Annotated in this window: 48 protein-coding genes and 1 other annotated feature (1 of these 49 running past the window's edge); of the genes, 17 read left to right on the forward strand and 31 right to left on the reverse strand. The window is 43.3% G+C overall.

All coding sequences use genetic code 11. From position 1 onward, the window contains the following. Nucleotides 1-303: 303 nt before the first annotated feature. The 3 genes from clpB to rluD all read right to left on the reverse strand — a co-directional run bounded on the left by clpB (nt 304) and on the right by rluD (nt 4,757). Complete coding sequence (clpB, locus tag VPNCDNU1_RS25025; RefSeq protein ID WP_104402900.1) at nt 304-2,880, reverse strand: ATP-dependent chaperone ClpB; 2,577 nt, start codon at nt 2,878-2,880, stop codon at nt 304-306. Nucleotides 2,881-3,055: 175 nt separating this feature from the next. Continuing rightward, nucleotides 3,056-3,781 (reverse strand): peptidoglycan editing factor PgeF, encoded by a 726-nt coding sequence (gene pgeF / locus VPNCDNU1_RS25030; RefSeq protein ID WP_104402901.1) that lies wholly within the window; start codon nt 3,779-3,781, stop codon nt 3,056-3,058. A gap of 1 nt (nt 3,782) precedes the next feature. Next, on the reverse strand, nt 3,783-4,757 hold the full coding sequence (gene rluD, locus VPNCDNU1_RS25035; protein WP_104402902.1) for a 23S rRNA pseudouridine(1911/1915/1917) synthase RluD: 975 nt from the start codon (nt 4,755-4,757) through the stop codon (nt 3,783-3,785). Nucleotides 4,758-4,893: 136 nt separating this feature from the next. On the opposite strand from rluD, the gene VPNCDNU1_RS25040 reads away from it, so the two are divergent. From VPNCDNU1_RS25040 to yjjX, 5 genes are all read left to right on the forward strand, one after another. Then, a complete protein-coding gene (locus VPNCDNU1_RS25040) occupies nt 4,894-5,619 on the forward strand; it encodes an outer membrane protein assembly factor BamD (RefSeq protein WP_104402903.1) in 726 nt (241 codons plus the stop codon). Nucleotides 5,620-5,997: 378 nt separating this feature from the next. Further along, on the forward strand, nt 5,998-6,330 hold the full coding sequence (hpf, locus tag VPNCDNU1_RS25045; protein WP_101112311.1) for a ribosome hibernation-promoting factor, HPF/YfiA family: 333 nt from the start codon (nt 5,998-6,000) through the stop codon (nt 6,328-6,330). Between the two features lie 114 nt (nt 6,331-6,444). Continuing rightward, nucleotides 6,445-6,569, forward strand: a sequence feature (Phe leader region). A 15-nt stretch (nt 6,570-6,584) separates the two neighbouring features. Then, the gene (gene pheA, locus VPNCDNU1_RS25050) at nt 6,585-7,754 is read left to right on the forward strand and encodes a prephenate dehydratase (protein WP_104402904.1); all 1,170 of its coding nucleotides are present in this window, start codon (nt 6,585-6,587) and stop codon (nt 7,752-7,754) included. Between the two features lie 247 nt (nt 7,755-8,001). Further along, nucleotides 8,002-10,326, forward strand: a complete 2,325-nt coding sequence (locus VPNCDNU1_RS25055; protein ID WP_104402905.1) for a putative bifunctional diguanylate cyclase/phosphodiesterase — start codon at nt 8,002-8,004, stop codon at nt 10,324-10,326. A 266-nt stretch (nt 10,327-10,592) separates the two neighbouring features. After that, entirely contained in the window at nt 10,593-11,120 is a 528-nt protein-coding gene (gene yjjX / locus VPNCDNU1_RS25060) for an inosine/xanthosine triphosphatase (protein ID WP_104402906.1), read from the forward strand. 53 nt (nt 11,121-11,173) lie between these two features. On the opposite strand, the gene trpR is transcribed toward yjjX, so the two are convergent. Both trpR and sltY read right to left on the reverse strand, forming a co-directional pair. After that, nucleotides 11,174-11,476, reverse strand: coding sequence for a trp operon repressor (gene trpR, locus VPNCDNU1_RS25065; protein ID WP_101112315.1), 303 nt, complete (start codon nt 11,474-11,476; stop codon nt 11,174-11,176). Between the two features lie 122 nt (nt 11,477-11,598). After that, nucleotides 11,599-13,530, reverse strand: coding sequence for a murein transglycosylase (gene sltY / locus VPNCDNU1_RS25070; RefSeq protein WP_104402907.1), 1,932 nt, complete (start codon nt 13,528-13,530; stop codon nt 11,599-11,601). Nucleotides 13,531-14,043: 513 nt separating this feature from the next. Between sltY and ettA the strand changes: the two genes are divergently transcribed. From ettA to VPNCDNU1_RS25085, 3 genes are all read left to right on the forward strand, one after another. Continuing rightward, nucleotides 14,044-15,711 (forward strand): energy-dependent translational throttle protein EttA, encoded by a 1,668-nt coding sequence (gene ettA, locus VPNCDNU1_RS25075; RefSeq protein ID WP_101112317.1) that lies wholly within the window; start codon nt 14,044-14,046, stop codon nt 15,709-15,711. A gap of 183 nt (nt 15,712-15,894) precedes the next feature. Beyond that, nucleotides 15,895-16,263 (forward strand): PilZ domain-containing protein, encoded by a 369-nt coding sequence (locus VPNCDNU1_RS25080; RefSeq protein WP_104402908.1) that lies wholly within the window; start codon nt 15,895-15,897, stop codon nt 16,261-16,263. 11 nt (nt 16,264-16,274) lie between these two features. Next, the gene (locus VPNCDNU1_RS25085; protein ID WP_104402909.1) at nt 16,275-17,309 is read left to right on the forward strand and encodes a M23 family metallopeptidase; all 1,035 of its coding nucleotides are present in this window, start codon (nt 16,275-16,277) and stop codon (nt 17,307-17,309) included. A 94-nt stretch (nt 17,310-17,403) separates the two neighbouring features. On the opposite strand, the gene tyrA is transcribed toward VPNCDNU1_RS25085, so the two are convergent. Both tyrA and VPNCDNU1_RS25095 read right to left on the reverse strand, forming a co-directional pair. Then, nucleotides 17,404-18,528 (reverse strand): bifunctional chorismate mutase/prephenate dehydrogenase, encoded by a 1,125-nt coding sequence (gene tyrA, locus VPNCDNU1_RS25090; RefSeq protein WP_104402910.1) that lies wholly within the window; start codon nt 18,526-18,528, stop codon nt 17,404-17,406. An 11-nt stretch (nt 18,529-18,539) separates the two neighbouring features. Further along, on the reverse strand, nt 18,540-19,616 hold the full coding sequence (locus tag VPNCDNU1_RS25095) for a 3-deoxy-7-phosphoheptulonate synthase (RefSeq protein WP_101112321.1): 1,077 nt from the start codon (nt 19,614-19,616) through the stop codon (nt 18,540-18,542). Between the two features lie 215 nt (nt 19,617-19,831). Here VPNCDNU1_RS25095 and VPNCDNU1_RS25100 point away from each other — a divergent pair, with 215 nt between their 5' ends. Then, nucleotides 19,832-21,514, forward strand: a complete 1,683-nt coding sequence (locus VPNCDNU1_RS25100) for a sensor histidine kinase (RefSeq protein ID WP_104402911.1) — start codon at nt 19,832-19,834, stop codon at nt 21,512-21,514. Then, a complete protein-coding gene (btsR, locus tag VPNCDNU1_RS25105; protein ID WP_104402912.1) occupies nt 21,508-22,230 on the forward strand; it encodes a two-component system response regulator BtsR in 723 nt (240 codons plus the stop codon). The genes VPNCDNU1_RS25100 and btsR overlap by 7 nt, the downstream gene beginning before the upstream one ends. A 43-nt stretch (nt 22,231-22,273) precedes the next feature. On the opposite strand, the gene nagZ is transcribed toward btsR, so the two are convergent. Then, nucleotides 22,274-23,260 (reverse strand): beta-N-acetylhexosaminidase, encoded by a 987-nt coding sequence (gene nagZ, locus VPNCDNU1_RS25110; protein ID WP_104402913.1) that lies wholly within the window; start codon nt 23,258-23,260, stop codon nt 22,274-22,276. Nucleotides 23,261-23,629: 369 nt separating this feature from the next. Here nagZ and VPNCDNU1_RS25115 point away from each other — a divergent pair, with 369 nt between their 5' ends. Together VPNCDNU1_RS25115 and murQ are read left to right on the forward strand one after the other, a co-directional pair. Beyond that, nucleotides 23,630-24,742: an anhydro-N-acetylmuramic acid kinase gene (locus tag VPNCDNU1_RS25115; RefSeq protein ID WP_104402914.1), complete on the forward strand. Its 1,113-nt coding sequence runs from the start codon at nt 23,630-23,632 to the stop codon at nt 24,740-24,742. A 62-nt stretch (nt 24,743-24,804) separates the two neighbouring features. Beyond that, nucleotides 24,805-25,770: an N-acetylmuramic acid 6-phosphate etherase gene (gene murQ / locus VPNCDNU1_RS25120; protein WP_104402915.1), complete on the forward strand. Its 966-nt coding sequence runs from the start codon at nt 24,805-24,807 to the stop codon at nt 25,768-25,770. A gap of 88 nt (nt 25,771-25,858) precedes the next feature. On the opposite strand, the gene VPNCDNU1_RS25125 is transcribed toward murQ, so the two are convergent. Together VPNCDNU1_RS25125 and VPNCDNU1_RS25130 are read right to left on the reverse strand one after the other, a co-directional pair. Continuing rightward, a complete protein-coding gene (locus VPNCDNU1_RS25125) occupies nt 25,859-26,209 on the reverse strand; it encodes a DUF2799 domain-containing protein (RefSeq protein ID WP_104402916.1) in 351 nt (116 codons plus the stop codon). 63 nt (nt 26,210-26,272) lie between these two features. Further along, entirely contained in the window at nt 26,273-27,352 is a 1,080-nt protein-coding gene (locus tag VPNCDNU1_RS25130; RefSeq protein ID WP_104402917.1) for a transporter substrate-binding protein, read from the reverse strand. 500 nt (nt 27,353-27,852) lie between these two features. Here VPNCDNU1_RS25130 and VPNCDNU1_RS25135 point away from each other — a divergent pair, with 500 nt between their 5' ends. Next, nucleotides 27,853-29,337 (forward strand): carbon starvation CstA family protein, encoded by a 1,485-nt coding sequence (locus VPNCDNU1_RS25135; protein WP_104402918.1) that lies wholly within the window; start codon nt 27,853-27,855, stop codon nt 29,335-29,337. 71 nt (nt 29,338-29,408) lie between these two features. Here VPNCDNU1_RS25135 and VPNCDNU1_RS25140 read toward each other — a convergent pair whose 3' ends face one another. From VPNCDNU1_RS25140 to murJ, 7 genes are all read right to left on the reverse strand, one after another. Continuing rightward, nucleotides 29,409-31,670: an ATP-binding protein gene (locus VPNCDNU1_RS25140; protein WP_167404891.1), complete on the reverse strand. Its 2,262-nt coding sequence runs from the start codon at nt 31,668-31,670 to the stop codon at nt 29,409-29,411. Between the two features lie 182 nt (nt 31,671-31,852). Next, nucleotides 31,853-32,806, reverse strand: a complete 954-nt coding sequence (ispH, locus tag VPNCDNU1_RS25145) for a 4-hydroxy-3-methylbut-2-enyl diphosphate reductase (RefSeq protein ID WP_101112331.1) — start codon at nt 32,804-32,806, stop codon at nt 31,853-31,855. Nucleotides 32,807-33,044: 238 nt separating this feature from the next. After that, complete coding sequence (gene fkpB / locus VPNCDNU1_RS25150; RefSeq protein ID WP_104402920.1) at nt 33,045-33,476, reverse strand: FKBP-type peptidyl-prolyl cis-trans isomerase; 432 nt, start codon at nt 33,474-33,476, stop codon at nt 33,045-33,047. A 153-nt stretch (nt 33,477-33,629) separates the two neighbouring features. Continuing rightward, nucleotides 33,630-34,145, reverse strand: a complete 516-nt coding sequence (gene lspA / locus VPNCDNU1_RS25155; RefSeq protein ID WP_104402921.1) for a signal peptidase II — start codon at nt 34,143-34,145, stop codon at nt 33,630-33,632. A 14-nt stretch (nt 34,146-34,159) separates the two neighbouring features. Continuing rightward, complete coding sequence (ileS, locus tag VPNCDNU1_RS25160; RefSeq protein ID WP_104402922.1) at nt 34,160-37,000, reverse strand: isoleucine--tRNA ligase; 2,841 nt, start codon at nt 36,998-37,000, stop codon at nt 34,160-34,162. Nucleotides 37,001-37,071: 71 nt separating this feature from the next. Further along, nucleotides 37,072-38,001 (reverse strand): bifunctional riboflavin kinase/FAD synthetase, encoded by a 930-nt coding sequence (ribF, locus tag VPNCDNU1_RS25165; protein WP_104402923.1) that lies wholly within the window; start codon nt 37,999-38,001, stop codon nt 37,072-37,074. Between the two features lie 119 nt (nt 38,002-38,120). After that, a complete protein-coding gene (murJ, locus tag VPNCDNU1_RS25170) occupies nt 38,121-39,680 on the reverse strand; it encodes a murein biosynthesis integral membrane protein MurJ (RefSeq protein WP_104402924.1) in 1,560 nt (519 codons plus the stop codon). A 247-nt stretch (nt 39,681-39,927) separates the two neighbouring features. On the opposite strand from murJ, the gene rpsT reads away from it, so the two are divergent. Beyond that, entirely contained in the window at nt 39,928-40,188 is a 261-nt protein-coding gene (gene rpsT, locus VPNCDNU1_RS25175) for a 30S ribosomal protein S20 (protein WP_101112336.1), read from the forward strand. Between the two features lie 191 nt (nt 40,189-40,379). Here rpsT and VPNCDNU1_RS25180 read toward each other — a convergent pair whose 3' ends face one another. Together VPNCDNU1_RS25180 and nhaR are read right to left on the reverse strand one after the other, a co-directional pair. Beyond that, nucleotides 40,380-40,676, reverse strand: a complete 297-nt coding sequence (locus VPNCDNU1_RS25180; protein ID WP_101112337.1) for an ArsR/SmtB family transcription factor — start codon at nt 40,674-40,676, stop codon at nt 40,380-40,382. A gap of 125 nt (nt 40,677-40,801) precedes the next feature. Beyond that, nucleotides 40,802-41,692 carry a transcriptional activator NhaR gene (gene nhaR, locus VPNCDNU1_RS25185; protein ID WP_104402925.1) on the reverse strand — a complete coding sequence of 297 codons (891 nt, stop codon included), beginning with the start codon at nt 41,690-41,692 and terminating at the stop codon, nt 40,802-40,804. A gap of 402 nt (nt 41,693-42,094) precedes the next feature. On the opposite strand from nhaR, the gene VPNCDNU1_RS25190 reads away from it, so the two are divergent. Next, nucleotides 42,095-43,240 (forward strand): Na/Pi symporter, encoded by a 1,146-nt coding sequence (locus VPNCDNU1_RS25190; RefSeq protein ID WP_167404893.1) that lies wholly within the window; start codon nt 42,095-42,097, stop codon nt 43,238-43,240. Nucleotides 43,241-43,481: 241 nt separating this feature from the next. On the opposite strand, the gene VPNCDNU1_RS25195 is transcribed toward VPNCDNU1_RS25190, so the two are convergent. The 6 genes from VPNCDNU1_RS25195 to VPNCDNU1_RS28935 form a co-directional block, all read right to left on the reverse strand. Next, nucleotides 43,482-44,333 (reverse strand): thymidylate synthase, encoded by an 852-nt coding sequence (locus tag VPNCDNU1_RS25195; RefSeq protein ID WP_104402927.1) that lies wholly within the window; start codon nt 44,331-44,333, stop codon nt 43,482-43,484. Nucleotides 44,334-44,341: 8 nt separating this feature from the next. Beyond that, nucleotides 44,342-45,154 (reverse strand): prolipoprotein diacylglyceryl transferase, encoded by an 813-nt coding sequence (lgt, locus tag VPNCDNU1_RS25200; RefSeq protein ID WP_104402928.1) that lies wholly within the window; start codon nt 45,152-45,154, stop codon nt 44,342-44,344. A 100-nt stretch (nt 45,155-45,254) separates the two neighbouring features. Beyond that, the gene (locus VPNCDNU1_RS25205) at nt 45,255-46,052 is read right to left on the reverse strand and encodes a sulfite exporter TauE/SafE family protein (RefSeq protein ID WP_104402929.1); all 798 of its coding nucleotides are present in this window, start codon (nt 46,050-46,052) and stop codon (nt 45,255-45,257) included. Between the two features lie 8 nt (nt 46,053-46,060). After that, the gene (gene ptsP, locus VPNCDNU1_RS25210) at nt 46,061-48,310 is read right to left on the reverse strand and encodes a phosphoenolpyruvate--protein phosphotransferase (protein WP_104402930.1); all 2,250 of its coding nucleotides are present in this window, start codon (nt 48,308-48,310) and stop codon (nt 46,061-46,063) included. A 4-nt stretch (nt 48,311-48,314) separates the two neighbouring features. Continuing rightward, nucleotides 48,315-48,833, reverse strand: coding sequence for an RNA pyrophosphohydrolase (gene rppH / locus VPNCDNU1_RS25215; RefSeq protein ID WP_101112344.1), 519 nt, complete (start codon nt 48,831-48,833; stop codon nt 48,315-48,317). A gap of 26 nt (nt 48,834-48,859) precedes the next feature. Continuing rightward, the gene (locus VPNCDNU1_RS28935) at nt 48,860-49,003 is read right to left on the reverse strand and encodes a hypothetical protein (protein WP_167404892.1); all 144 of its coding nucleotides are present in this window, start codon (nt 49,001-49,003) and stop codon (nt 48,860-48,862) included. 462 nt (nt 49,004-49,465) lie between these two features. On the opposite strand from VPNCDNU1_RS28935, the gene mutH reads away from it, so the two are divergent. Beyond that, complete coding sequence (mutH, locus tag VPNCDNU1_RS25220; protein WP_104402931.1) at nt 49,466-50,134, forward strand: DNA mismatch repair endonuclease MutH; 669 nt, start codon at nt 49,466-49,468, stop codon at nt 50,132-50,134. 26 nt (nt 50,135-50,160) lie between these two features. On the opposite strand, the gene VPNCDNU1_RS25225 is transcribed toward mutH, so the two are convergent. Further along, complete coding sequence (locus VPNCDNU1_RS25225; RefSeq protein WP_104402932.1) at nt 50,161-50,466, reverse strand: DUF6482 family protein; 306 nt, start codon at nt 50,464-50,466, stop codon at nt 50,161-50,163. Between the two features lie 159 nt (nt 50,467-50,625). Here VPNCDNU1_RS25225 and VPNCDNU1_RS25230 point away from each other — a divergent pair, with 159 nt between their 5' ends. Then, nucleotides 50,626-51,660 (forward strand): NADP(H)-dependent aldo-keto reductase, encoded by a 1,035-nt coding sequence (locus VPNCDNU1_RS25230; RefSeq protein ID WP_104402933.1) that lies wholly within the window; start codon nt 50,626-50,628, stop codon nt 51,658-51,660. A gap of 64 nt (nt 51,661-51,724) precedes the next feature. On the opposite strand, the gene VPNCDNU1_RS25235 is transcribed toward VPNCDNU1_RS25230, so the two are convergent. The 5 genes from VPNCDNU1_RS25235 to recJ form a co-directional block, all read right to left on the reverse strand. Continuing rightward, nucleotides 51,725-51,976 (reverse strand): DUF1127 domain-containing protein, encoded by a 252-nt coding sequence (locus VPNCDNU1_RS25235; protein WP_104402934.1) that lies wholly within the window; start codon nt 51,974-51,976, stop codon nt 51,725-51,727. A 599-nt stretch (nt 51,977-52,575) separates the two neighbouring features. Then, complete coding sequence (gene vpsR / locus VPNCDNU1_RS25240; RefSeq protein WP_104402935.1) at nt 52,576-53,913, reverse strand: cyclic-di-GMP-binding transcriptional regulator VpsR; 1,338 nt, start codon at nt 53,911-53,913, stop codon at nt 52,576-52,578. A 319-nt stretch (nt 53,914-54,232) separates the two neighbouring features. Continuing rightward, a complete protein-coding gene (gene lysS, locus VPNCDNU1_RS25245; protein ID WP_104402936.1) occupies nt 54,233-55,765 on the reverse strand; it encodes a lysine--tRNA ligase in 1,533 nt (510 codons plus the stop codon). Nucleotides 55,766-55,798: 33 nt separating this feature from the next. After that, a protein-coding gene (gene prfB / locus VPNCDNU1_RS25250; protein ID WP_101112350.1) for a peptide chain release factor 2 occupies nt 55,799-56,897 on the reverse strand; the annotation gives its coding sequence in 2 pieces (ribosomal slippage) (nt 55,799-56,821 and nt 56,823-56,897; 1,098 coding nt in all). 159 nt (nt 56,898-57,056) lie between these two features. Continuing rightward, on the reverse strand, nt 57,057-57,671 hold the end of the coding sequence (gene recJ / locus VPNCDNU1_RS25255; protein ID WP_104402937.1) for a single-stranded-DNA-specific exonuclease RecJ. The gene runs 1,125 nt beyond the window's last position; the window shows 615 of its 1,740 coding nt (coding positions 1,126-1,740); its start codon lies off the right edge, out of view; the stop codon is at nt 57,057-57,059.

Raw genomic sequence — 57,671 nt, forward strand, 5'->3', positions numbered from 1 at the left:
CTATATTGTTAAAGAGCGTTGCTTTTTCGAAGGTTCTTCTCAAAGCGGACGGACATTTTAGCTACTTAAGTTGTTGTGTCAAACACTTTTTTCAACTCAGTTATTCCGTCTTGCTGTCACTCTTAATATCTCGATTAATCCGTGACAACGAGGCGGCATTATAGGGACTTAGTTTCAACGCGCAAGTGCAAAATCAAAAAAAAATGATGTTAACCGTTTGATTGCTCAGAATTACACCATGATGGACTATATATAAGCAAAAAGAGGGGAAAACCCCTCTTTTATTAACTCACCGATTTTATCTTAAGCTTGATGAGCAATGATTCTATCTTTGTTTACAAGTAACTGTACCTTCTTATCGGGATTCACTTTCCCTGCAAGAATGGCTTTTGCTAATGGGTTTTCGACGCTTTGCTGAATCGCGCGCTTAAGTGGTCTTGCACCAAAGACTGGATCAAAACCTACCTCAGAAATCAGATCTAGCGCTTTATCTGATACTTCCAACTCATAACCTTTTTCAGCCATACGGTTTCCAAGCCTTAATAACTGTATAGATGCGATAGACTTTATATGTGCTTTTCCTAAAGGATGGAACACGACACTTTCATCCACTCTGTTTAAAAACTCAGGACGGAAGTGTTTGCCTACAACTTCCATCACTTCATTTTTGATTCCTTCATAATCTAAAGTGGCAAAGTTTTCCTGAATACGAGATGAGCCAAGATTCGACGTCATGATCACTACGGTATTACGAAAATCAACCGTTCGACCCTGCCCATCTGTTAACCGCCCATCGTCTAAAACTTGCAGAAGGATGTTGAAAACATCAGGGTGCGCTTTTTCCACTTCATCAAGCAGAATGACCGAATAAGGTTTACGACGCACAGCTTCCGTTAAATAGCCACCTTCTTCATAGCCAACATAACCAGGAGGCGCTCCGACTAAACGAGCCACAGAGTGCTTTTCCATAAACTCTGACATATCTATGCGCACCATGGCATCTTCACTATCGAACATAAAGCTCGCTAATGTTTTACAAAGTTCAGTCTTACCTACTCCTGTCGGTCCTAAAAATAGGAAAGAACCAATCGGTTTATTGGGATCAGAAAGCCCTGCTCGACTTCTTCTTATCGCATTCGATACAACCTCAACCGCTTCTTGCTGACCAATAACACGCTTATGCAGTACTTCTTCCATTCGGAGCAGCTTTTCTTTTTCTGCTTCAAGCATTTTGGAAACGGGTATACCCGTTTGTTTCGAAAGTACCTCTGCTATTTCAGCATCCGTCACTTTGTTTTTAAGCAAAGTCATCTCTTGCATTTCAGCTTGAGTAGCGAGATCTAGCTGCTTTTCTAATTCAGGAATACGCCCATATTGCAGTTCAGACATACGATTTAAATCGCCAGCTCTTCTTGCAAAGTCCATATCCATCCGAGCTTGTTCTAGTTCACTTTTGATATGTTGAGTACCCGAAAGTGCCGCTTTCTCTGCTTTCCAAATTTCTTCTAGTTCAGCGTAATCACGCTCTTTTACTTCCAATTCACTGTTAAGTGCTTTTAGGCGTTTCGAACTCGCATCATCATGTTCATTCACTAGAGCTTGTTGCTCGATTTTTAGCTGGATGATCTTGCGTTCAAGTTTATCTAGAGATTCCGGCTTCGAGTCGATTTGCATTCGAATACTTGAAGCTGCTTCGTCGATCAAGTCAATGGCTTTATCTGGCAATTGGCGGTCTGATACGTATCGGTGTGATAAACCCGCTGCAGCAACAATTGCTGGATCTGTAATTTCGACGTGATGGTGTAATTCATATCGCTCTTTAAGACCACGTAATATAGCCACAGTGTCTTCAACAGATGGCTCGTCGACCAAAACTTTTTGAAAGCGACGTTCCAAAGCAGGATCTTTTTCGATGTATTGACGGTATTCATCTAGAGTTGTTGCGCCGACACAGTGAAGCTCTCCCCTCGCCAATGCTGGTTTTAACATGTTCCCAGCATCCATTGAGCCTTCACCTTTACCCGCTCCAACCATCGTATGAAGTTCATCTATAAATAGAATGACATTACCTTCTTCTTTCGATAACTCATTCAAAACAGACTTCAAACGCTCTTCAAATTCTCCTCGATATTTTGCACCCGCGACTAATGACCCCATATCCAGTGATAAAACTCGACGACCTCGAAGCCCCTCTGGTACTTCATTGTTGATAATACGTTGGGCCAAACCTTCAACAATGGCTGTTTTACCTACGCCAGGTTCACCGATAATGACGGGGTTGTTTTTTGTGCGACGCTGTAGAACTTGAATGGTACGACGGATTTCATCATCACGACCAATCACAGGGTCTAACTTGCCCTGCTCTGCTCGCTCGGTTAAATCTATAGTAAATTTTTCGAGCGCTTGGCGTTTGTCTTCTGCATTAGGATCATCCACTTTCTGCCCGCCACGTACTTTTTCGATGGCTTCTGAGATCTTAGCTTCTGTTAATCCCAACTCTTTAAGTAATATGCCAAGTGGACCTTTATCTTCAATGGCAGCCAATAAGAAGATTTCAGATGAGATATAAGCATCTTGGCGCTTCTGAGCAACCTTGTCGCACATGTTGAATAATGTGCCCATGGCAGAAGACAGTTGAACATCGCCACCAATACCACTGACTTTAGGTAAACGATCCATCATCTCGCTCAACTTTGAACGCAGCTGTACAACGTCTACATTCAGCATGGTAAGTAAAGGTCTTATGGTGCTGCCTTCTTGATTTAGAAGCGAGACTAAAAGATGAACTGGCTCTATATACTGATGATCGCGCCCTAGCGCTAAGGATTGTGCGTCAGAAATAGCAACCTGAAATTTGCTGGTGAATCGATCAAGACGCATAACAACCTCCAACCTTTTTAATGTTCTTTAACTAGGTTAGGAGATAGGTACGCCATACTACAATTTCAAGGGGAAGAACTAAGTATATATTCCTACTGAACCCAAAGATTTCACTAAAAAGAACAGATACAGATGAACCAGTTCAAGATATACATAGCTTTGTATAAAAGGAGGACTATTCCAGCCAAATAAAACTGGATTGACGACCAGTGACGCCATCACGTCGGTAAGAGTAAAATAAATGAGGGTCGCTGTATGTACACTGCCCACTATCGTAAACCAGTGATACACCTTCTGAATTGAGGCGCTGAGTTGCGAGCATGCTCATGTTTGCAAACCATTTCCCTGCATTTTGACCTTGTTCGAAAGCGCAGATAGCTCGATCGTTTACAGAGGTAAACGCTTCAACAACATCCTCTCCGACTTCGAATGCAGCCTGACCAATCGCCGGCCCCAACCAAGCTATTACATCTCCAGAAAAGTGTTGTAATGCTTGCTCTATGATCCCACCAGCTAAACCACGCCATCCGGCGTGAACGGCAGCGACTTGCGTACCTTTAGTGTCCGTTAGCAATACAGGTAAACAATCTGCTGTCATTGCAGAACAAACAATATTGGGCTTCGCAGTAAATACTCCATCCGCGTTAATGATTTCCTCTGAAGTGGAAACCATTGACGCGACATGAGTTGAATGAGTTTGATTTAACCAAATTGGTGCTGAAGGCATACTGGATGCCGTCACTAAGCGAGAACGGTTTTCAGCAACAAGATCGCTTGCATCGCCCACGTGTGTCCCAAGATTCAAACCAGAGTAAGAACCTTGAGATACGCCGCCCAAACGCGTGGAGCTAAGCGCTTTCACGTTCTTAGGAGCATCCCAATTCGGAGAAATCCACTTCATATCAGTAATCGTCTAATGGATTTTCTTTTGCATCCAAGCGCAATGCTTCTGCCATTTGAACCATGTCATCAGGCACAGGTGCATGGAACTCCATTTCCTCTTTGGTTGCAGGGTGAGCGAATCGAAGCATCACAGCGTGAAGTGCTTGTCGATCAAACCCGCGGATCATATCCGTCAGTTCGTCTGATGCACCTTTTGGAATTCGAGCCCGACCACCATAAGCAATATCACCTAATAAAGGGTGTTGTAAGTAGGACATATGAACACGAATCTGGTGCGTACGCCCTGTTTCCAAACGCAATCGAATACGAGTGTGTTCACGGAAGTGCTCTGCCACACGGTAGTGTGTCACCGCAGGTTTCCCTAGTTCACTCACTGCCATCAGTGTTCGTTTCGTTGAATGTCGACCAATGCCTTTTTCAATCATACCGCCTGCTGTCATTCGGCCAATCGCAATGGCTTCATATTCACGGGTAATATTTCTTTTTTGCAAAGCACGAACCAAACGAGTTTGAGCAGGCACCGTTTTCGCAACGACCATTAGACCTGTTGTATCTTTATCTAGACGATGCACAATACCAGCACGAGGCACTTCTGCAATGTCAGGGTAATGATGAAGAAGCGCGTTCAAAACCGTTCCATCAGGTGTACCTGCGCCAGGGTGTACAACAAAACCTCTAGGCTTATTGATAACGATGATGTCGTCGTCCTCATAGACAATGTCTAGAGGAATATCTTGAGCTTCCCAACGCTCCTCATCTTCCAATTCTGCTTGAAGGACAATTTCTTCGCCCCCCATAACTTTTACGCGAGGCTTTATTACAACCTCACCATTGACTTGGATTTTTCCTCCTAAAAGCCACTCTTTTAAGCGTGACCGAGAAAAATCGGTGAATAATTCGGCAACAGCCTGATCTAGGCGTTGGCCTAATTGGCTGTCTTTTACTGTACTTGTTAATTCAATCTGCTGAGCCATATCGAACTTTTTTAAAAACCGTGAGACTAATACCCACTAGTATGGATAAAATAATAGAATTGCGTCATTGTATCCGTTAACCGAACGAAAGTAACGGACACCAAGAAATATTTAATGCAAGGAACAAAGTGCGGACATGAAAAAGCATACATTATCGGGCTTATTGGCTTTGGGGCTTCTAGTTGGATGCTCTAGCAGCAAAGAGGTTGTGCCTGATGTGCCACCAGCAGAATTGTACTCTGATGCGAAGATTTCACTTCAGACGGGAAACTGGCGTACCGCTATTGATAAATTGGAGGCATTAGATTCACGCTATCCTTTTGGTCCCTATTCTGAACAAGTACAGCTAGATTTGATCTACGCGTATTATAAGAACAATGACTTGGCACTTGGCTTAGCCACGATTGCTCGATTCACTCGACTCAACCCAACACATGAAAAGTCAGATTGGGTACTCTACATGCGCGGTTTGACGCACATGGCTCAAGATAGAAACTTTATGCACGATTTATTTAATGTTGATCGTTCAGATAGAGATCCAGAGCCAGTGAAATCAGCATTCAATGATTTCAAACGTCTACTTCAACGATACCCAAGCAGCCCTTATGCTGAAGATGCGCAACAACGCATGTTCTCTCTTAAGAATCGATTGGCAGAGTATGATTTAGCAACCGCCGATTTTTATCTGAGGCGTGAAGCTTGGATTGCCGCTATTAATCGATGTCAGGAACTCCAAAAGACCTTCCCAGACACAAAAGCGGCACGCAAGTCTCTTGCCATTCAGTTAGAAGCATACAAGAAGCTTGGTTTGAAAGATGCGATAGAGCGAACTGAGAAATTGATGAGTCTTAACCCTGTTTAAGCTTTCCATCATGAATACATAAAAGCAGCTTCGGCTGCTTTTTTATTTTCAAATAAGCCAATTGGAGAGAAGGGGGATATATTGATGTGATTAACATCACAAATACCTAGCGAACAAACTTTAGACGGTCGTTTTCATTGAATCGTATTCGCCCCCTAAAAATAGAGTATTTCTAGCGTGCTTACCCTTACCAATCTAAACATTTTTTCCCGTTCAACAAGTATTTTTTTAAGAATTCCACCTAGGTTTTGTCTGAGATCACATTCGTATCCAATTAGAAATACTCACCTTAAGACATTGATTCAGATCACATTCTTTTCGGGCTGGATAAGTAATCTGGAGTTAACCCAATGAGGGGCGAAACAGAGGAAAAACAATATGAAAGTAAACATCACTGGTAAAAACATCGACATCACCTCTGCCATCCGCAATCACATTGAAGGTAAATTCAAAAAGCTAGAAAAATGGCAAGTTGAGTTTATTGGTTGCCAAGCAACCATCAGTGAAGAGCCGAACAAACAAATGAAGATTGAAGCGATCATATCTGTGCCAAAAGGACAACTTATTGCTTCAGCTACAAATGAAGACTTATACATTGCAGTTAATGAAGCCGAACAAAAACTAGAACGTCAGCTAAACAAACTGCGTCATAAGCCAGAAGCTCGTAGAGCCAGCCATTCCAATAAACCTGAGTTGGAAGAAACCGAATAACACTTTCTTTATTTAGTCCTACTTAATGGCGCCAAACGGCGCCATTTTTTTACTTGACGATATATAGCTGCATTGCTTATTGTGTATAAACACCCACCAAACAACAGTAAATATGCAAACCATTACCCTGTTCTTTTTTGACTTCTTTTTTATCTCCTGAATTGGGGGCAGAAGTCGTTTACTGAAAGAAAAGTCAAAAACGAACAGAAAGCCTCCCAAAATTGGGGGGCTTTTTTTATAAGGATAATAACAAAATGACAGACAGACTGGACGGTATAAGATCGCGCCTTAACGAGCTGGATGATCAGCTTCTGAAATTGCTATCGGAAAGGCGTGAACTTAGTATCGAAGTAGCCAAAAGCAAAGTTGAAACATCAAAGCCTGTACGCGACGCCAAACGCGAGCAACAACTACTCGTAAAATTGATTAATAATGGTAAAGATAAGTACCAGTTAGATGCCCCATACATCACTAAAATTTTTCATACCATCATTGAAGACTCAGTGTTGCTGCAACAGGCGTACCTACAAAACTTATTAAATCCTGGTGAGAGCAGGAAGCCATTAGCTCGCGTCGCATTTCTTGGCGCAAGAGGCTCATATTCGCACTTAGCAAGCCATCAGTATTTTAGCCGTAAAAATACTGAGCTCATTGAGCTTAATTGCGAACATTTCAAAGAAATCGCTTCTACCGTTGAGTCTGGTCATGCTGACTACGGTGTTCTCCCAATTGAAAACACGAGTTCAGGTTCAATAAACGAAGTCTATGATCTACTTCAACATACTACGCTGTATATCGTAGGTGAACTGACACTCCCAATTGAACATTGCCTTGTCGCCACATCTGATGTTCGACTCGAAGAGATAAAAACGCTTTACTCACATCCACAGCCTCATCAGCAATGCAGTGAGTTTCTCTCTCACTTAAATGGTGTCACCTTGGAATCTTGTGTCAGCACTGCCGATGCAATGCAGAAAGTGAAAGACTTAGACAGAAAGGATGTCGCTGCTATTGGTAATGCTTCTAGTGGGAAGCTGTATGGCTTGCAGTCCATTCAAGGTAATATCGCCAACCAAACCGAAAATCACACGCGTTTTATTGTGGTTGCGCGTAAACCGGTTGAAGTGTCTACTCAGATCCCAGCAAAAACAACGCTGATAATGTCCACATCGCAACAAGCAGGTTCGCTTGTCGAGACTCTCCTAGTATTGCAGCGATATGGCATCAATATGACCAAATTGGAGTCACGCCCTATAATGGGTAACCCTTGGGAAGAAATGTTCTACATTGATCTAGAAGCGCACCTCGACTCTGAAGAAATGAATAATGCTATTTCAGAAGTTATAAAGCTGACCACCCACTTGAAAGTGCTTGGCTGTTACCCGATCGAAAATGTAGAAGCGACACAAGTATCCTTAGGTTAATGAACAGTATCCCGTTCTAGCTCTAGATGGCTCACTCTTAAACAAAGAGTGAGCTTACTCCCATTTTCTAACCTATTCAGCGAAGAAGAACGCTCAATTCTTAAAGTTAAGTCATTTCTCACACTACAACAAACCCATTTTAAGGTAACTTGCACCTATTCGCGTTGCGTGAAAACCCAATCTCCAGATCCTTGTTTTTCCTCAGTTTGGGTAGGTCGTATTCATTGATGGAACGTATGTATATAGAATGAAGCTCAGCAAACGAACCCTACTTCTCATAATCCCAGTCGTTGTACTCAGTGCCGCTATTTCAAGTTACATCATTTACTTAGGGCAACATACTGCCCTAATAAAATTAGAAAAAAGCTCGATACAACTCAATATGGAAAAGCTCGCAAGTCATTATGGGCAAGCAGCTAACTTCCTTAATAGTTACACCTATACCTTAAGCCACAGTGACGTGCTCGAACGTTTTTTCAACGACACCGACAACCCTTATCGAGAATTTGAACTCAGCCGAAGCCTTCACCAAACATTAACGGATCTCACCGTCCATAATCGCGATTTCGCTGCATTAGGGTTACTCGACAATCAATTCAATACCTTATTTTATGTAGAGAATCAGGTTGATCCTTATTCTTGGCTAGATAAGAAAATCACAAAGTTTGTGAAAGATGGCGTCACGGCAGGTCTCTGGTCGCAAACAGAGTACCTGTTTAATAAGGAAGCTGGCGGCGTATTAGTAAAGTATGATGTATACAATAAGGTGACATTTTCATCACCACAACAAAGTACTCTTCCGGAAGATTACTTCATTGTGGTAGCGATGATTGAAACGACGGAATACGACAACTTAAGGCATGTTTTGGAGCGAGAGCACTTAACCGTTCTCACATACGCGTTAGAACCACCGACGCAAACTCGTGAGTTGACTCATAGTGTACAGCTTTCTCCTACCCGCTGGGCTACGTTAGATCCCTCTAGCTTCGTGGTTGAAAACAAACTCAGTTACATACTATTTAAGCTATTAATTTCTTTTGGTTTATCTTCATTGATAACCGTATCCTTGCTTATTTTACTTTTCTATCGCTACGTTATATTCCCTATCACTCGACTAGCGAAGCAACTGCGAGAAGTCGAAGATCACAAACGAACGAACATTCAGCGCCTAGACAGTGACGATGAAATCGGCCACCTTTCGCATAAATTTTACGAAATGTACCAGAGCCTGGCCGACAACTACCAAAAAACAAAGCAATTAGCTGAAATGGATCAATTGACCAAATTGGCCAACCGTCGCTATTTTCAATCTCATGTGGCAAAAGCATTAACTTTAGTTCAACCCACAGCCCAGAAAGAACAGCACTGTATCCTTTACATCGATCTAGATAACTTTAAGTTTGTAAACGATAAGTATGGGCATAAAATTGGAGATGCTCTTTTAGTCCAGTTTGCTAAAAACCTCAATCAGATAGAAGAACGCTTATCGTTGAAGCACAACGTGAAAGTCATGTCTTCGCGGCTATCTGGAGATGAGTTTGCTGTATACCTTTGCGGGACTGATTTGGACGTCACATTAATTCATCACTTTTGCCAAAACATTCTTCAACCTTTACAGGCAGGCTTTGTCTCTCCAGTTGGTACATTCCCTATTACGGTCAGTATTGGCGTTGCAACCTACCCCACAGACGGTGACAATGTAGAACATTTGCTCTCGAATGCTGATACAGCAATGTATCAAGCTAAGCGAGCAGGCAAAAACCAATATACGTTTTACTCAAAAGCACTGGATAAAGAAGTCCAACGTATTAGCAGCATAGAACGAGCATTACGTCGTGCCGATTATCAAGATGAGTTTTCCTTGGTGTATATGCCCTATATGAATGCAGAAGGGACGGAAGTGGTTGGAGTCGAGGCACTGCTAAGATGGCACTCCGGCACGCTTGGTGAAGTCTCCCCATCGGAATTCATACCTTTGGCAGAACAAACGGGGTTATTTGAAATCATTGATAAATGGGTAATTGAAAAGGCATTTTCTGGCTACCATCAAATGCAGAGTTTGTTTGAAAACCAGGTTCAACTATCTATTAACCTTTCTTCGGCTGAACTCGACTCCTGTCAGCTAGCTACATTTATAGAGCAAAAAGCACAGCAATATCGCGTCCCTTATGAACAAGTTGATTTTGAAATTACAGAGACGTTCGCGGCAGGAAGTCAGGGGTACCCTTTACTTCACGAATTGTCTTCTCAAGGATTCCAATTAGCCATTGACGACTTTGGCTCAGGCTATACGTCGTTCACTCAATTGGTTCAATACCCCGTTCAAAAAATAAAATTTGATCGTGAGTTTTTGCTGGCTATGCTGGAATCTAATAAGCAACACATCATTAAACCACTGATAGAATTGTGCCATTCGCAAGACATTTCCGTAACAGCCGAAGGCGTCGAAAATCGTGATATGCACCAATGGTTACGCTCAAGTGGTTGCGATTACATGCAAGGGTTTTACTTTGGTCAGCCGATGTCTATTGAGCGACTTAAAGACTGGACAGCAGCACTTAATTCTCGCTAGTTGTTAATGGCAAAGGTCTTACATACAAGTATAGCAATGCAGAATCGGCGCGAATGTCATATATAAACCCTAACATCAAGTAACCTCAAATGTAGGATGCAAAGCCTCATCTTCTGTCTCCGTTAGGGCTCTGTATTTAAGATACGTTAACGCAGCCAAATACCCGTACCTTTTCAAGCTCTATGATTCTATGACTATGAAATGAAGTAGAATACTGATTTCCCAGGTCAGATTGCTTGGGTACAGATTTATAGGAATGCAGCCCAATGAAAAAAGTAATAATCGCGTCATTAAACCCTGCCAAAATTAATGCGGTTAAGAGTGCTTTCAAGGAAGTGCTTCCAAATGAAAATTTTGAATATGAAGGCATCTCAGTTCCAAGTGAAGTGGCAGACCAACCCATGTCCAATAGTGAAACGAAATCTGGTGCTATCAACCGTGTTAAGAATGCGCGTGCTGAAAAGCCACAGGCTGAATTTTATGTCGGCTTAGAAGCAGGTAACGAAGGCAATGACACATTCGCGTGGATGATCATAGAATCGGGAAACAAAAGAGGCGAGTCTCGCTCATCAAGCTTGCCTCTCCCCCCTACGGTTGTGAGGCAGTTACATCAAGGTATCGAATTAGGTGACGTTATGGATAAAACATTCGGTACAGACAACATCAAGCAAAAAGGAGGCGCTATTGCCCTGCTAACGGGAAATGCGCTGACTAGAAGCTCGGTATATCACCAAGCATTAATTTTGGCTCTTATCCCTTTTATCAACCCCGATCTGTTTCCTGATAACTTATAGAAAAGAAAAGGCAGCAATCGAGATTGCTGCCTTTTCACATTCTAGAACCCACCTTATTCACGGGTATTCTTGAGTAACTGTTCTAACACGGCTTTATCGTTATCTGATTTATTTTTTAACTCATTAGAACCACGTGTAATTGTCGCTATCCCTACGCCCAGCATCTGACTGATCTGGCGCTGGGATAAATTACCTTTGAGCAATTCATTAAAGATATTCACTCGGGCTTGAATCGCATCTCTTTCATCCGGCGTCATTAACATGGTTAAAAGCATGCCATGCTTATCATGTTCGGCAGCTTCAGCGACCAAGTCCATAACATCTTGCCACTTTTGAAACTCTGGCTTTGGTGACATAAGACTCTCTCTGTTACTCAATCCCAGATATTGTATACCCTACATCGCTTATACCCAAGTGCCCTCAAAGATGAAGTACTATGGGCATAATTCAAATATAAGCGATTTAATTATCTGACAAATTAGTATTTTTCTTCCTGTTCGTTTTTCGTCAAAAAATCCCCTTTCGTTCCACTCAAGAAACGGTAATAAGACTCAAACATCAAAATGTTTTGCACATAACCGCGAGTTTCTCTAAATGGAATGGCTTCGATAAACGCGAACACATCCAATTTTTGGTCGCTGTTTTTACGCCACCTTTTCACTCGATGAGGTCCTGCATTGTATGCCGCTAGCGCGTAAATGCGATTTCCATCGTATTGATCGAGAAGGTAGCTAAGATATTGACTACCAATTTCAATGTTCTTTTTCACATCATGAAGTTCACTAGGCACTTTATAGGGGATACCGAATTTTCGAGCCGTATATTTTGCAGTTGCTGGCATGATTTGCATGATGCCGCGCGCGCCGACAGGAGAACGAGCTTGAACATCTAGGGCACTTTCCTGACGAGCAAGAGACATTAAGGTTATCGGCTCGATATTGTATTTGTCCCCATAAAATTCGAACCACCATCGGTGAGCAATTGGGAAACGCAAATGTATTTCGTCCCATGCTTTAGCGGCAATAGATGCTTTCACTGTTAAATGTGACCATTTTTGCATCGCGGCATAATGCGCTAGCGCTTGTTTTTCTTCTTTCGAACTTCTTTGTAATAGCCATTGCCATTCGCTTTTGGCTGCTGAAATTTTATCGAGCACAATCAATTCATGGACTCGATCCAGCGTTTTTTGATATTTCTTGGTTAAGTTTGCATCCGGTTCGCTTTTGCTTATTTCGTAATTGATAGGTGTGCCTAACGTTTGAGCCGCTACAACGCTATAAAAATGGCGCTGACCTAGCATTGATTCTAATCGTTTCTCACCTACCTGATTTCGTCCCTGTGCAATTTCTGCTCTTGCCAGCCAATACTGCCAGCGAAGATCTTCTTTTTTTGCTGAAGGAAGCTTATCAATCCACTTTTCAACCCCCTTCCAATCAGCGTGCTGGAGCGCTAAGCGAATTCTTCTTTCCAACAAGTCACTGTTTTTCGTTGTCGAAATAGCCTTGTCACGCCACGCAATCAACTCGCTAGAATCAGTATTGATGAGGCGAAATGCCGTATAATCTGACAGCTGTTGCCTTTGGTCCGACGTTAGTTTCTGCCCCGATACAACAAGGTCTAACTGTTTTACCGCCTCTTTCGTATCCGTCCGAACAAGCTTTCTATAGCCATGCCATGCGAGCTTCCGATTCCTTGGCGTAACGTAGGATCTTTTGGCAAACTTCCCAATACCTTTAGGATTTTGATAAAGCTTGGAAATTTTTTCAGCTTCAGCTTTCGCTTTTTTCCCATCCGGAAGTTTTTTCAGATAGGTGACCATTCGACCTTGCCTAGCTTCATAGGCAAGCACCATACGATCGAGGATTTTTTCGTCGCTTCTATTACCGGCTTTTTCCCACGCATCAAATAAATCATCACACGCAGAGACAACGCTCTTTCCACTCAGCCATAATTTTTCTGCCCCAGCGAATGCTGCGGCTTTATCGCCGTGCTTTAACTGTGAGTAATAGTAGTAACATCGGTATGTTTCACCACGAGGCTCGGTAAGTTGATAACGGTAAATAGTTTTCCAGTCATTTTCCTTAGCCAAACCATCCAAATACGCGGCGCGAATTCTTTTCGAAAATGGAAGAGTGTAGAACTGCTTTTGAAAATAGCTGACTTCATCAATATTGCGTTCACCAATATTGACAAGAAATGCTCGATAATCGGTATACGGAGTTAACACATAATCGGCAATATCCGAACGCATTGCATGATAGTCATCCACTTTTCTTGCATCGAGTAAGTTCTGAGCTTGTTCGTATTTCAGCCTTTGTTGTACGAGTGCACTTCCTTCTTCTGCTACGGTTGAGAACGTAGAGAGTAAACCGAAAGTTGCCATACAAATCCGCTGGGAAATGTTTCGCATGAATACCTGTCCTTTTGAAAGCTTTGCCTTTATGAATGCTTATCCATGGCAATTTTAATTCAGTTATAAGAGCACAATTTTATGAACAACGTTTTATAGTGATACTTTAAATTCAGGCTAGAGACAACCTGACTATCAAGAATAATTCTAGATTCGATTTCGCCCTTAAGATAACTAATCCAATTGATTACCGTGGGGACATAGATAAATAAGGGCATTAAGCTAGACTCTTATCTAATCAAGCAGTTCCTAAAAAGTCTCATCTATTCTGTAAAATTTCTTTTCCCATCCCAGTTAGTAGACGGTTTGTTATCGAGAATCGTAATCTAACGCTCAATTTTGCTGGTGCTTTTCTTTCACACCAGCAATGTGAAAACTGAAGTATCTTGAATGCATTGAGTAAAGTGCAAAAAATGGCTCTTTCCCAACTCTAAACGCGCTGAACCTAGCATCTTTGAGTGACTTGGGTATAAAATACAGCCCTAATTTTTCGAATAACAGGAAAGGTCGGTAATGGCTGAATACGTATACACCATGTCGCGGGTGAGCAAAACAGTGCCACCTAAACGTCAAATTCTTAAAGACATTTCGCTTAGCTTTTTTCCAGGCGCTAAAATCGGTGTCTTAGGTTTAAATGGTTCTGGTAAATCGACCTTATTACGCATCATGGCTGGTATTGATACTGATATTGATGGTGAAGCCCGTGCACAGCAGGGTCTTAATGTCGGTTATCTTCCGCAAGAACCCGTACTTGATGAGTCAAAAACTGTTCGAGAAATAGTTGAAGAAGCTGTTTCTGATGTCGCTGACGCACTAAAACGTATTGACGCTGTATACGCGGCTTACGCAGAACCAGATGCAGACTTCGACGCACTTGCTAAAGAACAAGGTGAGCTCGAAGCCCTTATTCAGGCAAAAGATGGTCACAATCTAGAAACAGCATTAGAACGAGCTGCTGACGCACTGCGCCTTCCAGAGTGGGATGCGAAAATTGAGCACTTATCGGGTGGTGAACGTCGCCGCGTTGCTATCTGTCGCCTACTTCTAGAAAAGCCAGACATGCTGCTTCTTGATGAGCCAACCAACCACTTGGATGCGGAATCCGTTGCATGGCTTGAGCACTTCCTAGTGGATTATAACGGTACTGTTGTAGCTATCACGCACGACCGTTACTTCTTAGACAATGCAGCTGGCTGGATCCTAGAACTTGACCGTGGTGAAGGTATCCCTTGGCAAGGTAACTACACCTCTTGGCTAGAGCAAAAAGATGAGCGTCTGAAGCAAGAGAAGGCTGGCGAAAGCGCACGTCAAAAAACAATTGAGAAAGAACTAGAATGGGTTCGTCAAAACCCGAAAGGTCGTCAAGCTAAGTCTAAAGCTCGTATGGCTCGTTTTGAAGAACTGACGACTGGTCAATACCAGAAACGTAACGAAACCAATGAATTATTCATCCCACCAGGTGAACGTTTGGGTGACAAAGTTCTTGAAGTGAAGAACCTAACTAAATCGTTCGGTGATCGCGTTCTTATCGATGATCTTTCTTTCAGTATGCCTAAAGGGGCTATTGTCGGTATCGTTGGTGCGAACGGCGCGGGTAAATCAACACTATTTAAAATGTTGAGTGGTGCAGAGCAGCCTGATTCCGGAACCGTTGAACTTGGTGAAACAGTGAAGTTAGCTTCTGTTGATCAGTTCCGTGACAGCATGGACGACAAGAAAACGGTATTCCAAGAGATCTCTGAAGGCGCTGATATCATTAAGATCAACAACTTCGAAATCCCTGCACGTGCATACTGTTCTCGCTTCAACTTCAAAGGCAACGACCAACAGAAGATCATTGGTGAGCTTTCTGGTGGTGAACGCAACCGTGTCCACCTAGCGAAGCTTCTGAAAGCGGGCGGCAACGTATTGCTACTCGATGAGCCAACCAACGACCTTGATGTTGAAACACTACGTGCTCTTGAAGAAGCACTATTAGAATTCCCAGGCTGTGCCATGGTTATCTCGCACGACCGTTGGTTCCTAGATAGAATTGCGACCCATATTCTGGACTACCGTGACGAAGGTCAGGTGAATTTCTATGAAGGCAACTATACTGAGTACACTGAGTGGTTGAAACAGACGATCGGGGCACAGGCAGCTGAACCTCATCGAATCAAATATAAGCGCATTGCGAAGTAACATTATTTGTATTGTGTAAAAAAGACCGCCTATGCGGTCTTTTTTCTTATATATTCGAGACAATTCATCGAACGTTGAAACTAGGCGCTTAAGCGTCACAAAAAAACCGACTCTTTACCCATTAGCCTTGTACAACAGTTACCATAAGGCAAAATTTAAGCATGAACCAAAAGAGAGCACACTATGATTGAACGCCGTCGATTTTCTCGCGTTATCTACCAAGCCCCAGCAAAATTGGTGCAAGGCGACTTAACTGTAAACAGTGATATTCGAGACCTTTCGCTACACGGTCTTTTGCTTTCTGGCTCACCTGCTAATCATGATTTCGATACAAGTAACATGCTGTATGTCGACATCGAGTTACCTGATAGTGACATTGTGATATCATTGGAAGCTGAAATTGTGGAGCTAAACGATAATTTTATGCGTCTTAGTATTCATCATATTGATATCGACAGCATCAGCCACTTGAAGCGACTGGTTGAGCTGAATGTTGGCGATGAAGCCCTTTTGCATAGAGAAATAGAGCAGCTATCTGATTTAGGTGCTTAAAATAGCAATAAATGTCACGACAAATACAAATATCAATCCCAACTTCGTCTGGGGTTCAGCACTTTTTTGTGGGAAGAAAAGCAACTGCATTGGTTGTTCTTTCTCTTTTTGCCCTCCCTAGCTTACTTGGTACCTCTGTCTATCAGTATTTCTCTGCCCAATCCAGCGCAGAGAATACGCTGGCAAGATCAGAGCAAAACTTCAGTCATGCTCAATCTCAAATCGACTATCTCGACCAAAAAAGCGATCAGTTTAAAGCTCTATATGAAGCTCAAATCAGCACGAACCATTCTTTGACTCAAGAACTGGAAGAGAAGAAAGGAGAAATCCTAACTCTGGGCAAGCGTGTGAATGATGTGGAATCAGTACTTGGGATTACGCAAGAAACCTCCGTTGTAGACTATGCAGAATTGTCTTTGGAACAGAGAATTGATGCGGCAGCGATCAACTCCGCAGTGCGTGCCACTATGTTTCGATTGCTTCCTAATGACAGCCCTGTTCTGTATCAACGAATTTCATCCAACTACGGCTACCGAAAGAATCCAATTACCGGCAGGCGTCACCGACATTTAGGCATCGATCTCACGTGCCAACGTGGAGAGCAAGTACTGGCTCCTGCAGATGGCGTAGTTGAACTAAGACGCCCAAGTAAGAAAGGGTATGGAAATTTATTGAAGTTACGTCATGCCTTTGGGTTCATGACATCATACGCACACTTGCAAGGCTTTAACGTCCGCAGTGGCCAGTTTGTAAACAAGGGAGATGTTGTCGCAACATGCGGAAACTCGGGCAACTCTACCGGTCCTCACCTCCATTATGAAGTGCGATTCTTAGGTAGAACATTAAACCCTAAACACTTTATGGATTGGACCCCCGAAAACTTTGATACTTTGTTTGAAAAAGAACGCAGTATTAAATGGGCATCTCTGGTCGATGTTATGAGCAACGTTGTAAAGCTGCAAGTATTGCTAACACAAAACCCAAGCTCGGCACCCAGCTCAGTTGATACCGTGAAAAATACTTCATCGACGCCAACAGTAAACTGACAGTAGTTAACTGAATGCAGTAAATTTGGAATGGTTTAATATATAAAAACGGCTCCTTAAGGAGCCGTTTTTATTTTAAATGTCAGATAGGGATTTATCGATGAATCGCGTCATTTGCTTGCTTTAGTAGCTTCTGACTCTCTTCCATAAATTGCTGGGAATACCCACCAAACCACTCACCAACCTTTTCAAAACTTTCGACAAACTCTTGTTTGTTATCACCTTCGAGCATAGCCAGTGCATTACCAAAACTTTGGTGGAAGCGCTTAATCATTTCGATATTTTCATCGGAAGATAAAATAATATCAGCATACAGATTCGGATCCTGTGCAAACAGGCGACCAACCATAGCAAGTTCAAGCCTATAAATTGGGGAACTCAGCTGCAATAGATTTTCGATATTGGGGTTCTCTCCACTCAAATGCAAACCATATGCAAAAGAAGTAAAGTGGCGCAGAGCCTGGATCAGGGTCATACCATGATCGTGTTCTTGGGCTTCACACTTACACAGGCTCGCGCCCCAAATCTCAATCTGTTTCAGTAACCATTGGTAAGTTTCCTCACCACGACCATCGCAGTAAACAACAACTTGCTTTGCTAAGCTTGGAACATCGGGACCAAACATAGGATGCAACCCAACTACAGGTCCGGAGTGTGATCGCAACATCGCGCTGAGTGGCTTTGACTTTATCGACGTCAAATCACACAAAATGCAATTTTCAGGAAGGTTGTTCAACTTGGCAATCACACTTTCCGTCAAATGGATAGGAACCGTGACAACAACGAGCCCAGCGCCATCAAGGATTTCATCAGCACGTTCCCAGTCTTGGCTGCCGAGTACTTTCACGTCATAGCCAGACAAGCGGAACATACGTCCAAATAATCCCCCAAGTTGACCATGTCCACCAACAATGACAACCGAACCCAGTTCTGGGTTAAGGCATTTGAAACCTGAATCTTTTTCACTGGTATACGATTCACGCATGGTTCTACGTAAAATGTCTTCAATAAGCTGCGGTGGAACACCTTGTTTTTCAGCTTCTTCTCTGCGAGAGGCCAACATTGTCGCTTCGCGCTCAGGAACGTAAATAGGCAAACCGTGCTGACTTTTTACTTCTCCGACTTTCTCTACCAGTGCTAGCCTTTGCGCCAGCAGATCGACCATTTGCTTATCTACTAGGTCAATTTGATCTCTCAATTCATTCAGTTCAACTGCCATCCAGTATTACCTTATTGATTTTTTATTCTGTCTTGTAAAAACGGCACAAGCTCTTGGTGTGCATGCGTTAATAGTGCCTCAGTTGAATCCCAATTGATACACGCATCGGTGATGGAAACCCCGTAAGCCATCTCATTTACTGGAATGTCTGAAGGCTGATTACCTTCATTAATATGGCTTTCAATCATCAGACCGATAATCGACTTGTTTCCTTCACGGATTTGATGGATAACATCTTCAGCAACAAGCGGCTGACGACGGAAATCTTTGCGCGAGTTCGCGTGACTGCAATCCACCATCAAAGCAGCATCCAGTCCAGACTTCGACATTTCCTCTTCACATTCTGCGACAGAAACGGAATCGTAGTTGGTTTGTTTACCGCCACGCAAAATAACATGACCATTAGGGTTACCTTGCGTCGTCAATAAAGCAACCTGACCTTCACGGTTAATCCCCATGAAGCGGTGACCAGAAGACGCCGCCTGCATAGCATTGATTGCAGTCGCAAGGCTGCCATCCGTACCGTTTTTGAAACCAACAGGCATAGACAAACCACTGGCCATTTCACGGTGAGTTTGTGATTCCGTTGTTCTGGCACCGATTGCCGCCCAACTGAACGTATCAGCTAGGTATTGAGGGCTGATTGGGTCTAGAGCTTCCGTCGCTAGCGGGATTTTCATTTCAGCTAGATCGACAAGTAGCTGGCGAGCCACATGAAGCCCATGCTCAATGTCGAATGTACCATTCAAGTGAGGGTCGTTAATCAGCCCTTTCCAGCCAACAGTGGTACGTGGTTTTTCAAAGTAAACACGCATAACGATGTAAATCTGGTCATCCAATTTTTCAGACAATGCCTTTAGGCGCTTTGCGTATTCTTTAGCGGCATCCAGATCATGAATTGAGCAAGGACCACAGACAACCAACAAACGATGATCTTTCTTATCGATGATGTCTGCTATTTCCTGACGAGACTGTTGAATAAACTGGCGCGCTTCATCGCTCAGTGGGATTTTGTCTTTCAACTGATTAGGTGTAATTAAAACCTGCTCGTCACTGATGTGTATGTTGCTCAATTCGCTCTTTTGCATTTCCATTACCTGTAAACTTAAAATTACACCCACTACAACCAGCGAGCCTCAAATCCAATAAAGAACAAAATAACAGCAAAAAAATAGATTTCAAGTGTAAACTTAAAAAAACATTAAGTGTAAATTTTAATTTACACTGCAAATTAGGAGCTACTTAACAACTTATAGCAAATATTATCGATTAAAATAGCCTTAAATAATTACGGAAAGTGGCTATGGACCTCATATTATCTTTACTTCAGCAGATGTGCGTATACCTCGTACTGGCTTATATGCTGAGTAAAACCCCAATTTTTTTGCCACTACTTAGTATTTCTACACGTTTAAGTCACAAACTTAGCTGCTACGTCCTTTTTTCTTTGTTTTGTATTATGGGGACGTACTTTGGTTTACAGATCAATGATGCGATCGCCAACACGCGAGCCATTGGCGCAGTCATGGGAGGCTTATTTGGTGGACCCGTTGTTGGCTTTGCTGTCGGTTTTACTGGGGGAATGCATCGATACTCTCTTGGTGGGTTCACCGATATTGCCTGCGCGATATCAACAACTGCTGAAGGATTAATAGGGGGTGTTCTGCACAGCTACTACGTAAGAAAAAATAGGTCGAGCCAACTCTTTAACCCTTTTGTGGTCTTCTCCGTCACACTCTTTGCAGAAATTGTTCAGATGTTGATTATATTGATCGTGGCGAAGCCTTTTACGCAGTCTTATCAGTTGGTTTCCGCCATTGCAGCACCAATGATCATCGCTAACTCTGTTGGTGCGGCTCTGTTTATGAGCATCTTGCAAGATAGAAAAACCATCTTCGAAAAGTATTCCGCCGCATTTTCTCGGCGAGCACTCACGATAGCTGAACGTTCCGTCGGTATTCTAAGCTCTGGATTTAATGCCAATAACGCCAACAAAATTGCTCGTATTATCTATGAAGAAACCAAAGTGGGCGCTGTATCCATAACCGACAAAGATAAGATTCTCGCCTTTGTGGGTATAGGTGATGATCACCATAAACCCAATACACCTATCTCATCAAACAGCACTCTAGATGCGATTTCCAATAACAAAATTATTTACCTTGATGGCAGAGAACAGCCTTACCAGTGCTCTTTATCTGAAAGTTGTAAGCTGGGCTCAGCACTGATAATTCCTTTGAAAACCGGAGACGATGTAATAGGTACCATCAAGCTTTATGAACCCAAACGAAAGCTGTTTTCCACCATTAATATGTCGATGGCGGAGGGCATAGCTCAACTGCTTTCCAGTCAGATTTTGTATGGCGATTATCAAGAACAACAAACGCTTCTCACTCAAGCTGAAATCAAGCTACTTCACGCTCAAGTTAACCCGCACTTTCTGTTCAACGCTTTGAATACCATCAGTGCCATTACAAGACGAGACCCAGATAAAGCAAGGGATCTTATTCAGCACTTGTCTCAATTCTTCCGGAGTAACCTTAAGCAAAATATAGAGACTGTTCGGCTGAAAGAAGAGCTGGAACACGTGAATGCGTACCTCACCATTGAAAAAGCGCGTTTTAGCGATCGTCTGGAAGTTGAATGGGCGATAGATGATGCCTTGCTAGAAAAAATCATACCCAGCTTTACCCTACAGCCTCTGGTCGAAAATGCTATCAAGCACGGTATTTCTCAGCTTCTAGAAAATGGTAAAGTTCGAATATATAGCCATACCGAAAACGGTGAGCACACCATAGTGGTTGAAGACAATGCGGGGCTCTATCACGCTCCTGCACAGAACCACTCTGGATTGGGGTTGGATATTGTGAATAAGCGTCTCGCTAACCTACTGGGGCGATCATCAACATTACACATAGACTGCCATCCACAGAAATACACAAGAATGAGCTTTAAACTCCCGACGACAGAGGCAAAGGAATGCTGACCGCTTTAATCATTGATGATGAACAATTTGCTCGAGAAGAGCTGTGCGAGTTACTGGCAGAAACGCAGGAGATCGATGTCATCGACCAAGCCAGTAATGCCATTGAAGGGTTAAAGAAAATCAACGCCTGTAAGCCGGACGTGGTTTTTTTAGATATTCACATGCCTCAGATTAGTGGTATTGAACTGCTCTCTATGCTTGATCCGGATACCATGCCCAATGTGGTGTTTGTTACGGCGTACGACCAATATGCGATTCAAGCTTTTGAGGACAATGCATTCGATTACCTTTTAAAACCCGTTGAACCATCACGGCTTCAAAAATGTGTTTCCCGTTTGGTTAAAACAGCTCGGTTAAAAGAGCCTCAAAACATATCAGTATTCACGCAAGATAAATTAGAGCAAGTCCCTTGCATCGGTCTCAATCGCATTGTCATTATCCCAATCCACGATGTTGAGTTTGCTTACACCGACATTTCAGGTGTACAAGTGAAAACCGCAGAACAAACCGCCACCAGCCAGTTGACGCTAAAAGTGCTCGAACAAAAAACCTCGTTGTTGCGGTGTCATCGCCAGTATCTCGTTAACACTCAAGCGATTCGGGAGATTAAATTGCTGGAACACGGTCTTGCTGAAATTATTACGCAAAGCGGGCACCCAGTGCCCGTTAGCCGAAGATTTTTGAAGAGTTTAAAAGAGACACTAGGTATTCAGTAAAAACCGTTATGCCATCGGCTCGAATGATTAGGGTTTGTTGAATTTAACAATCCAGTATTCGTTTCATGGCTTCCGATGCTGATTTCCATTCTTCACTGATTCGCAGCTCGCTCAAGGAGAAGCTTTGCTTTTTCAGCAAGCTTGTTGCGTTGGGTACGGTACTTATCGGCAGTTTGTCCAACGCACTAACGGTATAGTCACGGTTGTTGCACATCAGTAACATGTCACACCCAGCCTCAAGCGATTGCATTGCACGCTCTGCTGGTGATCCCATGACTCCCGCACCTTCCATACTGAGATCGTCAGAAAAAACGATACCTTGGAATCCTAGCTGCTCTCTTAATACTTGTTTCAACCAATAAGGGCTGCCACTGGCCGGCTGTGAATCGTATTCAGGGTAAATAACATGTGCTGGCATCATGGCATCCAACACACCAGATTCTATATGTGCCTTAAACACCGCCATATCTTGTTCGAAAATGAAATCTCTTTGGTCTTTGGCTGTTTCATAGTGGGTATCGGTAATCACACCACCATGACCGGGGAAATGCTTTCCTGTTGTCGCCATGCCAACCGTTTTCATTCCTTCCATAAATGCCGAACTGTACGTCACGATACTTTCGATATCGTCACCAAAGGCACGATTCCCTATGGCTTTACATTCATGTCCTTTGTCTAAAACTGGGGCAAAACTAAGATCGATATCATGGGCAATTAATTCGGCAGCCATCAAAAAACCGGCTTGCTTTGCCACCTCTTTGCCATTGGGTTGTATAGCAAAGCTTTGTGCAGGTGGTATCAAGCTAAACCCTTCTTTAAAGCGCTGTACACGTCCACCTTCTTGATCCACCCCAATCAATATTGGGCGATTGGCGGCTTGTCGGATACTTTTGTTCAACGCAAGTAATTGCTCATTATCGTAATAATTGCGCGAAAACAGGATCACCCCACCTACAGTTGGGTGTTGCAGTATTTCTTTGTCTTCTGCATCCAGCTCGTATCCGGCAACATCAATCCAAAGTGGTCCCATTATGTTCAAAGCCTCGTAGTTTAATTATACCCAAGTAACCTCAAGATACAGGATTCAGAGCCTCATATTCTGTTCCAGTTCAAGGAGAAGAACGTAGCGGAATGACTGGTCCTTTCCAAGTTCTTTGACAATGAAATGGGACAGAATATGGGCTCCCAAGGGCGAGTTTAACTGGATTTCATGCTACGTTACTGATATTTGATTTAGAATAACTAGATCTTCATATCAGTGCCTTGCCTAAAAGCCAGTTAACTCTCGCTGAAACTCGTATATTGAGGTTGCTTGGGTATAACCAATTAAGAATATTCGCTTTATTATTACAAAAATCTTTTAACGTAGTCAGTTAATTTAACGTCAGGGAGTCGCAGTGTGAATCAAAATCAGTATTACATTGGCGTGATGTCCGGAACGAGTTTGGATGGTGTTGATATTGCCTTGACAGAAATATCTGAAAGCGATATTTCACTCATCAAAAGCTATGTTCATCCAATGCCTATAGAGCTCAAACAGAGAATTCTAGCCCTATGTGAAGGGCAATCGACAAGCGTGAAAGCCATCGGTGAGCTCGATCATGACCTTGGAATTCTCTTTGCTGACAGTGTTAATGCATTACTGAAAACCATGTCGATAGAGAAGCAACACATCACCGCGATTGGTTGCCATGGGCAAACCGTTTTCCACCAGCCTACTGGAGATACTCGTTTTACTATGCAATTAGGGGATGCAAACATAATAGCCTCCCAAACAGGTATTGACACTATTGCTGACTTTCGCCGAAAAGATATGGCGCTAGGAGGTCAAGGCGCGCCGTTAGTCCCCGCTTTTCATCAGTGGTTATATGAATCCCCAGAATCCACCACGGTCATTTTGAATATCGGTGGAATTGCTAACATTTCTGTACTGCACCCTACTTCCCCCCTAATTGGATATGATACAGGACCAGGTAACATGCTAATGGACGCTTGGTGCCAAAAACATACAGGTCAGCCCTACGATAAAGGCGGAGCGCTCGCTAGTTCTGGCAAAGTTAACCCAGCCCTACTCGTGCAGTTTATGTCGGATCCTTACTTTTCTCTTGCCTCCCCAAAAAGTACAGGGAGAGAGCTTTTTAACTTGAGTTGGTTGAATCAGTTTGATGATATTGTCCATCTAAAACCACAGGATATTCAAGCTACGCTCTTGGATCTCACCGTATCCAGTATTGCCTTAGAAGTAGATAAGCAAAGTTTCGGCGACGAACCTACTTTGTTGGTTTGTGGAGGAGGCGCTATGAACCCAGTACTGATGAGTCGGCTCAATGAATTGCTCCCTACTTGGCATGTAAAAGATACCAAAGATACGGGCGTTGACAGCGAATTCATGGAAGCAATGGCGTTTGCTTGGCTAGCCCAACGACGTGTTCATGGCCTTCCTAGTAATGCGCCTGCAGTAACAGGAGCACGTCAACTCGCTTCATTAGGTGTAATATATCCAGCGAATTAAACTGGTCACCAACTAATACCTCGTGAGCAGTATCTTGCGAACAACGAAAAACGGACAACATCATGGCTAATGACGCACTACTCTCTGCCCTTGCACACCTTGTGTCGGAAGGACGAAACCCCGACACCATGGATATCGATCTTTTATCTTCACTTGAGATCGTTGAAAAACTCAATCAGCAAGATCAGCAAGTCCCGACAGCCATAGCAAAAGAACTCCCCAATATCGCCTCTGCGGTAGACAAGATTTCCAACGCTTTCTTACAGGGTGGCAGACTTATCTATTTAGGCGCAGGGACTAGCGGTCGTTTAGGTGTTTTGGATGCTTCTGAATGCCCTCCCACGTTCGGTGTGTCAGATCAAATGGTCATCGGGCTTATTGCGGGTGGGAAAGAAGCTATGTTTAAAGCTCAAGAAGGCGCAGAAGACAATAAACTCTTAGGCAAAGAGGATTTATCGGGCATTACCTTGACCGAAAAAGACGTTGTGGTTGGCATTGCTGCCAGTGGCAGAACCCCATATGTGATAGGTGGATTGGAATACGCCAATGAGGTTAGAGCCTATTCTGTCGCATTGTCTTGCAACCCTAGCTCTCCCATTGCGCAATGTGCTCAACTCGCCATTAGCCCAGTCGTGGGGCCTGAAGCGTTAACAGGATCGACGCGATTGAAATCAGGTACGGCTCAAAAACTCGTACTGAACATGCTTTCAACTGCCAGCATGATCCGAATAGGGAAAAGCTATCAAAACCTCATGGTGGATGTAAAAGCCAGTAACGAAAAGCTCATTGCACGCGCCGTTAGAATTGTTGTTCAAGCAACGGATTGTGAAAAAGAGGAAGCCAGAGAGAAACTAAAACAAACTCACTATGATGTGAAGCTGGCGATATTGATGTTACTGACTGGCGCAGATCTCAACACAGCCCAAAACCAGTTATCAAACCAACAAGGTTTTTTACGCCGTGCAGTCGAAAAATCCCAAGTAGAAGAATCAGAGAGTGAAAAGCAGAACAAAACAACCTCTCAATAAATTCCTTTCAGGAGCTCTCTTTTCAAAAGGCTCTATAGTCAAGCAGTCTCAAGATGCTTGGGTATATATCCCCATGAATCTGGCGAAGTTACTCGCTTCGCCCTGAACCTTGATTCCAACCTCGTTGCCATTCCATGCGGAATTTCTGTGCTTCTGGCATGCCTTCGCAAACACCTTCATAAAAACTGCCGGACAGTCCTATCTGATATGCAAAGGCGGGGTTACAGTACTCTTTGACACCAGCGAGGTAGCCTTGGTCGTAATCTGCATGATTCACTTGACCATACTCCGCCAAATCTTGAAAAGAACGCTGGGTCTGACCTTTCACGCCATCTCGGTAGCCAACTGAATACCAGTCACTGTCATCGGTCAAAAACTCGCTGGATGAACACCCAACAAGCAATGTTCCCATTACTAAAGCCACTAAACGTTGTTTCATTGTTATACCTGATATTTACCTAGAACTATCAGTTTACGATGAAAGCACAGGCTCTGCCTGATTTTATTCTAAGGCAGCCATTTGCGAAGTGTTGATTGTCCTCCTTTCTGAACTCACGTTTCCCGTTTCCAATAAGGTGACGTTTTCCTCATTGAGCTGAGCAATGAAACTGGGCTGCTTTAAATATTGATTGGTAAAAAGTGCTTTTCCGCCAAATGGGGCTGGTAAGGCAATCGAGGTGAGTGCTTGTTTAACGTCTTTCGGATCTGAACTTTCAGCTCGTTTGATTGAGTACGCCAATGCCAGCACAGATAAATAAGCTGAAACAAAGCCACCAGAGACGTACACTTTCGCAAAATCTCGGTATACACGCTGAGAAAACATTGGGTTAACTAGCTCAAAGAAATTACTTCCACACAATAAGACTAAATTAGGCAATGCCCCTAAAGCGACTGACTCGCTGCGGCTTAGATGTGTACAAATAACCGGGATGGGTTTCCCTTTCCAATGTTGGTTAAGCTCTTTTAGAAAAGCGTAGCTCGTACTCCCCATTAAATGGTTTACGACAAATTTGGGTTGTTCAGTCAGTAGAGATTTCAATGTGTAGTCAAAAGTTTGGCAACCTTCTCGATAAAAGTTGTTAAAACTCAAGACACCGCCTCCAGTTTCGAAGAACGAAGATGTCAGTGTACTTAAATCCCAGCCAAGCTGATCGTTAGGGCTAACAACCGCAGCATGAACACCATATTTCGCAAAGGAATATTCAAGTAATGGAAAGAGGTGTTGATCCGGAGAGGATCCGAATTCCAACAAATTTGAATGTTTGGGCTGAGCCCCAGACAGAGACGAGGTCCAAAGCAGCCCTGAGTGACGCTGAACAACATCCAAGGCTAACATTCTAGAATCCAAAGTCGTTGTACCAAAAACATGCTCAACCCCCTGCTTAAATAGACGCTCAGCCTGTTCTGCATAACGAGGTAGTTCACCAAATGGGTCTTTATGGATAGCGCCTAGCTTGAAATTAAATTGAGGATTGGCATTCACCTGTGAAATACCAAACTGTGTACCTATCAAAGTTTGATAGCTCACTTTTCGGTACTGGCTTTGACTTGAATAAAGTACACCAATGGGAATGGTCTTCATCGAAGCTCCTCTTGAGCGTCCTGTCTAAAAGTAGAGTGACGTATTCGAATGAACTGAATTCACTATGGCTATGAGCCTGTCTAGAGGGTTTCAACTTTTGTATTCAGCTCAATTCATTCTTGTTATTGCTCATAAATAATGGAGCCAGAGAGAAAATACAAGAAGCTCGATATCATCAACAGCTTTAATATTCTCATAAGTAAGACGGGCGAGAATGTGAATTATCTATTCGATCAAACAGTTAATAACCACACTGTTTGAAATGGCATTAATGTTCCTCTTCAATTCTCAACTTTGCGAAGCGTATTGATTAGTATCAAAATGCTAAAGTGCCCACGCTCTAGCCCAAGCTCACATCTTCTATTGAGTAAAACCACTTATTCCTGATAACAACCACTTAACCTGCTATATCACCACTCAACTCTGTAGCCAATGAAGTCGATATTTCCCTGTTTTATTCTCCAAGATGAAGAATTTAAATAATTACACGGGATGTGAATATGTTGTGGTTTCTCATGTGTGTCGCTGCACTAATCGGCGGATATTTTATTTATGGTACGTTCGTCGAACGTATATTTGGCATTAAAGAGCATCGTCAAACCCCCGCTTACACCAAGCAAGATGGTGTCGATTTTGTGCCAATGTCGAACAAGAAAGTGTATTTGGTACAATTACTGAATATTGCTGGTGTCGGCCCTATTTTCGGTCCGATTATGGGTGCTTTGTATGGTCCTGCAGCAATGCTTTGGATTGTACTTGGCTGCATTTTCGCAGGCGCAGTGCATGATTATTTCTCCGGTATGCTTTCGGTTAGAAATGGTGGTGCATCCGTACCAACCATTACTGGTCGCTACTTAGGCAATGGCGCAAAACACTTTATGAACATTTTTGCCATTGTCCTATTGTTGTTGGTCGGGGTGGTATTTGTTTCAGCACCTGCTGGCATGATAACCAACCTCGTCAACGACCAAACAGATTTCACCGTCACCATGACATCCATGGTGGTGTTTATCTTTGCTTATTACATCATTGCTACCGTTGTTCCCGTAGACAAAATCATTGGTCGTTTCTACCCGTTGTTTGGCGCGCTGCTCATCTTTATGTCTGTTGGTCTAATTACCGCGATTGGCGTATCCGATGAACATACCATTCTAGGGGGATACGAAGTCAGCGACATGTTCACCAACATGAACCCTAATGACTTACCGTTGTGGCCTGCGTTATTTATTACCATTGCATGCGGTGCTATTTCTGGTTTCCATGCCACTCAGTCGCCTCTTATGGCTCGCTGTATGGAAAATGAAAAGAATGGTCGCTTCATCTTTTATGGAGCGATGATTGGTGAAGGTGTCATCGCCCTTATTTGGTGTGTATTAGCACTGTCATTCTTCGGCTCTGTTGAATCTCTATCGGACGCCGTGGCTAATGGTGGACCCGGAAATGTCGTGTACAGCGCTTCATTTGGGCTACTGGGCGTCTTCGGCGGTGTTCTTGCGTTCTTGGGAGTTGTTATTCTTCCAATCACTTCAGGTGACACGGCGTTTCGCTCTAGCCGCTTGATTCTGGCTGAATACTTCAACATGGAGCAAAAAACACTGCGTAACCGTCTAATGATGGCGATACCTTTGTTTGTGTTGGGGGGTATCCTGACTCAAGTTGATTTTGGGATCATTTGGCGTTACTTCGGATTCGCAAACCAATCCACTGCAGTTATGATGCTTTGGACGGCATCTGCTTATCTGCTTCGCCACAACAAACTCCACTGGATCACTACCGTACCCGCTATTTTCATGACAACGGTGTGTGTGAGCTTCATCTTAAGCAATAATCAACTCGGCTTTGGTCTTCCAATCAATATTTCGACGGTGGCGGGTATTATCGTTGCACTACTTATTACGACTTACGTGATTAAAACTTCAAAAGGCAAAGGTGAATCTGAACTCGCTGACGAAGAAACACCATCGTCGCCTCCGAAAACGGTATAACCGCTAAAAGTAGAATATGTCTGCGTAGAATATGAAAAAGGCTCATTTGAGCCTTTTTGTTTTCTGCATGCTTATCCACATTCCTCGGCAATCAAACAGAGTTCATCCAACCATTGATGAGTGAGCTCAAACAACTGATGGATCTGCTGATCGTCAATGTGCGATTGTTTCGCGACTAAATCCGCTAATACAACCATTCCGGGCAACGCCACCTTTTCAAACAGCGCACTTAATAGGTTGGCGGAATGAACAATTGCATCGAGTTCTTGGTTCTGCTGGGCGATGTTTAATTCCGTGACAGCAGACAATGCTTCTTCAATAACACTGTTAATGAATACGGGCATGACATCAAAAGCCACAGCGTTTTTGCGCATGATAAGATTGACATCTACTGAATCGGTATCGATGTGCTTTTCCGCGTCTAAGCTGGGTTTATACAAAATCCCATTGGGAAATAGCTTAGTCGCATAATGACTCAGCGTTTCATGCAGTTCCCTCTCAACAACAGGCTTTGCGATAAGGTCATCGACACCCGCTTGCTTCATTTTATCGCGAGTCTCTTTAAATAAATCCGCAGTACACCCTAATATCAATGCATTTTTATTTAGGGAATCTTGGCGAATCATATAGGTGGCTTCGACACCATCCATCACCGGCATGTGATTATCCATTAGAATAAGATTAAAGATTTTTTCCTGAGCTAACTTATGCGCTAATGCGCCATTTTCAATGCATTCGGTGATAAAGCCGCATTGCTTAAGCATGGATTGAAGCACCATACCATTCAAGCGATTATCCTCAACGATAAGTGCTTTAAGCCCATTGTAATTAAGCGGTCTGCAATCTTTCACCACGGTTAGCTGAGGCTTGGCGAGAGTCAAAGGTAGCATCACGGTAAAACAGCTGCCCATATCTAATTCACTTGCAACTTTAATTTCACCTCCCATTTGATTGGTCAGCCTAGACACAATAGAGAGCCCCAGCCCAGTACCACCAAACTTCCGAGTCGTAGAACTGTCGGCTTGTTCAAATGGATTAAAGAGCTTAGTCAACGTATCGGGGCTCATCCCAATCCCGGTATCTTTGAGTTGAATAGTCAAGCTAATACGATCACCTTCAACCTGCTCGGAAGCCAGAAGCTCTATGAACCCTTTCTCTGTAAATTTGATCGCATTATTGAGTAAGTTAAACATGATTTGCCTAACACGAGCCTTGTCGCCAAACACCCACCTCTCGTGATCGACTTTATTATCGATGTATAAATCGATACCTTTCTCTTCAGCTAGAGATTGATAAATACTACTCACCGACCCCATCAAGTGAGTAAAGGCAAATGGCTGACAGTCTAAATCAAACTTACCTTGCTCAATTTTGGAATAATCAAGAATCTCATTAAGCAAAGTCATCATATGCTCACCAGATTCATGCAAATTAACCAAGTGATTTCTTTGGCTGTCACTCAAGTCTGTTTTTTGCAATAGCTGAGCAATACCAAGCACACCATTCATTGGTGTTCTAATTTCATGGGAAACGACCGCTAAAAATTCAGTTTTAGCTTTACTTGAATCCTCCGCCCGCTCCTTTTCACATTTCAACAGCTCGATGATACTTTCAAGGTTAGTGGCAATCTCATTCAGTTCGTCCCCTTCCCACGAGAGCGTTTCGTTCAGCTCTTCATCATGGTTATATACGCCATCACGTAACTTTTCACTATACCGAGCAAACTGCTTAAGCCGGCGCGTTAGAGTGAAATAGAGCCAAGTTAGGCACACGATAGACGCTAAAAAAATGGTAATGGTCGCGGTGAGCACTTTCCAGCGCATTTCAGAAAAAAGCGCATTCACTCGACGGAGTTGATCGGACTCTCGCTCTTTCGCGGTATGTTCAAGATTGTTCAAAGCATGTATTGCTGGCTCATCATTGACTTTGAGCTGGGCGTCAATCTGAGTAATATCCAAGCCCCTGTGGTACTCAACCGGCATTTGAAACAGTTTGCTTTGGTATTCAGTAATCACTCGATCTACCGCATTTAGAGCGTGTTTTTCTGCGATAGTTAGATTTAAAGATTTGTACTTTGCGATAACAATTTTGGCTTCTTTAAAGTGCTCACTAGCGGCATCTTTATCTTTGAGCTTGCCCCTGAGGACATAGTTTTTGAACTGGTGGATCGCACCGTTGTACCCTAATTGGTAACGAAGATTGTTTAATAACCCAATACGAGCAGAAACTTCGGACCGATAATCAGAGTTGGCTTGCTTGTAAGCAGAAAGCGAAGATATTGATATCCAAGTAAAGACGGAGACAACCACTAAAATAAAAACAGTGATTAGCAAAAGTTTTCTCTTGATTGAAACATTGCTTGAAAACCACGAATTGAAATTCATTCGCTGCTCAACCTCTCTATTTGAACACTAGGAAAAAATGAAATGGATAAAGTACTTCTTTCACCCTAACTTAAAAATAGTAAAGCCCCGAGCAATTCGAGGCTTTATTTTATTGATATGTTCGAGGTTTTCTATATTTCTCTTACTTGTAGCTCTCGCGGAACTTCGAAGAACATGTTTTCTTCGCGACCAAGAACTTCTTCTACCTCGTCTGCTCCAAGCTCTTTAATTCGGTCTAGAATCTGATTAACCAATTCCTCGGGAGCAGATGCACCGGCGGTAACACCAACCTTGCTTGCCCCATCAAACCATTTGGCTTCAATCGCTTCTGGGCAATCGATCAGATAACCGGGTGTACCTAGCTTTTCAGCCAGCTCTTTTAAACGCGTAGAGTTAGATGAATTCGTTGAACCCACGACAACAACGGCATCGACTTGCGTGGCTAAAATGCGCACTGCATCTTGGCGGTTCTGAGTGGCGTAGCAAATGTCATCTTTGCGTGGTCCCTGGATTTCAGGAAACACACGTCGAAGCTCTTCAATTACGTCGGCTGTTTCGTCCACAGACAGTGTGGTTTGACTAACGTAGTGAAAGTTAGATGGGTCGTTTACCACCAAAGAAGCAACGTCTTCAGGTCTTTCAACAAGATACATTCCACCTGTATCGCTGTCGTACTGCCCCATAGTGCCTTCGACCTCAGGGTGACCCGCATGACCAATCAGTACGACCTCCATGTTTCTTCGGCTTGCGCGAGCGACTTCCATATGCACTTTTGTTACAAGCGGGCAGGTAGCATCGAACACTGTTAACTTACGTCGCTTGGCTTCTTGCCTAACAGCTTGAGAAACACCATGAGCAGAAAAAATAACAATATTGTCGTCTGGTACTTCATGCAGTTCTTCAACAAAGATGGCACCGCGCTGCTTCAAACCTTCAACCACAAAGCGATTGTGAACCACCTCGTGACGGACATAGATAGGAGGTTGGTACATCTCCAATGCCCTTTCTACAATGCTGATGGCGCGATCGACCCCAGCACAAAAACCGCGTGGGTTCGCTAACAGTATTTTCATTTCATTGCTCATAGTACTTTCGTTATTTAGTGGCGCGCAATTTATTGGCTCTCAGATATTTGGGTATCGCTTTTATGGCGCACAGTTATCTTACTTTTGGCTATCTTGCTTTTGGTAATCTAGCTCTTGGTAATCTAGCTTTTGAGTGTATTACTTATCGACATATTGCTTTATAGGGAGCAGTTTACCGTCATCCCTATTGCGCCTCAAGCCAACACCAAAGAAGAGATACCACCAATATCTTTAGCCATTATTCCACTTCTAGGATTTCGACTTCAAAAATCACATCTTGCCCAGCAAGCGGGTGATTGAAGTCCACCGTGACAGATTCGCCAGAAATTTCTGTAATGATGCCAGGTATCTCCATGCCATCTTTACCCGAAAAGGCCATAATGGTTCCTACTTCTACCTTTTCTTCACCAATAAAGCGTGCTCTGTCCATATGGTGAATATTATCTGGGTTAGGCTGACCAAATGCATCTTCGGCGCTGAGTTCAATGTTTCTTTGCTCACCTTGAACCAAACCTAATAGAGATTTTTCAAAGTTCTCACTCAAACTCCCATCACCCATTGCGAATTTTGCAGGCTTACCCATGCTGTGCGTACTATCCGCTACAGAACCATCCTTGAGTTTTATCGTAAAGTGTAAGGTCACAGCAGAATTTGCAGTAATAGTGGTCACAGAGTTATGTCCTTATTTTCGTTATTGGGCTTTGGCTTTTATACGGGAACACAACTCAGCTTATGCCAATGTCTTCCAATTTTTAGCCTTTATATTAAAAAGCGCCATCCGAATCAACGGACAGCGCTTAGGGTTATTCAAAATATGCCCTCATTATTGAGGTGATTCTTCTGGTTTTGTACGGAATCCATCAAGCAAAATGAGAGCAGCACCTAGTACAATCGCAGCATCTGCTAAATTGAATGCCGGCCAATGGTAACTACCCCAATAGAAATCGAGGTAATCGACAACATAACCATGAACCAATCGGTCATAAAAATTGTTTGCCGCCGCACCACCAATCACCATGGCATAAGAAATATTCAACCATTTATCTGATGCTGGTAAGGCTCTCATCCAGCGAGTCAATACACCACAAACAACCAGTGCAATGCTGAAGAACAACCAACGTTGCCATCCATTTTGATCGCTTAAAAAGCTGAATGCCGCACCATAGTTATGAACGTACAATAGGTTGAAGAAAGGCGTAATCTCAATACGATTCGCCCAACCATACCCCATATTGTCCATAACGATGAACTTTATACCAATGTCTGCGATGAAAATCAGTACCGCCAGCCAGAGCCAGCGAACACCCGATTGTTTCATCGATAACGCGTTATCACTCATATGGAATCCCAATATTAAGCGAACTTACGCTCTTCGCCTTCACCATCAATATTTGACACACAACGACCACACACTTTCTCGTGACCTTCGATAGTGCCTACGTCTGGCGTATGGTGCCAACAGCGTTCACACTTCTCTGCATCTGTCGCCGCAACTTCTACAAACAAACCTTCTACATCTGTCTCTTGAGCTGAGTCAGGCTTGTCGTTCAACGGTTTAACTTGTGCCGCTGAAGTTAGAAGAACAAAACGAAGCTCGTCTTCAAGCTTGCTGATCGTTGCCGCGAGTGCATCATCTGCATAAAGTGTCACTTCCGCTTGTAACGAACCACCAATCGCTTTCTCTTTACGAGCGTCCTCAAGAAGCTTGTTTACTGCGCCACGTACAGATTGAATGTCAGCCCAGAATTCGTTGTTTAGCTCTTCGCCTTCAACAAGACCGAACAAACCTTCGAACCATTCACCCGTGAAGACAAACTTATCACGTGCGCCCGGCATTTCGTTCCAAATCTCGTCTGCTGTAAATGACATGATAGGAGCCATCCAACGAACCAAAGCTTCAACAATGTAGTACAGCGCCGTCTGACAGCTGCGTTGAGCATGACCGCCCTGCTTCGCTGTGTACTGGCGATCTTTAATTACATCTAGGTAGAAAGAACCCATTTCGATCGAACAGAATTGCATTAGACGTTGAGTAACAGCGTGTGTGTTGTACTCTCCGTACGCTTTAACGATCTCTTCTTGTGCAGCTTGAGCGCGACCAACAGCCCAACGATCAAGCGCGACCATTTCTTCTGCTGGTACAAGATCCGTTTCTGGATTGAAACCACTTAAGTTAGCAAGGAAGAAACGCGCTGTATTACGAATACGACGGTATGCGTCTGCAGAGCGCTTAAGGATTTCATCAGATACCGCAACTTCGCCAGTATAATCAGTAGAAGCAACCCATAGGCGTAGAATATCCGCCCCTAGCTTGTTCGTAACGTCTTTAGGTGCAACCACGTTACCGATAGACTTAGACATCTTACGACCGTTGCCATCCACTACGAAGCCGTGCGTGAGTACTTGCTTGTATGGGGCTTCATCTTTCATCGCGATGGATGAAATCAGAGAAGACTGGAACCAGCCGCGGTGTTGGTCGGAACCTTCTAGGTACAGGTCAGCAGAGTTGCCATTGTACTCTTCACGAGAATCCACAACCGAATAGTGAGTAACACCAGAATCGAACCATACGTCTAGGGTATCCAGTACTTTTTCGTACTTGTCTGCATCTTCAGCGCTCATAAGCTCTGCTGCGTCGACATCCCACCAAGCTTGAATGCCTTTCTCTTCAACGAGCTTCGCGACTTTTTCAATAAGCTCTAGTGAGTTCGGGTGCAGTTCAGCGGTTTCTTTGTGCACAAATAATGCAATGGGTACGCCCCAAGTACGTTGTCGAGAAACACACCATTCAGGGCGACCTTCGATCATACCCTCAATACGGCTCTGACCCCATTCAGGCATCCATTCAACACCTTGAATTGACTCCAGTGCTTTTGCACGTAGACCCGCTTGATCCATAGAAATGAACCACTGTGGTGTTGCACGGAAAATGATTGGGGTTTTGTGTCTCCAGCAATGTGGGTAGCTGTGTTCGTAAGCGTGGTGATGTAAAAGTGCACCCTTCTCTTTTAGAACATCTAAAACGGAGTCGTTCGCTTTAAAGACATGCTGACCAGCAAATAATTCTGTATCAGGAAGGTAAACACCGTTTGAGCCTACTGGGTTAGCAACTTCAAGGTTGTATTGCTTACCAACCACGAAATCCTCTTGACCGTGCCCAGGAGCCGTGTGAACCACACCGGTACCTGAATCAGTCGTAACGTGCTCACCAAGAACGACAGGAACAGTAAAATCATAGAACGGGTGGTTGAACTGAGATAACTCAAGGTCTGCACCTTTCGCAAAGCCAAGGTTATGGAAATGCTCAACACCTGCACGCTCCATTACGTCTTTCGCGAGTTCAGAAGCAACGATAATACGCTCAGGCTCCGACGAATCGCTCGCTTCAACTTGGATAAGTACATATTCCAGATCATCACGCATACACACAGCGCGGTTTGCAGGAAGCGTCCAAGGCGTCGTCGTCCATATAATAACGGAGATATCACCTTGACCTTCATGACCTTCGTTTAAGTTGAATTTAGACAGCAACGCAGCTTCATCTGCCGCCTTAAAGCGAACATCAATAGAAGGGGAAACTTTGTCTTTGTATTCCACCTCAGCTTCAGCCAATGCAGAACCACAATCCGTACACCAGTGAACAGGTTTGAAACCTTTTAATAGGTGACCGTTATCGGCAATTTTACCTAGAGCACGAATGATATTGGCTTCGGTAGTAAAATCCATGGTGCGGTATGGTTTGTCCCACTCACCAAGAATGCCTAGACGTTTGAAGCTTTCTTTCTGACCTTCAACTTGACCCGCAGCGTACTGACGGCATTTCTCACGAAACTCCGATGCCGTCACTTTTTTACCTGGCTTGCCTACTTTCTTTTCCACCATTAATTCGATCGGAAGACCGTGGCAGTCCCAACCTGGGATGTAAGGTGCATCAAAACCGGAAAGAGTTTTGGATTTAATAATAATGTCTTTAAGAATCTTATTCAGTGCGTGACCAATGTGAATATCACCATTGGCATAGGGAGGACCATCATGTAATACGAAAGACTTTTTGCCTTTCTTCGCTTTACGGATCTCGCCGTAAAGGTCTTCTTTATACCAACGCTTAAGCATTTCTGGCTCTCGATTGGCCAGATTGCCACGCATTGGAAACCCTGTTTCAGGTAAATTCAGGGTATCTTTATACTCACTCATTGATTCTTAATTCCGTTATATTGGGCGAAAGTTAGACATTGTGCTGAACGGTGGAATAAACCGTTTAACCTTTAAAGCTGACGCAGCCACACCCTTGCTGCCTCAGCATCCAATTCAATTTGCGCTGTTAACGCATCTAGAGAGTCAAATTTTATTTCATCTCTTAGTTTGTGAAGTAATGACACTTCGAGTTGTTTACCGTACAAGTTTGAATTGAAATCAAACAAATGCACTTCCAGCTGTTGACGAATACCATCAACGGTTGGACGTTGACCTATGTTAGCAACCCCACCGTATACTGAGCCATCTATTCCATTAACCTCAACGACATAAACGCCTGAAACAGGCGACACGCATCGTTTTAACGGAATATTAGCGGTAGGGAAACCAATGGTTCGACCGAGTTTTCTGCCATGAGAAACCCGACCATTTATACTGTACGGGCGCCCTAGCATTTTCTCTGCATGAGAAAAATCGTCGGTCGCTAACGCTTCACGGATAGCGGTACTGCTAACACGCAGTTGATCCATTTTAAAGCTCTGAGTACTGACAACCTCGAAACCGAGTTCTTCACCAGCACTTTTCAACATCTCAAAGTTGCCTTTACGACCTTTACCAAAACAAAAGTCGTCGCCAACGACGAGAAACTTCACATCCAGTTGGGCAACCAATAGATCTCTGATGAACCCTTCTGCGCTCATACTAGAAAAATTTGCATTGAAGTTAACGCAAAGTAACCGCTGGATGTCGAGCTTTTCCAATTGAACAATTTTATCGCGCAAGCGAGTTAGCCGCGCGGGGGCTTTATTCCGCGCAAAAAACTCCATAGGTTGAGGTTCAAACGTCATGACCATGGTCGGCAACCCCATCTTTTGAGCTTGCTGTGACACTTGTTTAAGCACTTGTTGGTGACCTAAGTGGACACCATCAAAATTACCTATCGTCAATACGCACCCTTTGTGGCGGGGCTTTATATTGTGTATACCTCGGATTAACTCCATGAAATCTCTAGCTTAGGCTTACTTGCCGTTGTTCAATCATTTTATTGTGCACGAAACCGACGGATTATATACCCAAACAGTAATAAGATGCGAGTTTCACTCTTAAAATAATCTACTCATTAAGAGGCTGCTTTCAGGTGGCGAATTCGAATCCCCATCACCAAGACTGACATCAAGTAAACCAAAGCACCTGCACCAATCAAAATAGCTAATTGCAAGCAACGAGAACCAAAGCTCCAAGACAACCATATATCCATTGTCGGGTTTAACCATAAAACCGCCGCCACCATCGCCACTCCTGCAATGACGAGTTTGAGTGCAAAAATAAGCGTTTCTTTGGTGATTCGATACACTTTTTGTCTATGTAATCCGCGATACAGCAACGCCATATTCACAAAAGCAGATAATGCCGTTGCGATAGCCAGCCCAACGTATCCATAAAACCAAGCAAAAATAGCGTTAAATACCATGTTAGAGGCCATGGCAATAATGCCGTACTTCACGGGGGTTTTTGTATCTTGTCGAGAGTAATAGCCTGGCGCCAATACTTTAATCAACATGAAGTTAAGTAAGCCCGATGCGTAAGCCATTAAAGATAAGGACGCAAACTCAACATCTTGGGGCGTAAACTCTCCTCTCATGAAGAGCACCATTAACATCGGCTTGGAAAGTATAATCAGCCCTAACATGGCAGGCACACCAAGTAAAAGAACCATTCGGACTCCCCAATCCATAGTGTGCGCAAAACCATCATTTTGGGAGTCTACATGTTTTCGAGAAAGCGCTGGAAGAATGACCGTGGCAATGGCAATCCCAAACAAACCTAAAGGAAACTCTAATAAGCGGTCAGAGTAATAGAGCCAGCTAATCGAACCTGTCGCCAAAAAGCTGGCAATAAACGTGTCGAACAAAAGATTAATTTGACTAACAGACACACCAAACAGCGCAGGGATCATTAAGGTTCGGATTTTTACGACGCCAGGATCGTGCCATCCCCATTTAGGTTTGACCAACATCCCTTCTTTTATTAAGAAAGGAATTTGGAAAAGAAACTGAACCAAACCACCAAGAAATACACCTATAGCTAAGCCAATTTCTGGTTGTTCTAATTGCGGTGATATTAAAAGTGCCGACCCGATGATCATAATATTGAGAAACACCGGCGTAAAAGAGGAGACCGCAAACTTACCAATTGTATTTAGAATCGCACCTGATAGCGCAACAAACGTAATAAACCACAAATAAGGGAACGTAATTTTCAGTAGAAAGCTGGCAAGCACAAACTTTTCGGAAGAAGGACCACCATTTAGCCAGTCAAGAAACCACCCAAAACCAAATAAAGCAGTGATAACACCAGAACCAAGTACCCCAATTAATGTCACCACAGTCACAATGACACCTAATGTACCCGATGCTTTTGCAATCAATTCTCGGGTTTTGTCTTGATCACCACTGGCATGATATTCCGTTAGAACAGGTACAAAAGCTTGGGAGAAAGCACCTTCAGCAAAAAGGCGGCGCAAAAAGTTAGGGATTTTATTGGCAAAGAAGAAAACATCTGCGCTGGCACCTGCACCCATCAAATTGGCTACGACTACATCCCTTACAAGTCCCAGTATTCTGGAAATAAAAGTCATCATACTGACGATCAAGCCAGACTTGAGCAGCTTTTTACTCACGAAAATCCCCTAAAAAATACACTCAAAAATCTGCTAAAGCGCTTTCATTTGCTCAGCAGAGATAATTATTAGCAATGGTATAAAAATGCTGTTAGAATCCACGCCATCTTAACCGCGATGACCTTCTATTCCAAAGATTGTTTGGATGAGGCTGGTTTTTGCACAAATCATTTGACAATTAAGCGCAAATGAGGGATATTCCTCGCCCTTAAATTGTCACCGAACTAAGTTTTTGGGAGTTAGACCCTTGGCAAACAGTAAATCTGCTAAGAAGCGCGCTATCCAAGCTGAAAAACGTCGTCAGCACAACGCTAGCCGTCGTTCTATGATGCGCACTTACATGAAGAAAACTATCGCAGCTATCGAAGCTGGCGATAAAGAAGCTGCAACAGCTGCATACACTGCAGTTACACCGATCCTAGATCGTATGGCGACTAAAGGTCTTATTCATAAGAATAAAGCTGCTCGTCATAAGTCTCGTTTCGCAGCGGCAATCAAAGCTCTTTAATTCGAGTTTAGATTTGCAAAAAAACCGGCTTTTGCCGGTTTTTTTATATCTAGATAAAACAGAATGCTTCTTTTCATCACTTTGTATCGTTCAGAATACTTTCTCCCGCACCTATTTTTACCTCTTTGGCATGGTTGGCCAATAATCGGAATCAGCTCAACCACTCGCCCATTAATAACGAATCTTCGTAATTAGTCTTCGCAATACAGTGCGTGAAGTAGCTTGATCACTTGTTGCACTTCCGAACTGCTAAGAGAGTAATAGACGGTTTGAGCTTCTTTTCGAGTTTGCACTAAACCATCTCTTCTCAGCCAAGCTAAATGCTGGGAAAGTGCAGATTGGCTCAATTCAAGATGAGAACAAAGTTCTCCAACAGAAAGTTCATTGTTGTGTAGCATACATAATATTTGCAAGCGTCTTTCGTTCGCCATCGCTTTCAAGAGTACGACAGCTTGAGCAGACTTCTGCTCCATTTCCTGTAAGTTCATTCAGCAGCCTCCATGGGCTAAAACTAAGTTACTGCATCTTCAACTTGTTATTTATGTTATGTCAGTCGAAGTCCTTATTCATATAAATGTTATTACAACAATGTGAAGTAATACAATGAATTCTGTTAATCGAACAGCTGAATGAAATCAGCATCACAAAGATTCTTAACAGTTGGATGCTGAATCATCCTCTCTGCAAATATAACAAAATATTCTTCCTTGAGCTCACTTATCTCGCCAACTAAGTGTAGAGATACATCATCTCCGACTTCGGATTGATACAGACTTGGTGCAAGAAAGATTGCATCTTTATGATCTTGAGCGAATGCTTTCATCAAAGCCACGTCATCAAACTCACCAAGAATATTAGGCTGAATTCCCTGGCGATCAAACCATTGCATGGCTTTTCTTCCCATTGATGTTCGGCTTCCAGGTAAAAGCAGTTTTCGATTCTCTAGTACAGAAGGAAACAGTTCATTGTCCAATGGCTTTGAGCTAAAAAAGCTCATTCTACACTCACCAAGTTTCTTGCTATACAATCCAGGGCTTTGGCTAGAATCGACCGCACAGTCAGATAAAATCATATCCAGCTTATGTTGTGAGAGCTGCTCAAGAAGCAATTCGTGGGTGGACTCGAAACAGCGCAAATGGATGCTATTGTCGGCTGGTACTGTTGTCATCAAAATTCGACTGACTAAACGTTTTGAAAGTGCATCAGCAACCCCAACATCAAATAGGATATTGGATCTCTGGCTATAATTTACGATGTCTAACATTTCATAACTTAAACCAAACATACGGTCTGCATATTTAAAGACAAGCTGCCCCAGCTCGGTTGGCTCAACACTGCGTCCATTTCGCTTGGTTAACTTGCCATCCATTCTTTCTTCTAGAGCTTTTATTTGTCCCGTGACTGTCTGAGGTGTTAAAAAAAGTGCATCAGCAGCTTTCGTTACCGAACCCTGTTTGCATACCATCCAAAAATAGTAAAGATGATTGTAGTTTAAGTGCGACATCGATTTTTCTTACTCAAATTGTGAAGAAACCATATGATACAACGCTTCCTATAGAGACACTATATCTTCGGTATTTTCGATATATTAGTGTAAATATTTCGAATAAAACCGAACATACCCGAGACTTTTATGACAATGTGACAACAAGAAAGTGTGACAAATTGCAAATATCCGCTAAAAAACGCCTAATCCCCCTACTAACACACCAGTAAGTAACTAAAATTATCCTAATAAATACAATAATTTAAATAAATTATCATTTCACTTTATCGATTGCGTAGAAAAAATAGCAAAAAAGCCCCTCTTAAACCTAAATGTCATATAACTGCAATATTTCATCTCTAGTATCGCCTTCAGATTCACTAACCGACCTAATTGAGAACGGTCACGGAGAAAAATATGATAAACCAAGCTACTTCAACAGCAGCGCCACAATCGGGTTCAGCTCGCTGGCTACGCTGGGCTAACTTGGCTTTCATGCTTTACCTACTATTACTTGCAGTTTCAATGGTAGGAAGTGGTTTTAAGTGGGCTTCAGGAGAACACGCTAAAACGCTTTTCGAATTTGCTTCTCACCCAGTTGCAGGCCTAATGATTGGTCTTGTTGCAACTGCATTAATTCAGTCGTCTAGTACTGTTACTTCTATTATTGTTGGACTTGTTGCTGGTGGCCTTCCCGTAGCAACAGCCATCCCTATGATCATGGGTGCCAACATTGGTACAACTGTTACCAATACGTTGGTCAGCTTGGGTCACGTTCGTTGCAAAGACGAATTTAAACGCGCATTCGCAAGTGCCACTATCCATGACTTCTTCAACCTTCTTGCTGTTATTATCTTCCTACCGTTGGAAATGATGTTCGGCATTCTAGAGAAAATTTCTCATTGGCTTATTTCACCAATGCTTGCAACTGGTGACATGAGTATTAAGGGCTTCAACTTTATCAAGCCAATCACTAAGCCTGTAGTTAGCGCTATCAAGGAGCCTCTGGCTTCGTTTGGTGATGTTGGCGGCGGCATCATGCTTATTGTATTAGGTATCGCAACTATCTTTGTCGCTATCACCGTTATGGGTAAGCTGATGAAGAGCCTGATGGTTGGTCGAGCTCGTGACATCCTAAAAAATGCTATTGGTCGTGGACCTCTCCACGGTATCGCGTCAGGTTCAGTGGTTACTGTGCTGGTTCAGTCTTCGTCAACAACAACAAGCCTGATGGTTCCGCTAGTAGGTTCAGGTGTTCTGAAAGTACGTGATGTTTACCCGTTTACTCTGGGGGCGAATATCGGTACGTGTATCACAGCATTGCTGGCTGCAACTGCCGTATCCGGCGAGTTTGCTGTGTTTGCTTTGCAGATTGCACTTGTCCATTTGGTGTTTAACGTGATGGCAACAGCATTTATCTACGGTATTCCATTCCTAAGAGAGCTACCTATCAAAGGAGCGGATCTGATTTCGGATATGGCAATGAAGAACAAGGCTGTCGTTGTGGGTTATTTACTGGCGGTATTCATTATTATGCCAGGTACCATCTTAGCGCTTACCGCTTAAAATCGGATACAGAACGTAAAAGCCCCTGCACTTATTGAGTGCAGGGGCTTTTTTGTTTCTTTAATCGAGCTTGTACATATTTCAGGGCTCGCTTGCCTACATAAGAAAACATACTAAGTCAGATAGTTCTATCGACATCGATTAGGCTAACGTGTTCATTCAAATACTGATCGCTACAGAATTTATCCCATAAAAAAACGCCACTTGGAGACAAGTGGCGTCGTTATTCATCTTTTAATAACTATACTGAAAATGGATATTTAATCGCATCGTGGCATTGATATCCAACCACCTCAAAATCATCCATGGTGACCCATGTTTCCAAATCTTCGAGCGATTGTATTTTAGGGTTAATTCTGATTTCAGGTGCAGGGTAAGGCTCACGCTTCAACTGAACATCACGCATCAACTCTAGCTGATCTTCGTATATGTGCGCGTTGACAAGTTTATGATACGCCTTTCCAGGCTTCTTACCCGTTATTTGAGCCATCAGTGCTAAGAAAACGTACACTTGAACCATATTGAAATTTAAGCCCAGTGGAACGTCACAGGAGCGCTGTGTACTATTTAAATACAACGTATCACCAAGCAAGGAAAAGTGATGGCTATACATACATGGACGTAAGCAACCCATATGAAATTCACCTGGGTTGTAGAAATTCAAGATTTCGCCACGGTCATCTACACCGTTTGTTAAGTCATCGACAATCTTCCTGAGCTGGTCAATGTGACCGCCATCAGGCTTAGCCCAAGCACGCCCTTGCACACCGTACACACGCCCCATATCATCATCACCTTTGCGATAAGGGTTGTTTAGCCATGCGTCATTTAAGTTTGCGTTCGCATCCCATGTTTTGGTGCCCAGTTTGCGAAAATCTTCCGCATTATCGTAGCCACGAATATAACCGAGCAATTCAGCCACGGCAGCTTTCCAAAAGCTTTTTCGGGTTGTCACTAATGGAAACGCGCCCGAACCAACATCATAAGTAAGATCCGCGTTAATAACGGTGAGGCATCGTTTTCCCGTGCGTTCGTTTTCAATCCACGTACCATCATCGACAATACGCTGACATAATTCTAAATACTGTTTCACTGTAGACCTTAAACTTTAGATTTAACAGGTTGCTTGTTGGTGCTAAATGCCCAACCAATCAATGCTATACCACCAATCACCATTGGTAGCGATAAGATTTGCCCCATGGAGATCCAGTCCCCATAAAGACCAAGATGAGCATCCGGTTCACGGAAGTATTCTATAATAAAACGAAAGCTACCGTAGCCAAGCAAAAATACCCCTGAAACACTACCAGCTGGGCGAGGCTTCTTAATAAACCAATTGATGATAAAGAAAAGAACGACACCTTCGAGGACAAACTCGTATAACTGAGAAGGATGTCGAGGGAGATAGCCACCGCTCGGGAATAATACAGCCCAAGGCACATCAGTTACACGCCCCCAAAGCTCATCATTCATAAAGTTACCGATGCGCCCCATTCCAAGACCAAAAGGTACCAATGGAGCAATAAAATCAGTAACGGCAAAAACAGCTCTACCGTTTCTACGCGCATACCACGCCATGGCTGCGATCACACCAAGCAAGCCACCATGGAATGACATCCCTCCAGTCCAGATCTTGAACAGGTACAGCGGGTCATCCAGAAAAACATCAAAGTTGTAAAAGAATACGTAGCCAATACGCCCTCCTAATACAACACCAAGAAAACCTGCGAACAGCAGGTCTGAAACTTGCTCACGCGTCCAGCCACTGTTTGGCATATCAGCACGACGGTTTGCTAACCATAACGCAAAAACAAAGCCGACAAGGTACATCAGACCGTACCAGCGAAGTGCTAGCGGTCCGATAGAAAAAATAACAGGATCAATTTGAGGAAAGGTGATAAACCCCTGATTCATATTTAGTTCTCTTTACTGTTTCTAAGGGCTGTTGATGTATAAAACTGACATCAGAATCCGCAATGGTTGGGGATAATCACGGTAAAAAATTCAACAGCATCTAAATTGGTAATAACATTTTTCCAGCGATAAAAAGAAGGAAAACAGCGAATATTTTCTTTAATACTGCCGTTGGAAGCTTAGTCGCCCACTTGGCGCCTATACGGGTCGTTAATACGGATGTCGCCACAATACCAAATAATGCCGGCAAGTAAACATAGCCCAAGCTGTATTTAGGCAATCCTTGTGCTTCTAATCCATGTACCACAAAACCCGCCATTCCGGCTAAGGCAATAACACTCCCGCAAACCGACGAAGAGCCTATCGCTTTGCGCATTTCAACACCATGTCGGCTTAAAAATGGTACGGTCAATGAACCGCCGCCAATTCCAGCTAAACTTGATACAACGCCAATAAGACCACCGCACCCTAAAGTGGTTCCAGCGGATGGCATAGGAGAAGTGGTAGCAGAGCGCAAAGACATCAACATTTGAATCGCCAGCGCCAACACGATGGCACCAAATATTTTAATAAGGTACTGAGTGGGGATAGCTTCAGCAATAAACGAGCCTGCTAGCCCCCCTACTACCACCCCCGGCATCAACCACTTAATAACAAACATGTCTACGTTTCCTAAACGAAGATGATTAAGAGCAGATGACCCAGACGTAAGTATGATGGTTGCTAAAGAAGTCGCTAAAGCGATGTGCATTATCAGATCGGTCGAGATATTCGCTGCTGGAAGAAGCCAAAGCAGCGCAGGTACGACAATTAAGCCTCCTCCAATCCCTAACAATCCCGCCAAGACGCCGACAACACTCCCCAGCAACAGGAACTGAAAGATTAGCTCTATGTTCAAGTGAACCTCTATTTTTTACCGGCGCGAACGAAACCAGCTAAGTCTTGTGCTTCCAAGTATTCGAAAACTTGGTCATGAATATTTTTTCCGTAAGGCTGAGACAATGCGCTTTTGGCCAACGTTTGCAAATCAGTCACCTTAGATTGTCTAAGTAGGTATTTAACACGAGCCACGTTAGCGGTGTTCATACTCAGCGAGCGATACCCTAACCCAACAAGTAATAAGGCACCAATAGGATCCCCTGCCAATTCCCCACAAATGCTAACAGATAGATTATGCGTTCGACATATCGCCTCGATTTGCGCCAAAGCTTGAATCACGGCTGGATGAACAGACTCATAAACCCCCGATACTCTGGCATTGTTTCTGTCCACCGCCAGTAAATACTGGGTTAAATCGTTGGTACCAACCGATACGAAATCAATTTTATCAGCCATAAATGACAATAAATAGAGCATGGAAGGGACTTCCAACATGACACCAATTTGTGGTTTTACTACGTTATGATGGGTTTGCGAGACCTCATCATAAGCTTGCTGGATGAGTGCCAGCGCATCGTCTAACTCTTGGTTTCCTGACAACATAGGAAGAAGAATGCTCAAGTTGCTCAAGCCATCGCTGGCTTTCAACATCGCACGCAGCTGCATCAGAAAGATATCAGGGTGGTCGAGCGTAAATCGAATGCCTCGCCAACCTAAAAATGGATTGTCTTCTTCAATCGGCAAATAAGGAAGTGGTTTATCTCCCCCTACATCTAGGGTTCGCATAACTACTTGTTTGTTTGGGTAGGTTTCCAAAACCCGTCGATACTGTTGATACTGTTCTTCTTCTGATGGAAAACGATGCTGAAGCAGAAAAGATATCTCGGTACGATATAAACCAACACCATTAACACCTTGGTTCACTGAAATGTTAGTGTCGGCACTCAAACCCGCGTTGAGCAAAACATTTACATGACAGCCATCTTTCGTTTTTGCCTCTTCTTTGAGCTCTCCTTCAACCATTTTAGAAAGCTCAAACTCTTCATCTCGTAACGATCGGTATTCATTAAGAAGTTGGACCGGTGGGTCAACAAAGATCTCACCGCTATACCCATCAACAATACCTGGCTTCCCCGTAAGCTTTTGCGGTGTAACACTTGCGCCCATAATAGCGGGAATACCTAAAGCACGAGACAAAATCGCTGCATGCGAGTTTGCCGCCCCTTCTATTGAAACAACCCCCAAAAGCTTATCTTTGGGCAAGCTTGCTAACGTAGAGGCGGTAAGCTCATTCACGACAAGAATCACTGGCTGATGGAGCTCAAGCTCTCCCACTTCGTTAGAGTGAAGAAAATACAGCAACCTTTGACCAAGCTCTCGAATATCCTGCGCACGCTCACGTAAGTAAACGTCAGACATTTGAGCAAAACGGTTAGAATACGTCTCCACCACTTGGCGCAACGCCCAATCGGCTCGGTCTCCTTTTTGAATCTGCTCTTTAAGATCATTCCTCAACATAGGATCGTTGAGAAGGTGAGTAAACAAATCAAAAATGGCTAATGTGTCTTTGTTTATATCATTATCTAGCTTCTTTCTAAGTCGCCTGAAATCCGCCTTTGCACTTTCTATGGCAAGCGCTAGCCATTCTTGTTCTTGCTCTACATTTAACGTACTTGCAGGGTAGATATCCGAAAGCTTAGGCTGTGTATCATCCCACCAAAAATCACCCACTGCGACACCAGGTGACGCCGCTATTCCCGCCATTTTCTGACTATTGGCATCATTCAGTAGCCAATGCCCTTGTGCCTGTGCATGAGCAATAATAACGGCAAGCTGAGCAGAGAGAGTGACGAGAAATGACTCTTCCATCTCTGAAAAAAGTCGAGGGGATTTTTGCTGAATAACAAGTACACCAAGTACTTGCTTGCGGTGAATAATCGGGGTGCCTAGAAAGGAATGGTAAATTCCCTCCCCAAGTTGAGGAAAGAATTTAAAATTAGGATGAGAAGATACTTCTGCTAAGTTAAGTGGCTCGGCAGTTCTGCGAACCAAACCCACCAAGCCCTCATGATAACCAATATGAATTTTGTCACCTTCAAACTTTAAGCCTTTGGTAGCCATAAGCTCTAACCGGGACAATTCATCATTAGCAAAATAAAAAGTACAGCACTCAGTTTGCATAGCGTGACACGTTTCTTTAACCAAAACATCCAAAGCCTCATGGATGTGTTCAACTCTAGAAACCTGTTCTACGATATCCCTCAACTGAGTGAGCATTTAGTTATCCTCTCCGATTCTTTCGCTTACCTTTTACTTTTCGTTCTCTGAACGGCATTGCAAGCGTAGCAAACTCTTTCATCGCACGCCGATAAACGTCACGCTTAAACGAAACAACCTGTCTAACTGGGTACCAATAGCTTACCCATCTCCAACCATCAAATTCAGGGGTACTGCCACGCTGCATATTGATTCTAGACTCATCACAGTCTAATCGTAGCAAGAACCATTTCTGTTTTTGTCCGATACAAACGGGTTTGGAATCCCACCGTACCAGTCGTTTGGGTAGCTTATAGCGTAGCCAATGACGACTGGTCGCGACGACTTTAACGTCTTTTTGAGTTAAACCCACTTCTTCATACAGCTCACGAAACATTGCTTCTTCTGGTGTTTCGCCTTCATCAATTCCTCCTTGAGGGAATTGCCATGAATGCTGTCCGTATCGTTTCGCCCAGAATACCTGACCATGGTTGTTACAAATTACAATTCCCACATTTAAGCGGTAACCATCGCCATCGATCACTGGCTAACCTCTAATATAAATCTCTGTTAAGTGTGATTTTTCCACATATCCCCAATAGGGGCAAACTTACATGTCGCATAATGCGTTTTTTTCTGTCCGACACGCACCACACTGGATAAGTTTTCATCAAAGGAGAAGTTATCAACACAGGAATGAGACCAACTCCACATTTATTCACCTTTTCTGTGAATAAGTGTGTGAAGAAACCGATTACAAGGCAATTGGTGTGATCTAAGATCTTCAAAACCATTTTAGATAAAAGTTACAGAAAATAACAAAACCCCTTAAAATACAAATAGATATATAATAATTAATTTTAACTATAAGCTGACATTTTCAATTAATTTAATCCACCTTTCAGATCGGTTAAAGATCAACCACAGATTTCCTTATCCACACAAAGTGGTTAAATTTTAGCTCAAAGTTAAAAAACAGGCAGAAAAACGATCAATAAAACCCTGATTATAGATCCAGTCCTTTTATTTACTTGAGTAAGAAACCGAGGTCTGTGGATAAGTTGGGAAAAGATCTTTGGGGTGAATTTATAAAAATGTCAGATCCAATTTCTATGATCAGTCATTCGTTCCATAGTTATGCTAAAGTGCCCCTTTTATTGCTGCATTCAATATCCCATGAAACCCACACCAACATCCGAAAAAGAACTTCATACTCGCGCCATTAGTATCGCAGGATATACGTTAAGTGAGCTGGCAGAGGAAGCTGGAATCTCCGTACCTGATAATCTAAGGAGAGATAAAGGTTGGGTGGGTCAACTACTTGAATGGCATTTAGGGGCGAGTGCTGGAAGCAAGCCACAGCAGGACTTTGTCGATCTTGGGATCGAACTCAAAAGCATTCCTATTAGCCATAAAGGGACTCCCCTAGAAACCACTTTTGTCGCTGTCGCCCCCTTAATCGGTGTACAGGGTCTAACGTGGGAAAATAGCCACATACGACAAAAACTATCACGAGTACTTTGGGTTCCTGTTGAGGGTGAAAGAGAAATACCTGTCGCTGAACGTAAAGTGGGCTTTCCAGTTCTATGGTCACCCAATGAAAAAGAAACGCAAATCTTAAAGCAAGATTGGGAAGAGTTGATGGAACAAATCGTTCTAGGGCAAGTAGAACAGATTACAGCTCGGCATGGAGAAGCTCTACAACTTCGTCCCAAAGCAGCCAACAGTAAAGCACTCACTGAAGCCTATGGAGCAAATGGTACGCCAATCATGACACTTCCAAGAGGCTTTTATTTGAAGAAAGGATTCACGCAAAAGATCTTAGAACAGTTTTTTGATCAATAACCCTTTGAGTATGCCAATTCACCATCCTAGTGAATTGACATCTCAATGTCGTGGTAAAGCGCCATGCCACTCTCACCACATTCATCATAAACGTTGTGTAATCTTAAATAAGCAGTATGAACCCCCATTTTATGCAACGCGCTTTTCACCAATTCCAATGAATCAAAATGCAACGGCTCTTTCTTGCCTCGGATAGGCTCCAACTTGTGCTTATATTCTACCGCAAGCAAGTAACTGGATAGATTTGCACAACTAATGACATAGATTTTGGGCTCTTTTCCCTGTTCGATATGCTTTGCATGCAACCAATGATTGAGCTGTTCTCTTTGCATAATTCTCTTCCCTGAATAGTCGAATATCCATGCACTCTTTGCTGGTCATCCATAAAGCATAGACAAGAATCGACTTAATGTTGAACAAATCATTAACAGTTTTTACTTGACCGCATCCATAACAATCAGTTTATAGTGAAGAAAAAATGAGGAATGTATATGCAATTAAAGAAGTTACCGCATTCAACTCTTGAGATCAGTCCGCTGTGTTTAGGTACCATGACATTCGGTGAACAAAACACCGAGTCAGAGGCTTTTTCTCAACTTGATTATGCCTTAGAAAGAGGCATTAACTTTATCGATACCGCAGAAATGTACCCCGTTCCTCCTAAATCTGATACACAAGGTAGAACAGAAGAATACATAGGAAACTGGATCCAAAAGTCGGGCAAGCGAGAAAAAGTGGTGCTCGCAACCAAAGTTGCGGGTCCACGTGGCGTCCCTTATATCCGTGAAGACATGGCTCTCGATTGGCGTAATATCCACCGAGCCGTCGACGAGAGTTTAAATCGCCTACAAACAGAATATGTCGACCTCTACCAAATCCATTGGCCGCAGCGACAAACGAATTGTTTTGGACAGCTAAATTACCCCTACCCAGATGACCAAAATGACACCCCCATCCTTGAGACTTTAGAAGCCTTGGCTGATGTGGTAAAACAAGGGAAAGTTCGTTACATCGGTCTATCCAATGAAACGCCCTGGGGAGTAATGAGTTATTTAAGGCTGGCAGAGAAACACGACTTGCCAAGAGCCGTCACAATTCAAAATCCATACAACCTATTAAATCGTACTTTTGAGGTCGGACTCTCTGAAATCGCTCACAATGAAGGTGTTGAATTACTCGCGTATTCACCTCTTGCGTTTGGTGCGTTAAGCGGAAAATACCTGAATAATGCTAAACCTCAAGGTGCACGATGCACGCTTTACGAACGTTTCGTTCGCTACTTTACTCCAAACGGAGTGAAGGCAACGGAAGCGTACGTAAAACTAGCGCAAGAACACGGGTTAGATCCTGCTCAAATGGCGTTGGCATTTGTGAACCAGCGTCCATTCGTTGCATCCAACATTATTGGTGCAACCACGATGGAACAGTTGAAGAGTAATATCGACAGTTTAGAAGTAAATCTGTCAGAAGAGTTGCTAACGTCTCTGCAAGAGATTGGAGTGCAATACTCCAATCCTTGCCCCTGATTAACAGGTAACATTTAGATTTTAGGGGCTAAGTACTAAGAGAATAAGTACTTAGCCCCTTTTGCTACGTTGGAATTCGCGTTCGTAATAATCGTCGAAGGTGACGAACACGGCGTTCCGCGGTGGCTGATGGTTGCTCATTTGCACCAATTTGACGACCCTCAGGGTCAAGACCAATATCTTGAAGCAAATGTGAATTGTGCCATGGAATGTTGTGCTGAGCCCTTTTCACTCTGCGCTTCCACGCACGATCTTCACGGTTAATATCAGCTTTTACTAAAAATGTGGCCAGTTGGATGTAAATAGAGTGACGCATAACTTTTTCTCCAGAAAATAAATATATAGGCTGGAAAAAGCGGTCAAAAAACAGGGTAAGATATTTATAGACTGTCCCAGTCAGACCGCTTCTCCGCGGCCCAAATGGTCACGGATTAATTAACGTTTTTAGGTGTAGACGTACCATGGGTATCCATGGCAAGACCTAGATCATTGGCGACACGATCATGCTGTGCGATAAAAATGTTTAGCATTTTGTGCCTCCTACTGTTAACTAATCCGAAAATGAAATGATAAATCGTGACTTGCTGTCACGGTTAAATTCTAACCCCAAGAGGATATATTTCAAGCGCATATTCACACAGTTTATAAAAAAAGCCTATTCATCTGTATGCAACTTAACTGAAGCTTGAGTAGCAGAATATATTGTGAGCTATGAGTTATATATCAGAACAAAAATTCATATAACATCTTCATTAAAAGACGATAAAAATACGGTTTGCCACTTAAGTATCGATTTAACCTGCTATTACTCACCTGCTTAGGTGTGTTAGCCAATTCTCATTAGCAAATAAAAAAACGCCCACTTAAAAATAAGTGAGCGTTTTGCAAAAGCAGTCATACTGATTGATGTCAGAATTATGCTCTGGTTTCCGATATGAGATTGTGCTTATTCAAAAGGCGGTACATGGTAGCGCGAGAAACACCCAGCTCTTTAGCTGCGGGAGTCACTTGACCATCATGCGATTCTAATACAAGTACTAGCGCATCGCGTTCTGAACGTTCACGAATACTTCGCAAACTTCTCTGATTATCGGCACGTTTTGGTAAATCCAGTTGAGACTCTTCAATAACGACTGAATCTGACATCAACACAACGCGTTTTATTTGATTCATTAACTCTCGAACATTTCCAGGCCAATGGTGCTGAGTTAATGCTCTTATTGCTTGGTCAGAGAAGCTTCTCGCTTGTGCGTTGTACTCACGTGAGTATACGTTCAAGTAGTGATTTGCTAGTACAGCAATGTCACCTGAGCGCTCCTTCAAGCTAGGAACATTAATCCTTAACACATTAAGGCGATGATAAAGTTCTTCGTTGAAGTCATCATCTAGCAGGGCTTTTTCCATATCAGAATGGTTAGCAACCAAAATTCTGACATCCACTTCTTTCGCCCCTTCTTTTGTTTCGACTTTTCCTTCCTGTAAATAGAACAGCAAATGCTGTTGCTGAGATAATGGCATGTTCAAAATGTCGTTGAATAAGATGGTACCTCCATCGGCTTGTTCTAACAGTGGCGCTTCTCCCCAGTCGTCGCCTCTGTCGATGCCGAATATGTCCATCTCCATTCTCTGCTCTGATATCGCTCCACAGTTCACACTAAAAAATGGACCTTTAGAACGTGCCGATGTGGTATGTATCGCTTGAGCGACTTTTTCTTTACCCGATCCTGATTCCCCAAAAATCAAAATGCTGACATCGGTAGGTCCGATTCTCCGAACCTGATCTCGCAGACGTTTTATAGGCATTGACTCCCCAATCATACCCATATCACTGGTTTGACCATAGCTCGGCCAAACTTTCTTCTCCAGTTTCAGCATTCCAAGTTGGTGGCCAATTGTATTGAGAAGTTGTGCGTCTGGTATGGGCGCAGTAAAAAAATCAATACAAAAGTTTACTATGAACTGACATATGGTATCAGAGCTCAATTGAGACTCCCTGATAAATGCCAGCCAACGAACCTGCTTGTGGCTGCTGACTAAATTTGCCAGACCGTTGAGACTGAACTCATCCTGGCTTAAATCAACAATCCCAATGCAAGGACCAATCTCTGAGAACAATGTTTGTGCTTCACGAAGGTCATCACATCGCTGGCAACGCCAACCTACCTGCTCTAATACTGCAAGCCAAGGTTCGTATGTGCCTCCAACAACAACAAGTGAACCCGGTACAGAATCCATTCGGAATTGAGTACCCATTAATACTTCCTTAATCAATCTATATTGTTGTTACGATCTTCATCGTGGTTTTAAGGTGCGTGACGATTTAAAAACGATTTACATATGAATTAATCTTGCGACAATAAAACGTCTCATAGTTAAGACATAGTATAATTTGTTAAACAGTCAAGCAGGAACAGACTAACCAATAACCGTTGTCAATAGTGAGACACATAAAGATAAAGTGAAAAGATCGCTCATTTTGCAGAGCAAAATCACATATTTATAAAATTTCAGCGCTCAAATTAAGATCAAAAAAGCCACCCGAAGGTGGCTTTAATTTTGAGACATAAAATTTTTACTGCTGTGGTCGCATCGCTGGGAATAAAATTACATCACGAATGGTATGCGTGTTTGTGAATAGCATCGCCAATCGGTCTATACCAATTCCCTGACCTGCTGTCGGCGGCAAACCGTGTTCAAGTGCAGTAATGTAATCCGCATCGTAATACATTGCTTCATCATCACCCGCATCTTTTGCGTCAACCTGCGCCTTAAATCGAGCGTCTTGATCTTCTGCATCATTCAATTCTGAGAAGCCATTCGCCACTTCTCGACCACCGATAAAGAACTCGAAACGGTCTGTAAAGAACGGGTTGTCATCGCTACGACGAGCCAATGGAGAAATGTCCGCTGGGTAACCTGTAATGAATGTAGGCTGGATGAGTTGAGGCTCAGCCGTTTCACCAAAGATTTCTTCAAGCAACTGACCACAAGTCCAGAACGTTTCCACTTCGACGTAAACCGATTTCGCAATCGCAACCATCTTTTCACGATCTTGAAGGTCTTCTTCTGTTAGCGCTTGAATGTCTGCATGCTCTGGGTTGTAGTGCTTGATAGCCTCAAACATACTCATACGAGCGTACTGACCACCAAACTCGACTGTCTCATCACCATAAGGCATAGACGTTGAGCCAAGAACATCAAGCGCAACCGTGCTGAGCATCTCTTCCGTTAGATCCATTAAATCTTTGTAGTCAGAGTACGCTTGGTAGAATTCCATCATGGTGAATTCTGGGTTGTGACGAGGCGACAAACCTTCGTTACGGAAATTACGGTTGATTTCGAATACGCGATCAAACCCTCCAACAACCAAACGCTTTAGGTAAAGCTCTGGTGCAACACGCAAGTACATGTCAATGTCTAGCGCATTGTGGTGAGTAATGAACGGGCGAGCCGTAGCACCGCCTGGGATCACGTGCATCATTGGCGTTTCAACTTCTAGGTAGCCTTTGCCGCTCATGAAGTTACGGATTGATGACACCAACTTAGAACGAACGATAAACGCTTGGCGAGAATCTTCATTTACGATGAGATCGACATAGCGCTGACGGTAACGCATTTCTTGGTCTGTCAAGCCATGGAATTTCTCAGGAAGAGGGCGCAATGCTTTGGTCAGCAATTCGTACTCTTCCATATTTACGTATAAGTCACCTTTACCAGACTTGTGCAACGCACCTGTTACACCGATGATGTCACCGATGTCTAAGCCTTGGTATTTCTCTTTGAGTTCTTTTTGAACCGGCTTTGCCGCGTAAGCCTGAATGCGACCAGATGTTTCCTGAATCACAAGGAAAGGACCACGCTTAGCCATGATTCGGCCAGCAATAGAAACAGTATGATTCAGCTCTTCCAGTTCTTCTTTGCTCTTTTCACCGAACGTCTTCTGAAGGTCGCCAGCCAAGCTGTCACGACGGAAGTCGTTTGGGTGACCGTTCGCATCACAGTTCTTGCGAATTTCATCCAATTTCGCACGACGCTCTGCGATCAGCTTGTTCTCTTCTTGCGAATGGGCTTCTTGTTGGGTTTCGTTTTGAACAGCATCAGTCATTTTCGATGTATCCTGTCGATTGTCGGTGAAAGCTTATAAACCTGATTTCAGGCTGGCTTCGATAAATTTGTCTAGATCGCCGTCTAGAACCGCTTGTGTATTGCGATTCTCGACGCCGGTGCGTAAATCTTTAATGCGTGAATCATCCAAAACGTAAGAACGGATTTGGCTTCCCCAGCCGATATCCGATTTCGCGTCTTCATTGGCTTGCTTTTCCGCATTTTGCTTTTGTAATTCAAGCTCGAATAGCTTCGCACGAAGCTGTTTCATTGCCTGATCTTTGTTCTTATGCTGAGAACGATCGTTCTGGCACTGCACCACAGTATTGGTTGGAAGGTGAGTAATACGCACCGCTGATTCCGTGGTGTTGACGTGCTGTCCACCCGCACCCGACGCACGATAAACATCAATACGAAGGTCCGAAGGGTTCACATCAATGTCGATGTTTTCATCAATCTCTGGGTAAATAAACGCAGACGCAAAGGATGTATGGCGACGACCACCTGAGTCAAATGGCGATTTTCGAACCAAACGATGAACACCCGTTTCTGTGCGAAGCCAGCCGTAAGCGTATTCACCAGAAATACGAACCGTGGCCGATTTCAAGCCCGCGACATCACCTTCAGACACTTCAATCACTTCTGCTTTAAAGCCTTTTGATTCGGCCCAGCGCAAATACATGCGTAGCATCATGTTGGTCCAGTCTTGTGCTTCTGTACCACCAGAGCCCGCTTGCAAATCGATGTAGCAGTCTGAAGAGTCGTGATCGCCTGCAAACATGCGGCGGAATTCGAGTTTCCCAAGTTTGAGTTCAAGTTCAACCAACTCTGGGTCGATTTCATCGAACGTTTCTTGATCTTCTTCTTCGATCGCTAGCTCTAGAAGACCATCTACGTCTTCTACGCCTTGATCAAGCAAGTCGATAGTTTCAACGACCGCTTCAAGAGAAGCTCGCTCTTTACCTAGTGCTTGTGCACGTTCAGGTTCATTCCATACATCAGGTTGTTCTAGTTCTGCGTTAACCTCTTCTAGACGCTCTTTCTTAGCGTCATAGTCAAAGGTACCCCCTCAGGACATTCGTGCGCTCTGTCACGTCCTGTAGGCGGTTTTTAATGGGATTGATTTCAAACATGTTTGCTCAACATTTTAGCGTAGAATTTAACCGAAGAATTCTACTCAAAAATGTGACAGAGATACAGAAAAAGTTGAGTAATTTTTGCTTAGGAATAGAGGAAACCCGCCACTCTTAATCGGCAGCGGGACTGACTTAAAGGCTATATGAATGTCGAGGTTATTTCGCTTCAATGTGATCAATCATGAGCTGTAAGGACTGGTTGCCTCTAAACTCATTAATATCAAGTTTGTACGCCAAACGCACCGTTTTTACCGATGCATCTGGCCATCGACGTAAATCCACGTTAAAGGCAATACCATCAATCATAATGTTGGTCGGGTGCCCTTTGTGTAAAGGCTCTAACATCAACTTTAAGTGTTTTTCACCCACCAGCTTTTGGTGCATTACTTTGAATTCACCATCAAATAAGGGCTCTGGAAAGGCTTGTCCCCATGGCCCTGCCGAGCGCAATGTTTCCGCAACGTGCATGGAAAACTCTTCTGGCTGTAATTCGCCATCCGATAACAAAATGCCCTTTAAAGAGGCTTCATCTATGTCATTACGAACGGCTTCATCAAATAACTGACTGAACTTTTCAAAATCAGATTCTTTGATTGTCAAACCTGCCGCCATGGCATGCCCACCAAACTTGGCAATCAAGCTCGGGTTTTGAGTATCGATCTTATCCAGCGTATCACGCATATGTAGCCCGGGAATGGAGCGACAAGAGCCTTTAATATTTCCTTCTCCACCATCGGCAAACGCGATGACTGGACGATGAAATTTTTCTTT

Origin of the sequence: Vibrio penaeicida, from assembly GCF_002933855.1 — a bacterium.
Taxonomy (GTDB): domain Bacteria; phylum Pseudomonadota; class Gammaproteobacteria; order Enterobacterales; family Vibrionaceae; genus Vibrio; species Vibrio penaeicida_A.

Coding starts and splice junctions, on each gene's coding strand:
- VPNCDNU1_RS25180 (WP_101112337.1), bottom strand. CDS start 40,676: ATGAACTTACAGGAAATGGAGCAGAAGTCTGCTCAAGCTGTCGTACTC.
- nagZ (WP_104402913.1), bottom strand. CDS start 23,260: ATGGGACCACTTTGGATTGATGTTGCCGGATACGAGCTGGATGCAGAA.
- VPNCDNU1_RS25225 (WP_104402932.1), bottom strand. CDS start 50,466: ATGCAAAGAGAACAGCTCAATCATTGGTTGCATGCAAAGCATATCGAA.
- mutH (WP_104402931.1), top strand. CDS start 49,466: ATGAAACCCACACCAACATCCGAAAAAGAACTTCATACTCGCGCCATT.
- trpR (WP_101112315.1), bottom strand. CDS start 11,476: ATGTCACCAAAGCCAGAGTTTCAAAAGTGGCAAGATGTTATGGACTTG.
- ettA (WP_101112317.1), top strand. CDS start 14,044: ATGGCTGAATACGTATACACCATGTCGCGGGTGAGCAAAACAGTGCCA.
- VPNCDNU1_RS25095 (WP_101112321.1), bottom strand. CDS start 19,616: ATGCAAAAGAGCGAATTGAGCAACATACACATCAGTGACGAGCAGGTT.
- VPNCDNU1_RS25125 (WP_104402916.1), bottom strand. CDS start 26,209: ATGAAACAACGTTTAGTGGCTTTAGTAATGGGAACATTGCTTGTTGGG.
- hpf (WP_101112311.1), top strand. CDS start 5,998: ATGAAAGTAAACATCACTGGTAAAAACATCGACATCACCTCTGCCATC.
- lspA (WP_104402921.1), bottom strand. CDS start 34,145: ATGAGTGATAACGCGTTATCGATGAAACAATCGGGTGTTCGCTGGCTC.
- murQ (WP_104402915.1), top strand. CDS start 24,805: ATGGCTAATGACGCACTACTCTCTGCCCTTGCACACCTTGTGTCGGAA.
- tyrA (WP_104402910.1), bottom strand. CDS start 18,528: ATGGCAGTTGAACTGAATGAATTGAGAGATCAAATTGACCTAGTAGAT.
- VPNCDNU1_RS25055 (WP_104402905.1), top strand. CDS start 8,002: ATGAAGCTCAGCAAACGAACCCTACTTCTCATAATCCCAGTCGTTGTA.
- clpB (WP_104402900.1), bottom strand. CDS start 2,880: ATGCGTCTTGATCGATTCACCAGCAAATTTCAGGTTGCTATTTCTGAC.
- sltY (WP_104402907.1), bottom strand. CDS start 13,530: ATGCGAAACATTTCCCAGCGGATTTGTATGGCAACTTTCGGTTTACTC.
- VPNCDNU1_RS25230 (WP_104402933.1), top strand. CDS start 50,626: ATGCAATTAAAGAAGTTACCGCATTCAACTCTTGAGATCAGTCCGCTG.
- VPNCDNU1_RS25135 (WP_104402918.1), top strand. CDS start 27,853: ATGTTGTGGTTTCTCATGTGTGTCGCTGCACTAATCGGCGGATATTTT.
- yjjX (WP_104402906.1), top strand. CDS start 10,593: ATGAAAAAAGTAATAATCGCGTCATTAAACCCTGCCAAAATTAATGCG.
- pheA (WP_104402904.1), top strand. CDS start 6,585: ATGACAGACAGACTGGACGGTATAAGATCGCGCCTTAACGAGCTGGAT.
- vpsR (WP_104402935.1), bottom strand. CDS start 53,913: ATGGGTACTCAATTCCGAATGGATTCTGTACCGGGTTCACTTGTTGTT.
- VPNCDNU1_RS25040 (WP_104402903.1), top strand. CDS start 4,894: ATGAAAAAGCATACATTATCGGGCTTATTGGCTTTGGGGCTTCTAGTT.
- ileS (WP_104402922.1), bottom strand. CDS start 37,000: ATGAGTGAGTATAAAGATACCCTGAATTTACCTGAAACAGGGTTTCCA.
- btsR (WP_104402912.1), top strand. CDS start 21,508: ATGCTGACCGCTTTAATCATTGATGATGAACAATTTGCTCGAGAAGAG.
- ribF (WP_104402923.1), bottom strand. CDS start 38,001: ATGGAGTTAATCCGAGGTATACACAATATAAAGCCCCGCCACAAAGGG.
- ptsP (WP_104402930.1), bottom strand. CDS start 48,310: ATGCTCACTCAGTTGAGGGATATCGTAGAACAGGTTTCTAGAGTTGAA.
- rluD (WP_104402902.1), bottom strand. CDS start 4,757: ATGGCTCAGCAGATTGAATTAACAAGTACAGTAAAAGACAGCCAATTA.
- lgt (WP_104402928.1), bottom strand. CDS start 45,154: ATGAATCAGGGGTTTATCACCTTTCCTCAAATTGATCCTGTTATTTTT.
- VPNCDNU1_RS25100 (WP_104402911.1), top strand. CDS start 19,832: ATGGACCTCATATTATCTTTACTTCAGCAGATGTGCGTATACCTCGTA.
- ispH (WP_101112331.1), bottom strand. CDS start 32,806: ATGAGCAATGAAATGAAAATACTGTTAGCGAACCCACGCGGTTTTTGT.
- VPNCDNU1_RS25130 (WP_104402917.1), bottom strand. CDS start 27,352: ATGAAGACCATTCCCATTGGTGTACTTTATTCAAGTCAAAGCCAGTAC.
- VPNCDNU1_RS28935 (WP_167404892.1), bottom strand. CDS start 49,003: ATGTGGAGTTGGTCTCATTCCTGTGTTGATAACTTCTCCTTTGATGAA.
- pgeF (WP_104402901.1), bottom strand. CDS start 3,781: ATGAAGTGGATTTCTCCGAATTGGGATGCTCCTAAGAACGTGAAAGCG.
- VPNCDNU1_RS25235 (WP_104402934.1), bottom strand. CDS start 51,976: ATGCGTCACTCTATTTACATCCAACTGGCCACATTTTTAGTAAAAGCT.
- VPNCDNU1_RS25085 (WP_104402909.1), top strand. CDS start 16,275: ATGTCACGACAAATACAAATATCAATCCCAACTTCGTCTGGGGTTCAG.
- lysS (WP_104402936.1), bottom strand. CDS start 55,765: ATGACTGATGCTGTTCAAAACGAAACCCAACAAGAAGCCCATTCGCAA.
- VPNCDNU1_RS25080 (WP_104402908.1), top strand. CDS start 15,895: ATGATTGAACGCCGTCGATTTTCTCGCGTTATCTACCAAGCCCCAGCA.
- nhaR (WP_104402925.1), bottom strand. CDS start 41,692: ATGTCGCACTTAAACTACAATCATCTTTACTATTTTTGGATGGTATGC.